We start from the raw sequence: 51,634 nt of genomic DNA, 5'->3' as shown, positions 1-51,634 counted from the left end.
CTGAATGTCGAGGTGCTCTCCAGCGACGGCATGTCCATCGAGATGCGCGACACCGACGAGGACGTCTTCCGCGCCGCGGAGGAGCTCGGCATCGATCTGTCCCGGCGTGAGCCGAGCAGCGTGGAAGAAGTCTGAGGGGGAGATCGCACAAATGCTGGACGTCAACTTCTTCGACGAGCTCAGGATCGGCCTCGCGACGGCCGACGACATCCGTCAGTGGTCGCACGGCGAGGTGAAGAAGCCCGAGACCATCAACTACCGCACCCTCAAGCCGGAAAAGGACGGACTCTTCTGCGAGAAGATCTTCGGTCCGACCCGCGACTGGGAGTGCTACTGCGGCAAGTACAAGCGCGTCCGGTTCAAGGGCATCATCTGTGAGCGCTGTGGCGTCGAGGTGACTCGCGCCAAGGTGCGCCGCGAGCGGATGGGCCACATCGAGCTGGCCGCGCCGGTCACGCACATCTGGTACTTCAAGGGCGTCCCGTCGCGTCTTGGCTACCTGCTCGACCTGGCCCCGAAGGACCTGGAGAAGGTCATCTACTTCGCGGCGTACATGATCACGCATGTCGACACCGAGATGCGTGAGCGTGACCTGCCCTCGCTGGAGGCGAAGATCTCCGTCGAGCGGCAGCACATCGAGCAGCGCCGTGACGCCGACGTCGAGGCCCGGCAGAAGAAGCTCGAGGCCGACCTGGCCGAGCTCGAGGCCGCCGGTGCCAAGGGTGACCAGCGCCGCAAGGTCCGCGAGGGCGCCGAGCGCGAGATGCGGCAGCTGCGCGACCGGGCCCAGCGTGAGCTGGACCGGCTCGAGGAGGTCTGGAGCCGCTTCAAGAACCTCAAGGTCCAGGACCTCGAGGGCGACGAGCTGCTCTACCGCGAGATGCGCGACCGCTTCGGCCGCTACTTCAAGGGCGGCATGGGCGCGCAGGCGATCCAGGACCGCCTGATCTCCTTCGACCTCGACGCCGAGGCCGAAAACCTGCGCGAGACCATCCGCAGCGGCAAGGGCCAGAAGAAGGCCCGTGCGCTCAAGCGGCTCAAGGTGGTGTCGGCGTTCCTCAACACCACCAACTCGCCGCGCGGCATGGTGCTCGACTGCATCCCGGTCATCCCGCCGGACCTGCGCCCGATGGTGCAGCTCGACGGTGGCCGGTTCGCGACCTCCGACCTGAACGACCTCTACCGCCGGGTCATCAACCGGAACAACCGCCTCAAGCGTCTGCTCGACCTCGGCGCGCCCGAGATCATCGTGAACAACGAGAAGCGGATGCTGCAGGAGGCCGTCGACGCGCTGTTCGACAACGGCCGTCGCGGTCGCCCGGTCACCGGTCCCGGCAACCGTCCGCTGAAGTCCCTCAGCGACATGCTGAAGGGTAAGCAGGGTCGTTTCCGGCAAAACCTGCTGGGCAAGCGAGTCGACTACTCCGGCCGTTCGGTCATCGTCGTCGGCCCGCAGCTCAAGCTGCACCAGTGCGGCCTGCCCAAGCAGATGGCGCTGGAGCTGTTCAAGCCGTTCGTGATGAAGCGGCTGGTTGACCTCAACCACGCCCAGAACATCAAGTCGGCCAAGCGGATGGTCGAGCGCGCCCGCCCCGTGGTGTGGGACGTGCTCGAAGAGGTCATCACCGAGCACCCGGTGCTGCTCAACCGTGCTCCGACGCTCCACCGCCTGGGCATCCAGGCGTTCGAGCCGCAGCTGGTCGAGGGCAAGGCCATCCAGATCCACCCGCTCGTCTGCACCGCGTTCAACGCGGACTTCGACGGCGACCAGATGGCCGTGCACCTGCCGCTGTCGGCTGAGGCCCAGGCCGAGGCACGCATCCTGATGCTCTCGACCAACAACATCCTCAAGCCGGCCGACGGCAAGCCCGTGACGATGCCGACCCAGGACATGGTCATCGGCCTCTACTGGCTGACCACCATGAAGGAGGGCGCAAGGGGCGAGGGCCGCGTGTTCGGCTCGATCGCCGAGGCGCAGATGGCCTTCGACCGCCGCGAGCTGGAGATTCAGGCGAAGATCCAGATCCGGCTGAAGGACGTCCTGCCGCCGCGCGACTGGGTTGCGCCCGAGGGCTGGGAGCAGGGCGACCCGATCAGGCTGGAGACGACGTTCGGCCGGTGCCTGTTCAACCAGACGCTGCCCGACAGCTACCCGTTCGTCGACTTCCAGGTCGGCAAGAAGCAGCTGTCCACGATCGTGAACGAGCTGGCGGAGACCTACCCCAAGATCGAGGTCGCCGCTTCGCTCGACGCGCTCAAGGACGCGGGCTTCCGCTGGGCCACGCGCTCCGGTGTCACGATCTCGATCGAGGACGTCGTCGCGCCCCCGAACAAGACCGACATCATGGAAAACTACGAGCGCCGGGCCGACAAGGTCCAGCGCGAGTACGAGCGCGGTCTGATCACCGACGAGGAGCGCCGTCAGGAGCTCATCGAGATCTGGACGCACGCGACGGCCGACGTCGAGACCGACATGGTCAACGCCTTCCCGGCGACCAACCCGGTCTGGATGATGGTCAACTCCGGCGCCCGTGGTAACAAGATGCAGGTCCGGCAGATCGCCGGCATCCGCGGCCTGGTGTCCAACACCAAGGGTGAGACGATCCCGCGGCCGATCAAGGCCTCGTTCCGCGAGGGCCTGTCGGTGCTGGAGTACTTCATCTCCACCCACGGTCAGCGGAAGGGTCTGGCCGACACCGCCCTGCGTACCGCCGACTCGGGTTACCTGACCCGTCGTCTGGTGGACGTGGCGCAGGACGTCATCGTGCGCGAGATCGACTGCGGCACCGACCGCGCGGTCCCGCTGCACGTCGGCGAGCGTGACGCGTCGGGCAACCTGGTCAAGGCCGAGAACGCCGAGTCCAACGTGCACGGCCGCATCCTGGCCGAGGACGTCGAGGTCGACGGCAAGGTCATCGCGGCGGCGGGTGTCGACATCAACGACACTCACGTGACCAAGCTGGTCGAGGCCGGAGTCGAGACGGTGCGCACCCGTAGCGCGCTGGTCTGCGAGGCCAAGATCGGTGTCTGCGCGACCTGCTACGGCCGCTCGCTGGCCACCGGCAAGCTCGTGGACGTCGGCGAGGCGGTCGGCATCATCGCCGCCCAGTCGATCGGTGAGCCCGGCACGCAGCTGACCATGCGTACGTTCCACACCGGTGGTGTGGCCGGCGCCGACATCACCCACGGTCTGCCCCGTGTCACGGAGCTGTTCGAGGCGCGCATCCCCAAGGGTGTCGCCCCGATCTCCGAGGCCGAGGGCCGGGCCCGCATCGACGAGACCGACAAGACCAGGAAGATCGTCATCACTCCGGACGACGGCTCGGAGGAGATCGCCTACCCGGTGTCGATGCGCTCGCGCCTGCTCGTGCAGGACGGTCAGCGGATCACGGTCGGGCAGCAGCTCGTCGCCGGTGCGGTCAACCCCAACGAGGTGCTGCGCATCCTCGGCCCGCGGGCCGTGCAGCTGCACCTGGTGGCGGAGGTCCAGCAGGTCTACCGGTCGCAGGGTGTGTCGATCCACGACAAGCACATCGAGATCATCGTGCGGCAGATGCTCAAGCGCGTGAACGTGCTGGAGTCCGGTGACACCGACCTGCTGCCCGGCGAGCTCGTGGAGCGGCCGCGCTTCGAGCAGATGAACCGCGAGACGGTGGCGGAGAGCGGCGCGCCGGCCGCGGGCCGTCCGGTGCTCATGGGCATCACGAAGGCGTCGCTGGCCACCGAGTCGTGGCTGTCGGCGGCCTCCTTCCAGGAGACGACCAGGGTGCTGACGGACGCGGCGATCCACGCCAAGTCCGACTCGCTGCTGGGCCTGAAGGAGAACGTCATCATCGGTAAGCTCATCCCGGCCGGCACTGGCATGCCGCAGTACCGCAACATCCGGGTCGAGCCGACCGAGGAGGCCAAGGCCGCCATGTACACCGTGGGTGGTTACGACGGCTCCGCCGCCGACTACACCTTCGGCACCGGCAGCGGCGAGGCGGTCCCGCTGGAGGAGTACGACTTCGGCCAGTACAACCGATAGCTCCAAGTGATGCGCCCGGGTCTCTCATCGAGAGGCCCGGGCGCTTCGCTGTTCACCGGCCCCTGGCTGTGCGGGCGGCCGTTGTGCGGGCGTGAAAGGCCCGTGAGACCGCCTGAGTGCGACACCCCGCCCCGGATGCCCACCGTGCGACGGGACCGGCGCTCAATGGCCCTCGTGGCGACGGGGCAGGCGTCCCGCATGCTTGCCCCGTCGCGGCGGGTTTGGGAACGTCGTGCGGAGTGGTCGGGTGGCCCGATATCATGGCAGCGGAGCTGTAGATGGGCTGGATGAAGTAGGCCGCAGCGACACGGAGTGGCAAGGCTTGTCCGCTTTGTCGCGCCGTTTTGACGTGTCGCATGGGCCTGGGTAGTCTTGTGCATCGTGCCCGTCTCTATGCGGGCTCTCGACCGTGCGCTCATTACGGGCGTGGGACGGCTTCCTGGCTCGTAAACCTCGCGGGACGTCTGCGTGAATAGCGCGACACGCCCGAGCGCGGGGGCACCGGGTCGAGAAAAACCAGCAGGTCATGACACCGGCAGTACCTGCGAAATGCATCACAACTGACGAAACACCGGCCAAGCACGAAACGGAGTGGCAGTGCCCACTATTCAGCAGTTGGTCCGCAAGGGCCGGCAGGACAAGGTCGCCAAGACCAAGACTCCTGCCCTCAACGGGAGTCCGCAGCGGCGCGGCGTGTGCCAGCGCGTTTACACGACGACTCCGAAGAAGCCCAACTCGGCACTGCGCAAGGTGGCCCGCGTTCGTCTCACGAACGGCGTCGAGGTCACGGCCTACATCCCCGGTGTGGGTCACAACCTGCAGGAGCACTCCATCGTGCTCGTGCGTGGCGGTCGTGTGAAGGACCTGCCTGGTGTTCGCTACAAGATCATCCGCGGTTCTCTCGACACCCAGGGTGTCCGCAACCGCAAGCAGGCCCGTAGCCGCTACGGCGCGAAGAAGGAGAAGAGCTAACAATGCCTCGTAAGGGTTCTCCTGGCCGTCGTCAGCTCATGGCTGACCCGGTTTACAGCTCGCCGCTGGTGACCGCCCTGATCAACAAGGTGCTCCTGGACGGCAAGCGCTCCATCGCGCAGTCGATCGTCTACGGCGCCCTTGAGGGCTGCAGGGAGAAGACCGGCAACGACCCGGTTGTCACCCTGAAGCGCGCGCTTGACAACGTCAAGCCCACCCTCGAGGTCCGCAGCCGTCGTGTCGGTGGCGCGACCTACCAGGTGCCGGTCGAGGTGCGCGCCGCGCGCAGCACCACCCTGGCCCTGCGCTGGCTGGTGCAGTACTCCCGCGCCCGCCGCGAGAAGACCATGACCGAGCGCCTCATGAACGAGCTCCTCGACGCCAGCAACGGCCTTGGGGCGAGTGTCAAGAAGCGCGAGGACACCCACAAGATGGCCGAGTCCAACAAGGCCTTCGCCCACTACCGCTGGTAGTGGATCCGACGAGACGACGAGGACGCGAGAGAAGTGGCCACCACGACCGCTCTTGACCTGGCCAAGGTCCGCAACATTGGGATCATGGCCCATATCGACGCGGGCAAGACCACCACGACCGAGCGCATCCTGTTCTACACCGGCATCAACTACAAGATCGGTGAAGTCCACGAGGGCGCTGCCACGATGGACTGGATGGAGCAGGAGCAGGAGCGCGGCATCACGATCACGTCTGCCGCGACGACCTGCGAGTGGCTCGGTCACACCATCAACATCATCGACACTCCGGGTCACGTTGACTTCACCATCGAGGTGGAGCGCTCGCTCCGCGTCCTCGACGGTGCCGTCGCCGTGTTCGACGGTGTCGCGGGTGTCGAGCCGCAGTCGGAGACGGTGTGGCGCCAGGCTGACCGCTATGACGTCCCCCGCATCTGCTTCGTGAACAAGATGGACCGGGTCGGCGCGGAGTTCCACCGCTGCGTCGACATGATGATCAGCCGTCTGGGCGCGACCCCGGCTGTCGTCCAGCTTCCGTGGGGTGTTGAGGCCGACTTCAAGGGCGTCATCGACCTCATCAAGATGAAGGGTTACATCTGGAGCGCCGAGGCGGCCAAGGGCGAGATGTACGACACCGTCGACATCCCTGCCGACCACGCCGAGGCCGCTCGCGAGTGGCGTGACCGGCTCATCGAGACGGTCGCCGAGAACGACGACGAGCTGATGGAGCTCTTCCTCGAGGGCGTCGAGCCCACCGAGGAGCAGCTGGTCGCGGCCATCCGCCGCGCGACGCTGGCCAGCGCCATCAACCCGGTGCTGTGCGGCACCGCGTTCAAGAACAAGGGCGTGCAGCCGCTGCTCGACGCGATCGTCGCCTTCCTTCCCGCCCCGACCGACATCCCGGCCTTCAAGGGCCACGCGGTCGGCGACGAGGACAAGGTCATCGAGCGGCACGCGGACCCGAGTGAGCCGTTCTCCGCTCTGGCCTTCAAGATCGCCAGCGACCCGCACCTGGGCAAGATCACCTACATCCGCATCTACTCGGGCACGCTCGAGGCCGGTTCACAGGTCGTCAACTCTGTGAAGGGCAAGAAGGAGCGGATCGGCAAGATCTACCAGATGCACGCCAACAAGCGCGAGGAGCGCCCGACGGCCATCGCCGGTCAGATCGTCGCCGTCATGGGTCTGAAGGACACCACGACCGGTGACACGCTGTCCGACCCGTCGAACCAGGTCGTGCTCGAGTCGATGACGTTCCCGGCTCCGGTCATCAACGTCGCCATCGAGCCCAAGACCAAGGGCGACCAGGAGAAGCTATCGACCGCCATCCAGCGGCTGGCCGAGGAGGACCCGTCCTTCCAGGTCCGCCGTGACGAGGAGACCGGTCAGACGGTCATCTGGGGCATGGGCGAGCTTCACCTGGAGATCCTCGTCGACCGTATGCGTCGCGAGTTCAAGGTCGAGGCCAACGTCGGCCGTCCGCAGGTCGCCTACCGCGAGACCATCCGCCGCAAGGTGGAGAAGGTCGACTACACCCACAAGAAGCAGACCGGTGGTTCCGGCCAGTTCGCGCGGGTGATCATCGACCTCGAGCCGCTCGGTGAGGGCAACGACGGCTACGAGTTCCAGAACAAGGTCACGGGTGGTCGTGTCCCGAGGGAGTACATCCCGTCGGTCGACGCGGGCGCCCAGGAGGCCGCCGAGTTCGGCGTGCTGGCCGGCTACCCGATGGTGGGCGTGAAGGTTACGCTCCAGGACGGCGCCGCGCACGACGTCGACTCCTCGGAAATGGCCTTCAAGATCGCCGGCTCGATGGCCTTCAAGGAGGCCGCGCGCAAGGCGGACGCCGTTCTTCTCGAGCCGATGATGGCCGTCGAGGTCACCACGCCCGAGGACTACATGGGTGAAGTCGTCGGTGACCTCAACAGTCGCCGCGGGCAGATCCAGTCGATGGACGAGCGGGCCGGCGCCCGTGTCGTCCAGGCGCTCGTGCCGCTGTCTGAGATGTTCGGCTACGTGGGTGACCTGCGTAGCAAGACGCAGGGGCGCGCGAGCTACAGCATGCAGTTCGACTCCTACGCGGAGGTGCCCCCGGGCATCGCCAAGGAGATCGTCGCGAAGGCCCGGGGCGAGTAGTTCACGGCCTCTAGCGATGGAGGCCGGGACTCAAGTCCTGGTCCCTGGTGGGGTGGTGCGAGCCACCCCGCCGCCTAGGGGTTCGGGAGCTCCCGGGCCCGAGTGTGTAGACGAAAGTCAGTCAGATTCTCAAGGAGAGAACCAGTGGCTAAGGCCAAGTTCGAGCGGACCAAGCCGCACATGAACATCGGCACCATTGGGCACATCGACCACGGCAAGACCACGCTGACCGCGGCGATCACCAAGGTGCTCCACGACCGTTACCCCGAGCTGAACAAGGCGACCCCGTTCGACAAGATCGACAAGGCGCCGGAGGAGAAGGCTCGCGGCATTACGATCTCCATCGCGCACGTCGAGTACCAGACCGAGAAGCGTCACTACGCTCACGTTGACTGCCCCGGTCACGCCGACTACGTGAAGAACATGATCACCGGTGCCGCCCAGATGGACGGCGCCATCCTGGTGGTCGCCGCCACCGACGGCCCGATGCCGCAGACGAAGGAGCACGTCCTCCTGGCCCGCCAGGTCGGCGTCCCCTACATCGTCGTGGCGCTCAACAAGGCCGACATGGTCGACGACGAGGAGATCCTCGAGCTCGTCGAGCTGGAGGTCCGTGAGCTCCTCTCCGCTCAGGAGTTCCCCGGCGACGACCTGCCCGTCGTCCGCGTCTCCGCGCTCAAGGCTCTTGAGGGCGACGAGAAGTGGGCCGACAGCATCATCGAGCTGATGAACGCCGTGGACGAGAACGTGCCCGAGCCGCCGCGTGAGACGGACAAGCCGTTCCTCATGCCGGTCGAGGACGTCTTCTCGATCACCGGTCGCGGCACCGTCGTCACCGGCCGTATCGAGCGCGGTGTCGTCAAGATCAACGAGCAGGTCGACATCATCGGCATCAAGCCGGAGAAGACCACCACCACCGTCACCAGCATCGAGATGTTCAACAAGATGCTCGACGAGGGTCACGCCGGTGACAACGCCGCCCTGCTGCTCCGCGGCATCAAGCGCGACGACGTCGAGCGCGGCCAGTGCATCATCAAGCCGGGCACGACCACCCCGCACACCGAGTTCACCGGCCAGGTCTACATCCTGTCCAAGGACGAGGGCGGCCGCCACACGCCGTTCTTCAACAACTACCGCCCGCAGTTCTACTTCCGTACGACTGACGTGACCGGTGTCGTGAACCTCCCCGAGGGCACGGAGATGGTCATGCCGGGCGACAACACCGAGATGCGCGTTGAGCTGATCCAGCCCATCGCCATGGAGGAAGGCCTCAAGTTCGCGATCCGTGAGGGTGGCCGCACCGTCGGCGCCGGTCGGGTCACGAAGATCATCAAGTAGCTAGACCGTCGGGGCGGCGGTCGGCCCCGGATCTCGGAGCCGACCGCCGAACCACGTTCAGCCCCACGCATGGCGCCGTGATCCAGCAGTCGCTTCGGCCGAAGCGCATGTGACCGAAGTAACTGCCGGATCACGGAAGAAAAGGCAGATCGACTGCGTCTGCCTCGTGGGGTCAAGCAGGCTCTGACCTGCACCAGATACAGCGGCAACAGGCCGCACGATACTTTTTCAGACGACAGCGAAGGACACCGAGGCCACTATGGCGGGACAGAAGATCCGCATCCGGCTTAAGGCCTATGACCACGAGGTCATCGACAGCTCGGCCAAGAAGATCGTCGAGACGGTGACGCGGACTGGCGCGAAGGTCGCGGGCCCGGTGCCGCTGCCGACCGAGAAGAACGTGTACTGCGTCATCCGCTCGCCGCACAAGTACAAGGACAGCCGCGAGCACTTCGAGATGCGCACGCACAAGCGGCTGATTGACATCATCGACCCGACCCCCAAGACGGTTGACTCGCTCATGCGGCTCGACCTCCCCGCGGGTGTCGACATTTCGATCAAGCTCTGAGGGAACGCACTGACATGGCTAAGACGATCAAGGGCGTCCTGGGCAAGAAGCTCGGCATGACCCAGGTCTTCGACGCGGACAACCGGATGGTGCCGGTGACCGTGGTCGAGGCCGGTCCGTGCGTGGTGACCCGGGTCCGCACCGCCGAGAAGGACGGCTACTCCGCCATCCAGCTCGGCTTCGGGCAGGTCGACCCCCGGAAGGTCAACAAGCCGCTCGGCGACTACCTGCGTAAGCACGACATCACCCCGCGCCGTTACTTCGCGGAGATCCGCACCGACGACGCGAGCGACTACACCCTGGGCCAGGAGCTGCTGGCCGACACCTTCGAGGCCGGCCAGTTCGTCGACGTGACGGGCAAGAGCAAGGGCAAGGGCTTCGCCGGTGTCATGAAGCGGCACGGCTTCGGTGGTCTGGGCGCGTCGCACGGTACGCAGCGCAAGCACCGTTCGCCGGGTTCCATCGGTGGCTGCGCCACCCCGGGCCGCGTTTTCAAGGGTCTGCGCATGGCTGGTCGGATGGGTAACGTCCGCACCACTGTGCAGAGCCTCAAGGTTCACTCCGTGGACGTCGAGAACGGTCTCATCCTGATCAAGGGTGCGATCCCCGGCGCCAACGGCAGCCTGGTCCTCGTTCGCACCTCTGCCAAGAAGGGGGCTGCCAAGTGAGCACCACCATTGACGTCCTCGACGCCAGCGGCGCGAAGACCGGCACCGTAGAGCTGCCGGAGAACGTGTTCGGCGCCAAGGTCAACGTGCCGCTGATCCACCAGGTGGTCGTGGCCCAGCTCGCCGCTCGCCGGCAGGGCACCCACAAGGCCAAGACCCGCGGTGAGGTCTCCGGCGGCGGCAAGAAGCCGTACCGCCAGAAGGGCACCGGTCGCGCCCGTCAGGGCTCGACCCGCGCGCCGCAGTTCGCCGGCGGTGGCACCGTCCACGGTCCCGTGCCGCGCGACTACTCGCAGCGCACGCCCAAGAAGATGAAGGCCGCCGCCCTGCGTGGCGCCCTCTCCGACCGGGCCGGCGGCGGCCGCGTGCACGTGGTCAGCTCGCTCATCGCGGGCGAGACCCCCAAGACCAAGGCCGCCCTGGAGGCGCTGCGCAAGGTCACCCAGGCTCCGCGCGTTCTCGTCGTGGTCGACGAGGCCGACGAGCTGACCTGGCTGAGCCTGCGTAACGCTCCCGAGGTCCACCTGCTGGACGCCGGGCAACTCAACACGTACGACGTGCTCGTGGCCGACGACGTGGTCTTCACCCAGGAGGCCTACGACCAGGTCGTCGCTCGCCTGAGCAACAGCGGGAAGGAAGAGGCCTGATGGAGAAGATCGCCGACCCGCGCGACATCATCATCAAGCCGGTCGTCTCTGAGAAGAGCTACGGCCTGATCGATGAGAACAACAAGTACACGTTCCTGGTGAAGAAGACCGCGAACAAGACCCAGGTCAAGATCGCCGTCGAGCAGATCTTCGGGGTCAAGGTCACCAGCGTGAACACGATCAACCGGCAGGGCAAGCGCAAGCGCACCCGTACCGGTTACGGCAAGCGTCCCGACACCAAGCGCGCGATCGTGAGCCTGGTCGAGGGCGATCGGATCGACATCTTCGGTCAGATCGGCTGAGTGCCATGCCAACAAGAAACCTGCTCATAGACTGCCGCCCCAATGTCCATCGTGGTTGACGGCCGTAGCGGCAGTCCATTTAGCAGGTTTCTCATTGGAAGTGAGTGCGGATCGCATGGTCCGCGCGGGGCTGAGACCGTCGCACTTCGGTGCGGCGGGCTCACCCATGTAACCGACGAAGGATGAACGAAAAAGATGGGCATCCGTAAGTACAAGCCGACGACTCCGGGTCGCCGCGGGTCGAGTGTCTCGGACTTCTCCGAGATCACCCGCAGCACGCCCGAGAAGTCGCTGCTTGCGCCCCTTCACAGCAAGGGCGGCCGCAACGTACACGGCCGAGTCACCGCTCGCCACCAGGGCGGCGGTCACAAGCGCGCCTACCGGATCATCGACTTCCGTAGGCATGACAAGGACGGCATCCCGGCCAAGGTCGCTCACATCGAGTACGACCCCAACCGCACCGCCAACATCGCTCTGCTCCACTACGCCGATGGCGAGAAGCGCTACATCATCGCGCCGACGGGCCTCAAGCAGGGCGACCGTATCGAGAACGGCCCCGCTGCCGACATCAAGCCGGGCAACTGCCTGCCGCTGCGCAACATCCCGACCGGTACCTTCATCCACGCGGTGGAGCTCCGTCCGGGCGGCGGCGCCAAGCTCGGCCGTTCCGCGGGCGCCCAGATCCAGCTGCTCGCCAAGGAAGGCCAGTACGCCACCCTGCGTATGCCGTCCGGTGAAATGCGCATGGTCGACGTGCGCTGCCGGGCGTCGGTCGGCCAGGTCGGCAACGCCGAGCAGGCCAACATCAACTGGGGCAAGGCCGGCCGTATGCGGTGGAAGGGCAAGCGCCCGACCGTTCGCGGTGTCGCGATGAACCCCGTCGACCACCCGCACGGTGGTGGTGAGGGCAAGACCTCCGGTGGTCGCCACCCGGTGAACCCGAAGGGCAAGCCCGAGGGCCGCACCCGCCAGGCCAACAAGGCCAGCGACCGGCTGATCATCCGTCGTCGGAGCAAGAGGAAGAAGCGGTAGGAGCAGCCGAAATGCCACGTAGCCTTAAGAAGGGTCCCTTCGTGGACGATCACCTTCAGAAGAAGGTCGACGTCCAGAACGAGAAGGGCACCAAGAACGTCATCAAGACGTGGTCGCGGCGCTCCATGATCGTTCCCGACATGCTCGGGCACACGATCGCCGTGCACGACGGCCGCAAGCACGTCCCGGTCTTCATCACGGAGTCGATGATCGGCCACAAGCTCGGAGAGTTCGCCCCCACGCGGACGTTCCGCAGCCACGTCAAGGAAGACCGCCGCAGCCGGCGGTAAGCGTCCCGGAAGTAGGAGAAAGCGATGGAAGCCAGGGCTCAGGCGCGGTTCGTCCGTGTCACGCCCCAGAAGGCCCGCCGCGTGGTGGACCTCATTCGCGGGCTGCCCGCTTCGGAGGCGCAGGCCGTGCTGCAGTTCGCTCCCCAGTCGGCGAGCGAGCCGATCTACAAGGTGCTCAGCAGCGCGATGGCGAACGCGGAGCACAACTTCGACCTCGACCCGCAGACGCTCGTCGTCAGCCGGGCGTGGGTCGACGAGGGCCCGACGCTGAAGCGGTTCCGCCCGCGTGCACAGGGTCGTGCCTATCGGATCAACAAGCGGACGAGCCACATCACTGTGATCGTGGAGTCCCGCGAGCCGAAGGGAAGGACCCGATAGTGGGCCAGAAGGTTAACCCGCACGGGTTCCGCCTCGGCATCACGACCGACTTCAAGAGCCGGTGGTACGCCGACAAGCTGTACAAGTCGTACGTCGCCGAGGACGTGGCGATCCGCCGCATGCTGCAGAAGGGCATGGAGCGGGCCGGCATCTCCAAGGTCGAGATCGAGCGCACGACGGACCGCGTGCAGGTGGACATCCACACCGCGCGTCCCGGCATCGTGATCGGCCGGCGCGGCGCCGAGGCGGACCGTATCCGTGGCGACCTGGAGAAGCTGACCAAGAAGCAGGTCCAGCTGAACATCCTCGAGGTCAAGAACCCGGAGATCGACGCGCAGCTCGTCGCGCAGGGCGTGGCCGAGCAGCTGTCCAGCCGTGTCTCGTTCCGCCGCGCCATGCGCAAGGCGATGCAGTCCGCCATGAAGTCGGGCGCCAAGGGCATCCGTGTCCAGTGCTCCGGCCGTCTGGGTGGCGCTGAGATGTCGAGGTCGGAGTTCTACCGCGAGGGCCGCGTGCCGCTGCACACCCTCCGCGCGGACATCGACTACGGCTTCTACGAGGCCCGCACGACCTTCGGCCGCATCGGCGTGAAGGTCTGGATCTACAAGGGCGAGGCTCCCACCAGCCGCGCCGAGCGCGAGGCGGCCGCCGCCGGCGCCCGTGCCGGCCAGCGTCGCGAGCGCGACGACCGTCGTGGTGGCGGCGCCGACCGTCCGCGTCGTGGTGGCGGCGACCGTCCCCGTCGTGGTGGCGGCCGTGGCGACCGCGCCCCCCGCACTGAGGCGGCCTCGCAGGCCGCCCCCGAGACCGGCCCGGCTGCGCAGCCGGGTGCTGAAGGGAGCTGACCATGCTGATCCCGCGCAGGGTCAAGCACCGCAAGCAGCACCGGCCTGACCGCAGCGGAGCCGCCAAGGGCGGCACCAGGGTCACGTTCGGCGAGTTCGGCATCCAGGCGATTGAGCACTCCTACGTGACCAACCGCCAGATCGAGTCGGCCCGTATCGCCATGACCCGTCACATCCGCCGTGGCGGCAAGGTGTGGATCAACATCTACCCCGACCGTCCGCTCACCAAGAAGCCTGCCGAGACCCGCATGGGTTCCGGTAAGGGTTCGCCGGAGTGGTGGATCGCCAACGTCAAGCCCGGACGCGTGATGTTCGAGCTGTCCGGCGTGGCGGAGCCGATCGCTCGCGAGGCGCTTCAGCGTGCGATCCACAAGCTCCCGATGAAGTGCAAGATCGTTAAGCGTGAAGTGGGTGAGGCGTGATGGCTAAGGGCCTGACCGCCGGCGAGCTGCGGCTCGAGGACGAGGACACCCTCGTCCAGAAGCTGAAGGAGGCGAAGGAGGAGCTGTTCAACCTCCGCTTCCAGGCGGCGACCGGTCAGTTGGAGAGCCACGGGCGGCTGCGCGCCGTCCGCCGCGAGATCGCCCGTATCTACACCGTGATGCGCGAGCGCGAGCTGGGCATCGTCACGGTCGAGAAGGAGACGAGCGATGGCTGAGACCGAGACCACCGAGACCACGAACGAGCGGAACTTCCGTAAGGTCCGTGAGGGCCTCGTCGTGAGCGACAAGATGGACAAGACCGTCGTCGTCGCCGTCGAGGACCGCGTGAAGCACCGTCTGTACGGCAAGGTCATCCGCCGTACGACCAAGTACAAGGCGCACGACGAGGCCAACGCCTGTGGCGTGGGCGACCGCGTGCTGCTCATGGAGACCCGCCCCCTCTCCGCCACCAAGCGGTGGAGGGTCGTGGAGATCCTCGAGAAGGCCAAGTAACCCTTCCTTCTCGACATATACCGCGCCTCGTGGGGGCTCTCAGAGCCCCCATGACGGCGTCCAAGGACGCGGGGCCACGTGTGGTCTCGCGTCGCCTGCGGTGCGGCGCCTACGGGCGCTGTGGCCGTGGGAACAAGACAACGACGGGTTCCGCCAGGCTCAGAAATGAGAACCGGCGCGACTAACAGGAGTTCAAGTGATCCAGCAGGAGTCGCGGCTCAAGGTCGCCGACAACACGGGGGCGAAGGAGATCCTTTGCATCCGTGTGCTCGGTGGCTCGGGCCGACGCTACGCCGGTATCGGCGACGTCATCGTCGCCACTGTCAAGGACGCGCTGCCCGGCAGCACTGGCGTCAAGAAGGGCGACGTGGTCAAGGCCGTCGTCGTCCGCACGGTCAAGGAGCGCCGCCGGCCCGACGGCTCCTACATCCGCTTCGACGAGAACGCCGCGGTCATCATCAAGGACAGCGGTGACCCTCGCGGCACTCGTATCTTCGGCCCGGTCGGCCGCGAGCTGCGTGACAAGAAGTTCATGCGGATCATCTCGCTCGCCCCGGAGGTGCTGTGATGCCGAAGTCGCTGCATGTGAAGAAGGGTGACCTGGTCCAGGTCATCGCCGGCAAGGACAAGGGTGCCAAGGGCCGCGTGATCGCCGCGCTGCCGCGCGAGGACCGCGTGGTGGTCGAGGGCATCAACATGATCAAGAAGCACTCCAAGGAGACCCACCAGGGCCCGCGCGGCGCCAAGACCGGCGGCGTGCAGACCATGGAGGCTCCGATCCACGTCTCGAACGTGAAGAAGCTCAAGGACGAGAAGCCCGCCGACAAGAAGGCCGACGAGAAGAAGGCCGACGAGACGGGTGAGGACAGCTGATGACTGCCACGACCACTGAGACCGAGCGCCCGACGCCGCGACTCAAGACGAAGTACCGCGAGGAGATCGCGGCCCAGCTTCGCGAGCAGTTCGGCATCGAGAACGTCATGCAGATCCCCGCGCTGACCAAGATCAAGGTCAACATGGGCGTCGGCGAGGCGGCTCGCGACTCCAAGCTCATCGAGGGTGCCGTCCGCGACCTCACCGTGATCACCGGCCAGAAGCCGGCCGTCGTCCGGGCGCGCAAGTCCATCGCCCAGTTCAAGCTGCGCGAGGGCATGCCGATCGGCGCGCACGTCACGCTGCGCGGCGACCGCATGTGGGAGTTCCTCGACCGGCTGCTGGCGCTGGCCCTGCCCCGAATCCGGGACTTCCGCGGCCTGTCGCCCAAGCAGTTCGACGGCAACGGCAACTACACGTTCGGTCTGACCGAGCAGGTCATGTTCCACGAGGTCGACCAGGACAAGGTCGACCGGCCGCGGGGCATGGACATCACGATCGTGACCACGGCGAAGAACGACGACCAGGGCCGGGCGCTGCTGAAGCTCCTCGGCTTCCCGTTCAAGGAGGCCTGATCCAATGGCGAAGAAGTCGCTGATCGCCAAGGCGGGGCGCAAGCAGAAGTTCGAGGTCCGGGCGTACACCCGTTGCTCGCGTTGTGGCCGGCCGCGCGCCGTCTACCGCAAGTTCGGGCTCTGCCGCGTGTGCTTCCGCGAGATGGCGCACCGGGGCGAGCTGCCCGGCATCACCAAGTCGAGCTGGTAGATAACCTTAGGGGCGGCCTCGTGCCGCCCCTGGGTGATCATATTTTCAGAAGAAGACCCGGGCGCTCCCAAGGAGCGTCCATGACCGCGCCGAAGGTCCACCGGCAGAGCGCTGCTTGGCCGACTGGAAACCGCGGCGAGGAAGGCCACTGGCCATGACGATGACCGACCCGATCGCAGACATGCTCACACGTCTGCGTAACGCGAATTCGGCGTACCACGACAGCGTGACGATGCCGTACTCGAAGATCAAGGCGCACATCGCCGAGATCCTCCAGCAGGAGGGTTACATCCAGTCCTGGAGCGTCGAAGACGCCAAGGTTGGCAAGAACCTCGTGGTGGAGCTCAAGTTCGGGCCCACCCGTGAGCGGTCGCTCGCGGGCCTGCGCCGGGTTTCCAAGCCCGGTCTGCGGGTTTATGCAAAGAAGGACAACCTGCCTCGAGTCCTGGGCGGGCTGGGCGTCGCGATCATCTCGACGTCCGCCGGTCTCATGACCGACAAGCAGGCCGGCAAGCGTGGCGTGGGCGGCGAAGTCCTCGCCTACGTCTGGTAGAGGGGAGGAACACAGCATGTCGAGAATCGGACGGCTGCCCATCCCTGTGCCCAGCGGCGTAGACATCACGATCGCCGGCCAGGATGTCCAGGTCAAGGGCCCGAAGGGCACGCTCAGTCACAAGGTCGCCGAGCCCATCACGGTTGCTCGCGACGAGGACGGCGCCATCGCCGTCTCCCGGCCCAACGACGAGAACAAGGTCCGTGCGCTGCACGGCCTGTCCCGGACGCTGATCGCCAACATGGTGCAGGGCGTCACCCAGGGGTACTCCAAGTCCCTGGAGATCGTCGGCGTCGGTTACCGCGTCGCGGCCAAGGGCCCGACGCAGCTGGAGTTCTCGCTGGGCTTCAGTCACCCGGTCATCGTGGACGCCCCCGAGGGCGTCACCTTCCGCGTCGAGAAGCCGACGCTGTTCCACGTGGACGGCATCGACAAGCAGAAGGTCGGCGAGGTCGCGGCCAACATCCGCAAGCTGCGCAAGCCTGACCCGTACAAGGGCAAGGGCGTGCGCTACCAGGGCGAACAGATCCGCCGCAAGGTCGGAAAGGCTGGTAAGTAGGCATGGCTCCGAAGACTGCGTTCAGCAAGCACACGGCTGCCCGCACCGTCTCGCGGGCCCGCCGTCACCGCCGCGTCCGCAAGTTCGTCGTCGGTACGGCCGAGCGTCCGCGCCTGGTCGTCAACCGCTCGACGCGTCACATGTTCGTCCAGATCGTGGACGACTCCGTCGGCCACACGCTGGTGAGCGCGTCCACCATGGACGCTTCGCTGCGCACGCTGGAGGCGGACAAGACCGAGAAGGCGAAGAAGGTCGGCGAGCTCCTCGCTCAGCGGGCCAAGGAAGCCGGGATCACCAAGGTCGTCTTCGACCGCGGTGGCAACCGCTACGCCGGTCGCATCGCGGCCCTGGCGGACAGCGCCCGCGAAGGCGGGCTCGAATTCTGATGGCAACTGAGATGAGGAACCACTGATGGCTGCAGCTCCGCGTCGCGGTGGCGGCACCGGTGGCGAGCGGCGGGACCGTCGTGACGATCGCCGCGGTGGCGCCGCCGACAAGGGCGTCTCGTACATCGAGCGCGTAGTGAAGATCAACCGAGTGGCCAAGGTCGTGAAGGGTGGTCGTCGCTTCAGCTTCACCGCCCTCGTCGTCGTCGGTGACGGCAACGGCCTGGTCGGCGTCGGCTACGGCAAGGCCAAGGAAGTGCCCGCGGCCATCGCCAAGGGCGTCGAAGAGGCGAAGAAGCACTTCTTCAAGGTGCCGCGGATCCAGGGCACGATCCCGCACACCGTGCAGGGCGAGGAGGCGGCCGGTGTCGTCTTCCTGCGTCCGGCCTCGGCCGGTACCGGCGTCATCGCCGGCGGTCCGGTGCGCGCGGTGCTGGAGTGCGCCGGCATCCACGACGTGCTGTCGAAGTCGCTCGGCTCCGACAACCCGATCAACATCGTGCACGCCACCGTGGCTGCTCTGAAGGGCCTCTCGCGGCCGGAGGAGATCGCCGCCCGCCGTGGCCTGCCGATCGAGGACGTCGCTCCGGCCCGCATGCTGAAGGCTCAGCGTGAGGGTCTCGCCGAGGCGGCGGCCGCGAAGGCGGTGAGCTAGTCATGGCACGCCTGAAGATCACTCAGGTTCGCTCGAAGATCGGTGGCAAGCAGAACCAGCGTGACTCGCTGCGTTCGCTTGGCCTGAAGCGAATCGGCGACGTCGTCGTCAAGGAGGACCGGCCCGAGATTCGCGGGATGGTCTCCGTGGTGACGCACCTCGTCGAGGTGGAAGAGGTCGACTAGTCATGACTGACAAGGCTCCGCTCAAGATTCACGACCTGCGTCCCGCCCCCGGCGCCAACAAGGCCAAGATCCGCAAGGGTCGCGGCGAGGCGTCGAAGGGCAAGACCGCCGGTCGCGGCACCAAGGGCAGCCACGCCCGTACGACGGTCCCCCTCGGCTTCGAGGGTGGCCAGGTGCCGCTGCAGAGGCGTCTGCCGAAGCTCAAGGGCTTCTCCAACGCGCTGTTCAAGACGACCTACCAGGTCGTCAACCTGGACAAGCTCGGCGAGCTGTTCCCCGAGGGTGGCGAGGTCACCGTCGAGGCGCTGGTCGCGAAGGGTGCTGTCCGCAAGAACCAGCTGGTGAAGGTGCTCGGCACCGGCGAGATCTCGGTCGCGGTGAACGTTTCGGCTCACGCCTTCTCGTCCTCCGCGAAGGAGAAGATCGCCGCTGCCGGTGGTTCCGTTACCGAGCTGTAAGAGCTATTACGCGGCGTGGGGGCTTTGACAAATGCCCCCACGCCCGTAGTGCGTTAGAGTTCGCGAGACGGCAGGATTCTGTCCGGCTCGTTAGACCTAAGACTTGAGATGGCAGATCCCCGCACCATCGCATACTCACACCGCCGTAAAGGCGCGCAGGAGGGACCGTGCTGACCGCGTTTACCCGGGCGTTCCGGACACCGGACCTGCGCAAGAAGTTGCTCTTCACCCTGGGCATCATCGCGCTTTTCCGTCTCGGCTCGGTTCTTCCGACTCCGGGAGTTCACGTCCAGAACCTCGCGGCCTGTTTCGACCAGGCCCGTAACGGAGCCGCCGGCAACATCTACGGGATGGTGCAGCTTTTCAGCGGTGGTGCGCTCCTGAAGCTGTCGGTGTTCGCGCTGGGCATCATGCCGTACATCACCGCGAGCATCATTCTTCAGCTGCTCGTCGTCGTGATCCCGCGTCTTGAGGCGTTGAAGAAGGAGGGGCAGGCCGGCCAGGCGAAGATCACGCAGTACACGCGTTATCTGACCATCGGACTCGCCATCCTGCAGTCGACCGCCTTCATCGCGCTGGCCCGCACCGGGCAGCTCTTCCCCGAGTGCCAGCGGGAAGTGCTGCTCGACCCCGACAACATCTTCATGATCGTCACGATGGTGATCATCATGACCGCCGGTACGTCGGTGATCATGTGGCTGGGTGAGCTCGTCACCGACCGCGGCGTCGGCAACGGCATGTCCATCCTGATCTTCACGCAGGTCGTCGCGGTCTTCCCGGCCGAGCTGACCAACATCTTCAAGGCGAACAAGTTCACCTTCGCGGTCGTCCTGGTGGTCGGCATCTTCATGGTCGCCGCGGTGGTCTTCGTCGAGCAGGCGCAGCGGCGCATCCCGGTCCAGTACGCCAAGCGGATGGTCGGGCGCAGGATGTACGGCGGCACGTCCACCTACATCCCGCTGAAGGTCAACCAGGCCGGCATCATCCCGGTCATCTTCGCCTCCTCGCTGCTCTACCTGCCGCAGCTGGTCACGTCGCTCTTCCAGACGTCCGACAACGCGGTCATCCAATGGATCTCGCAGAATCTGGCCACGGGCGACACCCCGATCTACATGGCCACGTTCTTCCTGCTGATCATCTTCTTCACGTACTTCTACGTGTCCATTACGTTCAACCCCGCTGAAGTCGCCGACAACATGAAGAAGTACGGTGGTTTCATTCCGGGCATCCGCCCCGGCCGGCCGACGGCTGAATACCTGAACTTCGTGCTCACTCGTCTGACCGCGCCGGGCTCGCTCTATCTGGGTCTGATCTCCATGGTCCCGATCGTCGCGCTGGCGGTGTCCGGTGCGAGCCAGAACTTCCCGTTCGGAGGGACGAGCATCCTGATCATGGTAGGCGTCGGCCTGGACACCGTTAAGCAGATCGAGAGCCAGCTGCAGCAGCGTAACTACGAAGGTTTCCTGCGGTAGTGCGTCTCGTTCTGGTCGGGCCCCCCGGAGCGGGTAAGGGGACGCAGGCCCAGTACATCGCATCGAACCTGTCCATCCCGAAGATCTCGACAGGTGACATTTTCCGTGCCAACGTCTCGGGAGGCACGGAGCTTGGCAAGCTGGCCAAGACATTCATGGACCGTGGTGATCTGGTGCCCGACGAGGTCACCATCGCCATGGTCCGTGACCGTCTGTCCGAGGCCGACGCGCAGGACGGGTTCCTGCTCGACGGCTTCCCGAGGAACGTGGCGCAGGCGGAGATCCTGCGCGACATGCTCAAGGACTGGGGCCAGGCGCTCGACCTCGTGCTCGAGCTCGTGGTCGACGACGACGAGGTGGTCAGGCGGCTGGCCGGCCGGCGCACCTGCAGCCAGTGCGGCCGCATCTGGCACGTTGAGTTCGACGACAAGAAGGACGACAGGTGCGACGCGTGCGGGGGCGCGCTCTTCCAGCGGGACGACGACAAGGAGGAGACCGTCAGGCACCGCCTGGAGGTCTACCAGGAGCAGACGGCGCCGCTGGTCTCCTACTACGCCGACGAGGGCATTCTCGTGGGGGTGGACGCGACGGGTCCGGTCGAGGAGGTTACTCAGCGGGCCATGGAGGCGATCCGCCCGTACATGGGTTAGTACCAAGTACGACCGATTTGCGGAGGTGGCACGGGTTTCCGTGCCACCTCGCGGTTATTGTGGGGGGAATTGGGCCCCCATCGTGGCCCGTTGAGTGACCCAGGGGGGCAGAAGATGTTCAAACGCAACAGACATGGCATCCAGATCAAGTCGCCGGAGCAGCTGGAGAAGATGCGGGCGGCGGGCCTGGTGGTCGGGCGCACGCTCGACCTGCTCAAGCGCTCGGTCGAGCCCGGCATGACGCCGCTCGACCTCGACGTCATCGCCGAGAAGGCGATCAGGGACGAGGGCGCGATCCCGTCGTTCAAGGGCTACCAGGGCTTTCCGGCGACGATCTGCGCGTCGGTAAACGACGAGGTGGTGCACGGCATCCCGACCGACGCCCGCAAGTTGCGCGAGGGCGACATCATCTCGATCGACTGCGGCGCGATCCTGGACGGCTGGCACGGCGACTCGGCAGTCACCGTCCCGGTCGGCGAGGTGGACCCGAAGCTGACCGAGCTGATGCGGATCACGGAAGAGGCCATGTGGCGCGGCATCGCCGCGCTGAAGGCCGGCCGGCACCTCTCCGACATCGGCTACGAGGTGGAGCGGTACGTCAGGTCGCAGGGCCGCTTCGGCATCCCTCCGGAGTACGGCGGCCACGGCATCGGCACCGAGATGCACATGGACCCGTGGATCGCCAACCACGGCCGGCCCGGCAAGGGCCCGGTGCTGGAAGAGGGCATGTGCCTGGCCATCGAGCCCATGGTGAACCTGGGCACCGAGCGCACCCGCGTGCTGGCCGACGACTGGACCGTGGTGACGATCGACGGCAAGCACTCCGCACACTTCGAGCACAGCGTCGCGGTGACACATAATGGTCCTTGGGTGCTAACCGCCCTGGACGGGGGCAAAGAGCGCCTGGCCCAACTTCAGAACTAGCCCCCAGGAGTGGGTGGGATGGCGAACAGCCCCGAGATGCGAGCCTCCGACGCCGACCGCGACCGCGTCGCCGCCATCCTCCGCGAGCACGCCGCGCAGGGGCGCATCACGATGGACGAGTTCAACGAGCGGCTTGAGAATCTCTACGCGAGCAAGACGTACGGAGAGCTGGCCAAGCTGACCGCGGACCTGCCCGACGTGGACCTGCGCCGCCCGCCCGCCAAGGTGTCCCAGAGCCCCGAGCGGCGCGGTGGCATGCATCCCGGCATGCGGGCGGCCTGGGGCGCCTGGGCGACGGCGAGCGGCATCAACTGGGTGATCTGGCTGATCGTGAGCATCACGGCTGAGCACATGATCTATCCATGGCCGCTGTGGGTGATGGGCCCGTGGGGCGTCATTCTCCTGGTCAGCACCATCTTCGGCGGCCCTCCGCCCAAGAAGCACCGGTAGGGCTTTGTGCACTAGTGCACTGTGTGCATTCCTCCGCAGTACGGATATGTCCGGATTTCTAACGTGAGCGGTGTCGAGAACACGACTCACGGAGGAAACCCAAATGCGCAAGATCCTTGCAGCCGCCGCCCTCGCCGGTTCGATCGCCGTCACCGGACTGGCCGTCGCCCCCGCCGCCCAGGCTGCCACCGCCACCACCTCGACCACCACGTCGATCAGCAAGTGGGGCAAGTACTACTCGGGCAAGCACAAGGCCCACACCTACGGCACGACCTGGAAGAAGAACGGCAAGGTCTACACCCACTGGTACGGCAAGGAGTTCACCCCGAAGAAGGGGTACGTCTGGTTCAGGTACTACTCCGGCGGCAGCTGGCACAAGTTCGTCCAGGACTGGAACGGCTCGTACCACGCGACCTGGTCCAAGCACGGGATCAAGAAGCTGTACACGTACACCTGCTGGGGCAGCCCGTCTACACACTGCGGCTCGGTGCACCGCATCTACTGAGGCCCCTGTCCCACGTGAAAGGCCCGCCGGGATCTCGCTCCTGGCGGGCCTTTCGTTGTGCGGCGTTGTGCGGGGCGAAGGTAGGGTAAACTCTTACATGGTTGTGTCAGGACGCCTGGCACGCGTTTCGCGTTTTGGGCCCAGGTGTCGTACACTCCTTAGTCGGCTCACTATGACTATCACGCGTCGGTGACCCTTGCCGGTCGCCGCTCTCTCCGAAGCGTGAGGTCGCGGCTGCTTAGTGAACCGGAGCCTCAGACGATCGATCAGTGAAACGCGAGGAATTTTGGCCAAGAAAGACGGCGCCATCGAGATCGAGGGCACTGTGGTCGAGTCGCTCCCGAACGCGATGTTCCGGGTGCAGCTCGACAACGGCCATAAGGTCCTGGCCCACATCAGCGGGCGGATGCGGATGCACTACATCCGGATCCTGCCGGACGACCGGGTAGTCGTTGAACTGAGCCCCTACGACCTGAGTCGTGGGCGGATCGTCTACCGATACAAGTAAGACGTCTGAGGAATCACGAAGGACAATGAAGGTAAAGCCGAGCGTCAAGAAGATCTGCGACAAGTGCAAGGTGATCCGCCGGCACGGTCGCGTCATGGTGATCTGCGACAACCTGCGCCACAAGCAGCGCCAGGGCTAGTCGCCGCAAGGCTCCCCCGAGTCCGCCCCGAAATCAGGGAGCGGGCTCGACGCATGAGGAGCCTGAGTCAGTAATCGCGTCTCACACTTGAGCAGGCGGTCCTTTCCGAAGGCCCGAACCGCTCAGGAGACCCCCGGTCGGAGGCCGGGGCCCTCACCCCGGGCATTGGGGAGGGGTAGTGCGGCGCAAGACCTCCGCCACAGAGAAGGAGAATGCCCGACCATGGCTCGCCTGGTTGGCGTCGACCTCCCCCGCGAGAAGCGGCTGGAGATCGCTCTCACCTACATTTACGGAATCGGCCGCACCCGCGCCCAGGAGATCCTCCAGGCCACCGGTGTCAGCGGCGACCTCCGCGTGCACCAGCTCACCGACACCGAGCTCGTCCCGATGCGTGACTACATCGAGGCGAACTTCAAGATCGAGGGTGACCTGCGCCGCGAGGTCCAGGCCGACATCCGCCGCAAGATCGAGATCGGTTGCTACCAGGGCATCCGGCACCGCAAGGGCCTGCCCGTCCACGGTCAGCGCACGCAGACCAACGCGCGCACCCGCAAGGGCAAGAAGAAGACCGTGGCCGGTAAGAAGAAGCCCGGTAAGAAGTAGTCCACAGCCGCGGACCGAAGACCTCAGGAGTAATGGCAAGCAATGCCTCCTAAGAGCCGTCAGGGCGCCCCGAAGAAGGTGCGCCGCAAGGAGAAGAAGAACGTCGCTCACGGGCACGCCCACATCAAGAGCACGTTCAACAACACGATCGTCTCGATCACGGACCCCAACGGGAACGTGATCTCCTGGGCCAGCGCCGGCCACGTGGGTTTCAAGGGCTCCCGTAAGTCCACCCCGTTCGCCGCGCAGATGGCCGCGGAAAACGCCGCCCGCCGCGCCATGGAGCACGGCATGCGCAAGGTCGACGTCTTCGTCAAGGGTCCCGGCTCCGGCCGTGAGACCGCGATCCGCTCGCTGCAGGCCACCGGCCTCGAGGTGGGCTCGATCCAGGACGTCACCCCGGTTCCGCACAACGGCTGCCGGCCTCCGAAGCGCCGCCGCGTCTGAATCCCAGGAGATAGAGAGAAATGGCTCGTTACACGGGCGCGGACTGCAAGCTCTGCCGTCGCGAGAAGACCAAGCTCTTCCTCAAGGGCAGCAAGTGCGAGTCCGCCAAGTGCCCCATCGAGATCCGTCCTTACCCGCCGGGTGAGCACGGCCGCGGACGCCCCAAGGAGTCCGAGTACCAGCTTCAGCTTCGCGAGAAGCAGAAGACCCGCCGCATCTACGGCGTCCTCGAGAAGCAGTTCCACAACTACTACGAGGAAGCCGCGAGCAAGACCGGCAAGTCGGGTGAGGTGCTGCTCCAGATCCTGGAGAGCCGGCTCGACAACGTGGTCTACCGCGCCGGTTTCGCGCAGTCGCGTGACGCCGCCCGCCAGCAGGTCCGTCACGGGCACTTCCTGGTGAACGGCAAGAAGGTCGACATCCCGTCCTACCGCGTTCGCGAGCACGACATCATCGAGGTCCGCGAGAACAAGCGCAACCTGATGCCCTACGAGGTCGCCAGGGCGACCGCGGGCGAGCGCACCGTTCCCGCGTGGCTCGGCGTCGTGCCGGACAAGCTCCGCGTCCTGGTTCACCAGCTGCCGGTTCGCCAGCAGATCGACACCCAGGTCCAGGAGCAGCTCATCGTCGAGTACTACTCGAAGTGAGCCTGAGTTGAGGTGCGGATTTCCGCACCTCAACTACGCTGTTTATCGGAGTGGCGTCATATAGCGGGCGCCACACGAAAAAAGGGGAGACCCACACATGCTGATCGCTCAGCGCCCGACTCTTCTCGAAGAGTCGATTGACGACACCCGGTCCCGGTTCGTCATCGAGCCGCTGGAGCCGGGCTTCGGCTACACCATCGGCAACTCGCTCCGTCGCACGCTGCTGTCGTCCATCCCGGGCGCGGCTGTGACGAGCATTCGCATCGAGGGCGTGCTGCACGAGTTCTCGACCGTTCCCGGGGTCAAGGAAGACGTCACCGACATCATCCTCAACCTCAAGGAACTGGTCGTCTCCTCCGAGCACGACGAGCCGGTCGTGATGTACCTGCGCAAGCAGGGCCCGGGTGAGGTCACCGCCGCCGACATCGCGCCGCCGGCGGGTGTCGAGGTGCACAACCCCGAGCTCCGCATCGCCACGCTCAACGGCAAGGCGAAGCTGGAGATGGAGCTGACCGTCGAGCGCGGTCGCGGCTACGTCTCCGCCGCCCAGAACAAGCAGCCCGGCCAGGAGATCGGCCGCATCCCGATCGACTCGATCTACTCGCCGGTGCTCAAGGTCACCTACAAGGTCGAGGCGACCCGAGTCGAGCAGCGCACCGACTTCGACCGTCTCATCCTCGACGTCGAGACCAAGCCGGCCATGAAGCCCCGCGACGCGGTGGCCTCCGCCGGTAAGACCCTCGTCGAGCTCTTCGGCCTGGCCCGCGAGCTCAACGTCGAGGCCGAGGGCATCGACATCGGCCCGTCGCCGACCGACGCCGCCCTGGCCGCCGACCTGGCGCTGCCGATCGAGGAGCTGAACCTCACCGTCCGCTCCTACAACTGCCTCAAGCGCGAGGGCATCCACACCGTGGGCGAGCTGGTCGCCCGCAGCGAGCAGGACCTGCTGGACATCCGCAACTTCGGCGCCAAGTCGATCGAAGAGGTCAAGCAGAAGCTGCACGAGATGTCGCTGGCGCTCAAGGACTCCCCGCCCGGGTTCGACCCGAGCGCGGTGGCCGGTGGCGGTTACGACGACGACGACAGCGCTTACGTCGAGACCGAGCAGTACTGATCCCGCTTTTCGAGGGCCCCGCGCAGTGTCATGGCGCGGGGCCACAGTAACGGATCGCACACAGAGCGACTGCGATCCGGCCCGACTCCGGTACCTGGTACGGCCGGGGCGGGTTAATCCAGGAGGAGAAAGACCATGCCCAAGCCCACCAAGGGTGCACGTCTTGGCGGCAGCCCGGCGCACGAGCGGCTGATCCTGGCCAACCTGGCCACCGATCTGTTCCGCCACGGCAAGATCCGCACGACGGTGACGAAGGCCAAGCGCCTGCGTCCGCTGGCGGAGCGCCTGATCACCAAGGCGAAGAAGGGCGACATCCACAACCGTCGCCAGGTCCTGACGGTCGTCAAGGACAAGGGCGTCGTGCACCACCTCTTCACCGAGATCGCGACGACGTTCGCCGAGCGTCCCGGTGGCTACACCCGGATCACCAAGGTCGGCCCGCGTAAGGGTGACAACGCCCCGATGGCGGTCATCGAGCTGGTGACCGAGCCGCTGGGCGGCGTCACGACCCGCCGCACCGAGGCTCCGGCCGCCGCTGCCGCCCCGGCGCCCGCCGCGGAGGAGACCGAGGCCCCCAAGGCCGAGGAGGCCGCTGAGGCTCCCGAGGCCCCCGCCGCCGAGGCCGCCGCTGAGGAGGCTCCGGCCGCCGAGGCCGAGGCGAAGAAGGACGAGGCCTGATCTCTCAGGCCACATGAGACGGGCCCGGACCCCTGAGGGGTGCGGGCCCGTTTTCAGTTCAAGGAGGATCATCGTGGTACGGCTCCGCCTCGACCTCGCGTACGACGGGACCGACTTCTCCGGATGGGCCAGGCAGCCGGGACTCCGCACGGTCCAGGGCGAGATCGAGCAGGCACTGGGCCGGATCCTGCGCCTCGAAGGGCCTGCCATGCTGACCGTGGCCGGCCGTACCGACGCCGGGGTGCACGCGCGCGGCCAGGTCGCCCACGTGGACGTGCCGGACGGCTCGCTGGCCGAGCTCGACGGGAACCGCGGGCCGCTGAGCGTCGATGAGCGGCTCTCTGCGCTTGTCAGACGGCTGGGTGGGGTGTTGCCCTCAGATGTGCGTGTATATCGCGTCTCCGTGGCTCCTGAGGGCTTTGACGCGCGTTTCTCGGCGATGTTCCGGCGGTACGCGTACCGGGTGAGCGACGCGATGGGCGGCGTCGACCCGCTGCGGCGGCATGAGGTGGTCTGGCACAACCGGTCCCTGGACGTCGGCGCGCTGAACGCGGCGGCGGCGCGGCTGCTCGGGGAGCACGACTTCGCGGCGTTCTGCAAGAAGCGCGAAGGGGCCACCACGATCAGGGAGCTGCAGCGGCTGGAGTGGGTGCGCGAGCCGGACGGGGTGCTGGTGGCGACCGTCGTGGCGGACGCGTTCTGCCACTCGATGGTGCGGGCGCTGGTCGGGTCGCTGCTGGCGGCGGGCGACGGCAGCCGGCCCGTGGAGTGGCCCGGCGAGGTGCTGGCGCGGGCCGTACGCGACTCTGGCGTGCACGTCGCGCCCGCGCACGGGCTGTGCCTGGAGGAGGTCGGCTACCCGGCGGAGGCGGAGCTCGCCGCGCGGGCCGAGGCCACACGGCGAGTGCGCACTGCTGCTGATCGCCCGGCTCCGCTCGGGGGACTGTGACGGACGTCCTCCCTTCGCCGCCGACCTGCGTCTGATTGCCGAGCTCCGCTCGGGGGACCCGGATGTCCTTGCTGTGGCGTCAGCCCTTGGTGACGCGGCGTTCGAGGACGAGTGAGGTCTGGTCGCGCAACGCCTGGCTCACCTTGGGCAGCGTCTTGTCCTTCGACTCGGGCGTGTGGCCGTCGGCGTACGTGGCGTAGCTGAAGACGATGTAGCGGCCCCACACCATGCCGGCCGCGTAGCCGCCCGCTATGTGCACCCGCTCGCCGCCTGAGCCCGCGGCGCCGGGGAGCGGGCGGAACCAGATGTTGCGGGTGAGGTTCTTGGCCTGGTCGGCGGCTGCCGCCGCGTCCTTGTCCGGTAGGACCGCTATGCCGGTGGTGACGGCGTAGCGGTGCTTGCTGTCGACGTACGTGGCCCTGAGCACGCGACCGCACTTCTGCTCCTTCAGCGCGTCGGCGAAGGCCCCCATGGCGACCTTGTCGCAGCTCGTCTCCATGTCGGCCTTGACCCTGGTGAACGTCGTGCCCGCCGCGCTCACCTTCTTCTTCGGGAACGCCTCGGACAGCGACAACTTCTGCGGGTCGGTCTGCTCGGAGTTGAGGATCGACGTGCCGCCGGCAGCGTCTGCGGGCCCGGTGGACGGCAGCTCGGAGCTCGCCTGCCCGGACGCGCTGGGCCGGGCGGCGACCGAGGTGGGCGCGGGGGAGCTCACGGCCTGGTAGGCGAAGAACCCGCCGGTGGCCACCCCGGCCAGGGCGAGGGCGCCCAACGTGACGAACAGGGCGCGCTTGCTCCTGCCGGGCGGTGCGGGCGGCGGGGGCGGCATCTGGAACGGGGGCTGTTTGAACGCTCCAGTCGGGTACGCGGGGCCGCCCCCTGGGGGAGGTGACTTCTGCCCCCAGGTGTCCCGAGGGAACGGGAGGTCGGGCAGTTTGGCCTCGGCGGGCGAGGTCGGCGGCCAGACGGGTACGTCGCTTGGCTCCGCCGGCCGGACCAGCGCATTGGCCGGGTCGGAGAGCGAGATCGGCGGAGTGTCGCGTTTGGCGGCTTTGGGGTCGAAGTAGTGGGCCGGTTGCCTGGTGTCGTGGGGGGACTTCTCCGGTGGTCCTGCGGGGCCCTCGTGGGCCGGTGGCCGGGTCTCCTCCTGCGGCGGGGCGACCGGGGCGGCGAGGGGGACACTGCCCGCCTGCTTGGACGGAGGGGCGTCGTCCGGCTTGGCGGCGCCGGAGGCAGGCGGGTGCTGAGTGCCTTCGGGTTGCTGCGGGGAGCCTTCGCGCTGCTGTGGGGAGGCGGCTCCTGCCTTGGGAGCGGCTTCCTGAGCGGACGGCTTGGCGGACGCTTGCTGGGCGGACGCCTGTTGGGCCAGTTCCCGTCGCGCCGTTTCCGGGTCGAAGAAGTGGGCCGGGCGGGTGAAGCCCTCCGGGTTGGTGGCGTTCGGGTCGAAGGGGGCGCCCGGCTCGTCGTTGTCGGGCTCGGCCACCAGCTCGCCCGTCGCGGCGGGCCAGGGCGGCATGGCGTGCGGGTCGCTGATGGGCGCGGGCCATGCCGGCATGCCCGCCGCGGCGGCGGTGAACGCCGGCGGGGGCTCCCAGGGCGGCGCGCCGGGCACGACGGGCTCGCCTGGCCAGGCACCAGGCTCCGCATCCGCCTCCGGCTCGGCCCACGGCCGGATCGTGCGTGCCTGCTCGGCCCGCTCCCGATCGACCGGCGGACGCTCCGACTGGCCGGAGGGCGTGCGACCTGGGCGGTCCAGCTCGGCGGACGGCTGCTCGGCCGGCGGGAGTCCTGGGCGGGTCTGGTGCCGGTCGGCTGGTGGGAGGTCCGGGTCGGTCTGGTCGGCGGATGGCCGGTCGGCCGGTGGAGGTCCTGGGTGGGTCTGGTCGGAGAGCGGGATGAACGGCCGTAGCCCGCCCGGGCGGGTGGGCTCGGCTTCGTCGGCGAACCAGTCGTACGGTGCGGCGTCGTCCGCCGAGATCTCCCACGGCTGTGTGCCGGGCGGCTCGTCCGGATCGGGCAGGTCCGGCGGCGGTCCCTGGAAGACGGGAATGGCAGGCCGCCCCCCGGCGTCCGGCGCCTCGCCGGGCGGGCTGGACGCCGCGTCGTCGGCGAAGCCACCTGCCGCACCTTCGGCGGAACTACGCGCTGCGCCATCGGCGGAGCCGCGCGCTGCCTCGTCGGCAGGAGCGAACGCCGATGGCGTGTCTTGCCCGCTGGTCTGCCCGAAGCTCGGCGGTGGCGTCACTGGGGCGGCCGAGTCGTCGGCTTCCCTGTGATCGTGCTCGGACCCGGGTTCCTGGCCACGCATAAGGGCGAGCCTAGCGAGAGTAGCGAGATCGTTATGTCGGTATGAGCGTTCCCAGGGGGATCCCGCATCCCGTTTGGCTGCCTAACGCGCTCAAAGACCGATTTGCTACAGGGGGCTTCCGGTCAGCGTCCGGTTGTCCAGGGCCTTGAAGACCGTCGCCTTGGTGATGTCGTTGATGGCGGCGAAGAGCTGCTTGGAGCCCTTCTTGTCCGGCTTCGTGCCGTCCTTGTTCTGGAACCAGACCATGATCGCGTAGTGGCCGTGCGTCCAGATCTTGGCCCCGCCGGCGCCCGAACCGAGCTGTTTGGTGACACTGTCCTTGCCTGCCAGCGGCTTCACGTAGTTGGTCGTGCTGCCGACCTTGGCCACCTTGGCCGCCGACTTGCTGGTCTTGAGGTTGGCCACGCCGATCGTGCCGATCACCTTGCCGGACTTGTCGCGGAAGCTCGCGCGTACGAGCTGGGTGCACTTGCCGGACTTGAGGGCCTTCTTCAGTGCGTCGCCCAGGGCGCCGTCACTGCACTTCTTGTCCTTGCTGGTGATCGTCATCTCGTACGCCCGGCCCTCGACGGCGAACTTCTTCTTCTTGCCGAAGATCTCCTTGACCGTGATCGGCTCGGGGTCCGTGGAGCGCTCGGCCGCGAAGCCGTACTTGCCGGGAGGGGCCGAGGGGAGCGGCGCGGAGGTCTGGCGCGGGGTGGAGGTCTGGGCGGTGACGGGCCCGTCGGCGTTCCACATCAGCACGAGGCCGCCGCCGAGCAGGCCGAGCACGGCGATGCCGCCGATGGCGAACCACAGCGGGGCGCGCGAGCGCGGGCCCTCGTCGTATGGGCTCCAGCCCACCCGGCTCTGCGGCGCCTTGTCGGACTTGCTCTGAGACGTCTTCTCGGACGTGCTCTGAGAAAACGTCTCGTCGGAGTCACTGGCGGCGCGCTCCTTGCGGGAACGGCGGGAACGCTTCGGAGCCTCGGCGCCACCGGGATCATCCGGCCCGCCGGGCCCGCCGGGACCGCCAGGCCCGCCGGGACCGCCGGGACCGCCTGGCCAGCCCGGACCGTCCGGGCCGCCGAGCGCGGGGGGACCGGCGTGAGAGCCTGGAGCTCCTGGGCCGCCGGGGCCCTCGGGGCCGCCGCCGGGAAAGCCGGGACCGCCCGGTCCCTCAGGGCCGCCGGGAAAGCCCTGAGCAGGGGGAACGCCCGGACCGCCCGGCGTGCGGGGACCGCCTTGAGCACCCCGGCCGTTGCCCGCAGGTTGGAACATGCTCCCCATCCCGTAGGGGGCGCCGTTTTCACGTCCTTCGGGAAAACCCATGCGGCGACATTACCGTGATGTTCGTCATCGGGTTCCGAAGTCCTGAGTCCACCATGGCCCGTCCGGGCCTGACGCGACGCCCACGCCGATGGCCTTCAGGTCGCAGTCGAGGATGTTCTTGCGGTGGTCACGGCTGTCGAGCCAGCCGCGCACCGCCTCTTCGGCGGTGCTGTATCCGGCGCCGATGTTCTCCGCGGCGCCCCAGTGGTATCCGGCGCGCTCCATCCGGTCCCACGGGGAGGAGCCGTCGGGGGAGTTGTGGCCGAGCTGCCTGGTGCTCGCCATCTCCAGTGAGTGCGCACGCGCGGAGCGGGTGAGCGCCGCGTCCACCCTGAGCGCCCCGCAGCCGTGCCTGGACCTGGCGGAGTTGGTGAGCGAGACGACCTTGGCCGCCAGTCCAGGCAGCACCTGCACGCCGGTGCTGCCGTCGCTGAGCATCGCCGGGTTGTCCTGGCTGTTGAACCCGGGGATCTGGCCCTCGGGCGTCCTGGTGACCCTGGGAGTGGTCCTGCCGCGCGGCGCGCTCTTGGTGGTGAGCTTCCTCGGGATCATCTCGGCCTGCTGCTGCGCCTTCTTGGCCGCCGTCGGCGCGGGGTTGGCAGTGGCGGCGGCGGGCGGGATGGTCTCGTTGAGGTAGACGTGGCGGGCCGGGTCGGCGTCGTCGCTCAGCCGGCCGATCAGTACGCCGGTGAACAGCACAGCCATGAGGCAGGCGAGCACCCCCAGGTGATTCCGGCGCCGAGCGCCTCGCTGGGTTGGCCGGGGGTGAGAGTTCTGCCGCATACCGCCGCTAACGATAGGGATGTCTGGTCTTGGGAATGAAGAGGTCCCAGGGAAACGAAACCGAACCGTTCTGCGGTCAGGTAAACTCGCTCCGGGTTACCGGTCATTTTGACCTGCGCGCCTATGGGCGGGTAGCTTAGGTTCGTTGTGTGCATAGGTCCCGCGAGACCAATGCGCGGCGCGTCCGGCGTCATCTCCCGTGTTGAGGAGACGGAAGGTCCGGGCCGTCGTGTGCCCGCACCGACCGACCAATGTAGCTGTCACATCCGACAGCGCCGAAGACGCGAGCATAAAGAAGGCTACGACCGTGCGCACGTACTCACCGAAGCCCGCCGACGTCCAGCGTCAGTGGTACGTCATCGACGCGACCGATGTCGTGCTGGGCCGGCTGGCCAGCCACGTCGCGACCCTGCTCCGCGGCAAGCACAAGCCGATCTTCGCTCCCCACGTCGACACCGGTGACTTCGTCATCGTCATCAACGCGGACAAGGTCGCGCTCAGTGGCAACAAGCTTGAGCAGAAGAAGGCGTACCGCCACTCGGGCTACCCGGGCGGTCTGCGTTCCGTCACGTACGGCGAGCTCATGGAGAAGCGGCCGGACAAGGCCGTCGAGAAGGCCGTCAAGGGCATGCTTCCCAAGAACTCCCTCGGCCGGAAGATGGCGAAGAAGCTGAAGGTCTACGCGGGTTCCGAGCACCCGCACCAGGCCCAGCAGCCGGTGCAGTTCCAGATCACCCAGATCGCCCAGTAGTAGTTCGAAAGATTTAGAGGAGAACCGTGGCTGAGCCCACCGGTGTCGAGACGGCCGTCGTCGAGGCCGAGCTGGAGGACCTCTCCGGCGAGGACTTCCCGTCCGAGTACACCACCGAGTCCGCCGCCAGCGCCGACGCGCCCGTCCGCAAGCCCGTCACCACGGGCAACTCGTACGGCACCGGCCGCCGCAAGGAGGCGATCGCCCGCGTGCGCATCGTCCCCGGCACCGGCAAGTGGACGATCAACGGTCGTTCGCTGGACGTCTACTTCCCGAACAAGGTCCACCAGCAGATCGTCAACGAGCCCTTCGTGGTGCTCGGCGCCGAGGAGGCGTTCGACGTCATCGCGCGCATCGACGGCGGTGGCGTGACCGGCCAGGCCGGCGCGCTGCGCATGGGCCTGTCCCGCGCCCTGGCGATCCTGGACGTCGAGGTCAACCGTCCGCCGCTGAAGAAGGCCGGCTTCCTCACCCGTGACGCCCGCGCCACGGAGCGGAAGAAGTACGGCCTCAAGAAGGCCCGCAAGGCTCCGCAGTACAGCAAGCGCTAAATTGGCGCGCCTTTTCGGCACCGACGGGGTACGTGGGGTCGCCGGCCGCGACCTCACGGCGCAGCTCGCCATGGACCTTTCGGTCGCGGCGGCTCACGTCCTCGGCGATGCCGGCGCGTTCGCCGCCACCGGGCGCCGACCGGTGGCGGTCGTAGGCCGGGACCCGCGTGCCTCGGGAGAGTTTCTCGAGGCCGCCGTGGTCGCCGGCCTCGCGGCGTCTGGTGTGGACGTGCTACGCCTCGGCGTACTGCCCACCCCGGCCGTCGCCCACCTCACCGCCGCGCTCGGCGCCGACCTCGGCGTCATGCTGTCGGCCTCGCACAATCCGGCGCCTGACAACGGCATCAAGTTCCTGGCCCGCGGCGGCTTCAAGCTGTCCGACGCGGTCGAGGACGAGATCGAGCGGCGGCTGGGCGAGGAGTGGACCTTTCCCGTCGGCTCCGGCGTGGGCCGGGTGCGGGAGGCGTACGGTGAGGCCAACCGGTACATCTCTCACGTGCTGACCACGATGAGCGCCGCGCTCGACGGTCTCAGCATCGTGGTCGACTGCGCCCACGGCGCCGCGCACATGGTGGCCCCCGAGGCGCTGGTGCGCGCGGGCGCCAGGGTCGAGTCCATCGGCGCGCGGCCCGACGGCCTCAACATCAACGCCGGCCACGGCTCCACCCACCTGGACAAGCTCCAGCAGGTGGTCGTGTCGCGCGGAGCCGACCTCGGCGTGGCCTACGACGGTGACGCCGACCGCTGCCTGGCGGTCGACCACACGGGCGCGATCATCGACGGCGACCACATCATGGCCATCCTCGCCGCCGCCATGCACGGCGAGGGCCTGCTGGCCAAGGACACCGTGGTGGCGACCGTGATGTCCAACCTGGGCTTCAAGCTGGCCATGCGCGAGGCGGGCATCACCGTGGTGGAGACCGCGGTGGGCGACCGTTACGTGCTCGAGCGCATGAAGTCCGAGGGCTACAACCTGGGCGGCGAGCAGTCGGGCCACGTCATCATGCTCGACCACGCGACCACCGGCGACGGCCTGCTCACCTCGCTCCACCTGCTGGGCGTGGTGGCCAAGTCGGGCGTGCCGCTGAAGGAGCTGGCCTCGGTGATGACGCCGCTGCCGCAGATCCTGATCAACATCAAGGGAGTGGACAAGGGCAAGGCCTCGGCGCCCGACCTCCTGGCCGCCGTCGCGGAGGCGGAGGCGGAGCTGGGGGAGACGGGCCGGGTCCTGATCAGGCCGAGCGGCACCGAGCCGATGATCCGCGTCATGGTGGAGGCCGCGTCGGAGGAGCACGCCACCCAGGTGGCGGACCGCCTCGCCGACGTCGTACGCAAGGTCTGCGCCTGAGCGTCTCTTCGTGACGGCCCGCGGGATGATCCCGCGGGCCGTTTCATTCGTCTCCGGTGAGCGAGAAGACCCGCAGCCGCTGGCCTGCCAGCAGGACACCGACGACCGTGACGACGATCAGGGCGGGTACGGCGAAGCTCAGGGCGACGTCGGCCTCGATGAAGGCCGAGTCGGAGATCTGCTTGGCTATCGTCTGACCCCACTGCTGGATCGAGAACTTGCGGGCGCCCGGCATGAAGCCGCCCACCACGCTCTCCCAGACGAGGGCGTAGATGATGCCGATCGTGACCGCGTGCCGGGTGACGACGCCCAGCAGGAGGAAGACGGCGGCGTACGCGATGCCGGCGACCAGGGCTCCCAGGGCGAAACCCGGGGCGATGCCGTCCTCGTTCCCGGCCAGGATCCAGGCCGCCACGTAGGTGGGCACGGCGCCGAACAGGGCCATCAGCGAGACCGCCACGAGGAACTTCGTCTGGACGATGACCGGGCGGGAGATCGGCTTGGACATCAGGTGGATGATCGTGCCGTCGTCGATCTCCGGGGCGATGACGCCCGTGCCCGCGATCAGGCCCAGCAGCGGGAGCATGGTGCCGATGGCGAACTTCTGCATCAGCTCCACGGCCGCGAACTGGTCGCCTCCGGCGAGCACGCGGAAGAGCACGGCCAGCCCGATCAGGGCCAGGGGGAGCAGGAGGAGCAGGATGATGCGGCGCCGCCCGAGCAAGGCGCGGTACGTGATGCCCGCGACGGTTGTGTTCATCAGGTGCTCCTGTTGATCAGGTAGGAGAAGACGCTCTCCAGGTCCTCGTCCGCCGGGGAGACCTGGTGCAGGTGTACGCCCTGCGCCTGGGCCACCCGGGGGAGCAGCCACGCGAAGCGGCGGAACTCATCGGCCTGGACCTCGAGACCGTCGGGGCGGAGGGTGATGCCGCCCGTCGAGTGGTCGCGGATGAGGGCGGCGGCGAGCTTCCTGTCGTCGCTCGAACGGATCATGAACAGATGGGGCCTGTCGGTCATCAGACGCCGGATCTCGCGGAAGTTGCCCGACGCCGCGTGCCGCCCCGCCACCAGGACCTCGATGTGCTGGGCGACCCGTTCGACCTCCTCCAGGATGTGGGAGCTGAACAGGATCGTCTTGCCCGCCGTGCCCATGGCGCGGATCAGGTCCATCAGGTGGAGCCGCTGGCGGGGGTCCATGCCGTTGAACGGCTCGTCGAGCAGGAGCACCGGCGGGTCGTGGACGAGCGCCGCGGCCACCTTGACGCGCTGGCGCATGCCCTTCGAGTACGTCTCCACGCGCCGGTCCTTGGGCTCCTCCATCTCGACCGTCGCCAGGGCCTTGCGGGCCGCTTCGACAGGATCGCTCAGCCCGTGCAGGCGGGCGGCGGAGAGGACGAACTGCCATCCGGTGAGGAAGCCATACACGCCCTCCCGCTCCGGAACCAGACCGATATTTCGGTAGATGTGGTGGTTTTTCCAGACCTGAGTGCCGTCCAGCGTGACAGAGCCGCCTGACGGGGCCAGGAAGCCCGCCATCATGTGGAGGAGCGTGGACTTGCCCGCACCGTTGGGGCCGAGCAGGCCCGTGACGCCCGGGCCGATCGTCATGGTGACGTCGTTGACCGCCACCACGTTGCCGTACCAGCGGGAAACCTGCGACAGCTCCATCTTCACCGCGAGGCCGCCTTCCTGTAGCGCAGCGCGAGGGCGGCCAGGGCGAGTGCCACCAGCAGCACGAGGATCGCCACCGAGGCCGGGCCACTCGGGTAGGCGGCGCTCTCGATGGAGTGCGGCGGAGTGCCGAACAGCCAGGACTGTACGGAGTCCACCAACCAGAACGGGTTGGCCAGCCAGGCCCAGGCGGCCGCGGACTCGTAGCCGGAGTTGTAGAGCATCCCGTAGGTCAACGGCACCGACGCCACCGACAGCAGGTAGACCACGATCACCGACGCCACCCCGAGCCCGCGCCGCGGTGTGAACGAGGCCAGCGCCAGCCCGAACGCCGACAGCAGCACGGCCAGCGCCAGCGCCATGAGCACCGCGCCCAGGTACTCCCCAGTGGCCGGCGGCCCGGGCATGTCCACCACCAGCTCGCCGACGTAGATCAATGTCATGGGCACCGCCACCAGCAGGAAGAGTGCCAGGGTCATGGCCGCGACCTTGGCGCCCACGTACTCGGCGATCGAGACCGGACGTGACAGGTAGAGCGGCAGCACGCGGTAGCGCAGGTCGGGCGCGACGACGGTGGGCGCCTGCGAGGCCAGGAAGACCGCCACCACGGCCTGCATGATGACGGCGAAGCCGCTGTAGGGCAGGATGCGCTGCTGGGCCAAAGCCATCGTCGCGATGGTCACGACGGTCGGCAGCAGCATGATGGCGAAGAGGGAGAACGGCATGATCTTGCTGCGGGCGGTGCGCCCGAGGCCGAAGATGCCGCGCAGGCTGTGGACGGTCAGCGCCCTGGTCGAGTAGCCGCGGCCGAGCCGGGGTCCGTCGTAGTGGCGGTAGCCGATGTCGTAGATCTCAGACACCTGCGGCCTCCTCCCTGAAGACGTCCTCGATGCGGTGACGTCCCTGTTCGAGGCGGATGAGGCAGAGGTCCAGATCGACGGCGGCGTCCCTGATCGCGTCGAACGTCTCTGTGCCGAGCACCTTGACCACCAGCAGGCGGCCCTGCTGGGAGACGGTCTGCCCGACCTCGGTCAGGCGGGCGGCCAGCGGCTCCAGGCCGTCCTCGACCTCGACCGTGACGGCCTGCGTGGCCTGGGTGAACTCGCCGATCGCCGACGAGCGCAGCAGCCGCCCGGCGTCGATGACGATCACGTGGTCGCAGATCCGCTCCAGCTCCCCCAGCAGGTGGGAGGTGACCAGCACACTGATGCCGAACTCGGTGCCGATGCGCCTGATCAGCGTCAGCATCTCGTCGCGGCCGCGCGGGTCGAGGCCGTTGGTGGGCTCGTCGAGGAAGATCAGCTTGGGGTCGTGCACGAGAGCCTGGGCCAGCTTGACGCGCTGCTTCATGCCCGTGGAGTAGCCCCCGACGGCACGGTAGCGCTCTTCTGCCAGGCCGACGTGGCGCAGCACGTCGGCCGCGCGCTCGCGGGCGGCAGTGCGCGGCAGGCCGGACATCTGTGCGAGGTGGACGACTAACTCGGTGGCGGAGACGTCGGGCGGGAGGCACTCATGCTCGGGCATGTAGCCGACGAGCCTGCGGATCTCGGCGCCCTGCGCGGTCACGTCCAGATCGAGCACCTTGGCGGTGCCGCCGGTGGGCGGCAGCAGGCCGAGCAGGATCTTGATCAGTGTCGACTTGCCCGCGCCGTTCGCCCCGACCAGACCGGTGACCCCGGGCCCCACGGTGACCGTGAGTTGATCGACCGCGGTGACGGTGGGGAAGCGTTTGGTCAGCCCCTCGGTGGCGAGGATGTGCATGTGCCCGACCGTACCCGGCGGGCGGGGCCGCCGCCTCGTTCAGACGGATGAACGCCGTCCTACTTGAGGCCAGAATTTCCGCTGGACCAGCAGCGTGCCGGTGCCCGCGATGACCATGCCGAGGATGTTGACCGCGAGCTGCGACACCGAGCCGGAGACCTCTTGCCAGTCGGCGAGCGCCAGCGCGACGGCCACGTAGCCGGCCGCGGGCACCGTGGTGACCGAGATGAAGACGCCGACCAGGGCCGACGACTTGCCCGCCGTGATCGACAGCACCCCGGCCGCGCCGGCGAGCAGAGCCACGATGAACGACCACCGGTCCGGCTTGACGATGAACTGCACCTCCTCGTTCCTGACGAGGTGGCCGATGTCGATCCAGTCGAGCCAGTTCGAGACCAGCGCGCAGGCGAACGTGATCGCGATCGCCACCGCGAACCCGACGACCAGCGTCCTGAACGAGCCGATGACCAGGCGCCATCTGCGGTGCAGCAGTCCGAAGCAGATGGCCGCGACCGCGCCGAACTCCGGCCCGAGCACCATCGCGCCGACGATCAGGATGGGTGAGTTCTGCAGGATGCCGATGCCGGCGATCTGCGTGGCGATGGCCAGGAAGGCCAGGTACGCCCACGTGATGCGGGAGTCGGCGCGCACCCTGTGCGCCAGCTCCTCCCACACCACGGCGTCGTCGGGCTCGCCAGGCGCCTCGTCGACCGCGTCCGCCGCGGCCTTGGACAGCGACAGATCGACCTGCTCGATGGCGATGGAGCCCTCCGTCTCCAGCCACTTGAGCCTGTCCAGCACCTCGTTCGCCGACTCGCGGGCCGCGTCGCAGAGGATCACGTCGCCGACCGGCTCACGGGCGGCGCCGGGCAGGACGACGATGTTGGTGACGCCTGTGCAGTCCGTCAACATCGCCGTCGCCTCTTCGGTGCGTGCGGTGGGGCTGATCAGTCGCAGATGAAGCACGCACGCCATTGTGGTCTATCGGACGTCGGTTCCTTTGGGGGGTCAGGTTTGGCGGAGGCGTACTCGCCTGACCGAGTGGTCGGCGCCTTTCTGGAGCACGAGGTCGGCGCGGCCCCTGGTGGGGGCGATGTTCTCGATCAGGTTGCGCTCGTTGATGTCGCGCCAGACGTTGACCGCGAAGGTCGTGGCCTCGTCGTAGGAAAGCTCCGCGATGTGCCGGAAGTACGACTTCGGGTCCTCGAAGGCGGTGCGGCGGAGCTTGTGGAAGCGGTCGACGTACCAGGTGCGGATGTCCTCGACCTTGGCGTCCACGTAGATGGAGAAGTCGAAGTAGTCGTTGACCGCGAGGGACGTGGGCGGGGCGGGCTGGAGGACGTTGAGCCCTTCGATGATCAAGATATCCGGACTTTTCACGACCTGAGTGGCACCGGGCACTATGTCGTACTCCAGGTGGCTGTAGACCGGCGCGTGGGCCGCGGCCGTCCCCGCCTTCACCTCAGCCACGAACCTGACCAGCGCCCTGCGGTCATAGCTCTCCGGGAAGCCCTTGCGGTGCATGATGCCCTTGGCCTCCAGCACCGCGTTCGGGTAGAGGAAGCTGTCGGTGGTGACCAGCTCCACGTGCGGGTGCTCGGGCCAGCGGGCCAGCAGCGTGTGCAGCAGCCGCGCCGTCGTCGACTTGCCCACCGCGACGCTGCCCGCGATGCCCAGGATGTACGGGACGCGCTGCTCGGGATGGCCCAGGAAAGCGCTCAGCACGCTGCTGCGCTGCTTGGACCCGGTGAAGTGCAGGTTGAGCAGCCGGGTGAGGGGGAGGTAGATGTCGGTGACTTCGGTGAGATCGATGGGATCATCGACGCCGCGAAGCTCTTCCAGCTCGTCTGCGGTGAGAGTCAAGGGCGTGTTCTTGCGGAGCTCGCTCCACTGCTCCCTGCTCAGTTCCACGTAGCCGTTGTTCACCTAGGCAGCCTAGCGATGAGGGACAAACCGGATCATGGCCGGGGCACTCCCCGCGAGATCCACAGCCTGTGGATAAAGACGGGGGATTACCGAGACTCAGTTCGGGGAAAGGTAAGGCGTCTTGCTGAATGACATGTCTGACGATGTGCCGGCGGCTACTGTTCGGGGCTGGGAGGTCTCATGGACCGTCGTCGCTTCATCGCCAATGTGATCGCCGTCGCCGGGCCTTTCGCCGGCGTCGCCTGCGCGGGAGCGCAGGGGGGCGTCAAGCCCGTGCCGGGGTACGGACGGCTGAAGCCGGTGGCCGACCTGCGTGACGGGAAGGTGCGGCTGCACCTGCCCGACGGGTTCAGGTACCGCTCGTTCAGCGCCGCGGGCGAGAAGTTCAGCGACGGCTCGGAGGTGCCCGGCAGGCACGACGGCATGGCGGCCTTCTCGGGGCCGGACGGCAGCGCCATCCTGATCCGCAACCACGAGGTCAACGGGCCCGTCGGCGCGTTCGGCGACAAGGACAAGGCGTACGACCCGATGGCCGGTGGCGGCACCTCGACGCTGCGCGTCACCCGCCACGGCGAGGTGATCAAGAGCGCGCCCTCGCTGAACGGCACCATGATGAACTGCTCGGGCGGTCCCATGGCGTGGCGGGCCTGGGTGAGCTGCGAGGAGACGGTCAACGGCCCCGACGTGGCCGACGACTTCTCCGGCGGCGACAACTCCAAACTCACGCAGAAGCACGGCTACCTCTTCGAGGTGCCGGTCAACCGGGCCGCCAGCGCCAGGCCGATCAGGTCGGCAGGTCGGTTCCCGCACGAGTCGGTGGCGTTCGACCCCTCGACGGGCGCGCTCTACATGACCGAGGACAACTTCTCCTTCCCCTCCGGGTTCTACCGGTACCTGCCGCCGAAGCACCCCGTACAGGCCGGGCGGCTGCTCGACGGCGGCAGGCTGCAGATGCTCGCCGTCAAGGGCGCCAAGCGCAAGGACCTGTCCGCAGGGCAGCGGGCGGGGACGGCGTACGAGACGGTCTGGGTGGACATCGACGACCCCGACCCGGCCTTCACCAGCAAGCCGGCCAACGACGAGGCCGTACAGGCGGTTGGCCGGCAGGGGCGCGAGGAGGGGGCGGCCATCTTCTCCAGGCTGGAGGGGGCCGTCTTCCACCAGGGCGTCGTGTACTTCGTCTCCACCCAGGGCGGGGACACCCCGCCGGGCGACAAGCCGCCGTCCGGGTTCGGGAAGGGGCGGGGGCAGGTGTGGGCGTACGAGACGTCGAGCGGGCGGCTCAAGCTCGTCTACGAGTCGCCGCGCTCGGCCGCGCTCGACCTGCCGGACAACGTGACCGTCAGCAGGCGCGGCACGCTAGTGCTGTGCGAGGACGGCGACGGCGACAACTACCTTCGCGGGCTCACGAAATCGGGGGAGATCTTCGACTTCTGCCGTCTGGAGCCGATCTCCGGCGATCCGGGGGCGGAGTTCGCGGGCTCGACGTTCGGGCCAGGCGGCCACACGCTGTACGTCAACGTGCAGGCCAAACAGGGCAGGTCCTTCGCCATCTGGGGGCCGTGGGAGCGAGGGCTGTTTTGAGTACGCTTGGGAGATGATCCTGGGCATCGGCGTGGACGTGGTGGACATCGCCCGCTTCGAGGCGACGCTGGAGCGCACGCCGAAGCTCAGGGAGCGGCTGTTCACCGAGGCCGAGCGGGGGTTGCCGGTGCAGTCGCTGGCGGCCAGGTTCGCCGCCAAGGAGGCCGTGGCCAAGGCGCTCGGCGCGCCGGCGGGGCTGGACCACCGGGAGGCCGAGGTGCGCCGCGGCGAGGCCGGCAAACCGGAGCTGCGGATCACCGGCAGAGCCGCGGAGGTCGCCTACGACCTCGGGGTCAAGCGGTGGCACATCTCCCTCAGCCATGACGCGGGTGTGGCCGTGGCCTATGTGATCGCGGAGGGATAGCTTCGGATCATGAGGACTGCCTACACCGCCGACCAGATCAGGGGCGCCGAGCACGAGCTGATGGCGCGGCTGCCCGAGGGCACGCTCATGCAACGGGCCGCCACCGGGCTCGCCGCCGTCTGCGCCGACCTCTTGGGCAGGGTGTACGGCAAACGCGTCGTGCTCCTCGTCGGCAGCGGCGACAACGGCGGTGACGCGCTCTACGCGGGCGAGCGCCTGGCCAGGCGCGGCGCGTGGGTGGGCGCGATCCTGGCCGGGTCCAAGACGCATGAGGCGGGGCTGGCCGCGTTCCGCCAGGCCGGTGGGCGGGTCGTCGACCGGGCCTTTCTGGAGGGGGCGGACCTGATCATCGACGGGCTCGTCGGGATCGGGGCTTCCGGGGCGCTGCGGGAGCCGTACCGCGAGCTCGTCGAGGAGGCGAACGCCGCCCGCGGCCCGATCGTGGCGGTGGACGTGCCCAGCGGGGTGGACGCGAGCAGCGGGCGGGTGGACGGCGCGGCGGTGCGGGCGCGGGTGACCGTGACCATGGGGGCGTACAAGACGGGGCTGCTCGTCGATCCGGGCGCCGAGCACGCGGGCCGGGTCGAGCTGGTGGACATCGGGCTCGGGGCGTACCTGCCCGATCCCGACGTGGCGGCCCTGACCCCCGCCGACGTGGACGTCCTGCTGCCGCGCCCGGGCAAGGAGTCGGACAAGTACCGCAGGGGCGTGCTGGGCGTCGCCGCGGGGAGCGACCTGTTCACCGGCGCCGCCGTGCTGGCCGTGGGGGGCGCGCTGCGGGCCGGGGCGGGGATGGTGCGGTACGCGGGGCCGAGCGCGCCGGTCGCGCAGGTGCGTTCGCACTGGCCGGAGGCTGTGGTCACCGAGCTGGACCGGCCTTCGCTCGACGACGTGGGGCGGGTGCAGGCGTGGGTGCTCGGGCCCGGGCTGGGCACCGGGGACTGGGCGCACGAGCTGGCCGCCGGCGTGCTCGCGTCCAACGTGCCCGTGCTGATCGACGCCGACGCGCTGACGCTGGTGGCCCGGGACCGGGCGCTGCTGAGGCGGTCCGCGCCTGTGTTGATCACGCCGCACGCCGGGGAGCTGGCGCGGCTCATCCGCGCCGACCGCGACGACATCGAGGCGGCCCGGCTGGAGCACGCTCGGCGGGCCGCGGGCGAGCTGGGGGTGACCGTGCTGCTCAAGGGGTCCACCACGGTGGTGGCAGAGGACTCCCGGCCGGTACGGGTGAACGCCACCGGGACGTCCTGGCTGGCCACCGGAGGGACCGGGGACGTGCTGTCGGGGGTGACGGGGGCGCTGCTCGCCCAGGGGTTGAGCTGTTACGACGCGGCGTCCTGCGGGGCGTACCTGCACGGGCTCGCCGGCCGCCTCGCCGCCGACGGCGCACCGCTGGCCGCCGCCGACGTGGCCACGGCGATCCCCGAGGCGATCCGCGCGGTGAGCGGCACGTAAGCGCACGGCGCCGGGCGCTGGGCAATCGTTCGTCTTACGGGGTGGCCAGGGGGTGTGAATCGCGCTCGACCACGTGCGTGAGCTGCCACACTAGAAGGATGTACCACCCGATGGCCACCCCCGCCGAGGCGCGGGTCGACCTGGACGCGATCAGGCGCAACGTGGCCCTGCTCAAACAACGGGCCGGCGGCGCGGAGTTGATGGGCGCCGTCAAGGCCGACGCGTACGGGCACGGCCTGGTGCCGGTGTCCGAGGCCGTGCTGCAGGGAGGGGCGAGCCGGCTGGGCACCGCGTTCGTCAGGGAGGCGCTCACGCTGAGGGAGGGCGGCGTGACCGCGCCGATCCTGGCGTGGCTCATCACCCCGGGCGAGCCGCTGGACGAGGCGCTCGGCAACGACATCGAGCTGTCGGCCTCCGACGAGAAACTGCTCGAGGAGATCGCCGCGGCGGCACGGCGCACGGGACGCGTCGCCAAGCTGCATCTGGAGGCCGACACCGGCATGAGCAGGGGCGGCGCCCCGCTGGCCGGCTGGCCGGGGCTGCTGGATCAGGCGATGCGGTTGCGGGCCGAGGGCGTCATCGAGATCGTCGGGCTCTGGTCACACTTCGCCTGCGCCGACATTCCCGGCCATCCCTCGATCGGGCAGCAGCTGGAGGCGTACAAGACGGCGCTGAAGCTGGCAGAGCAGGTGGGCGCGGCGGGCTCCCAAGTGATCAGGCACCTGGCCAACTCCGCCGCCACCGTGACCCTCCCCGAGGCGCACTACGACATGGTCAGGCCGGGCATCGCGATGTACGGCCTGAGCCCCATCCCGGAGCTGGGCGACTTCGGCCTCCGGCAGGCGATGACGCTGGTCGCACGGGTCGGGCTGGTCAAGCGGGTGCCGGAGGGCTCGGGGGTGTCATACGCTCACCTGTACGTCACCGAGCGCGAGACCACACTCGGCCTCGTGCCGCTCGGATACGCGGACGGCATTCTCCGGCACGCGACGGGGCGGGCCGAGGTGCTGGCGGGCGGTCGGCGCAGATCGATCGCCGGCCGGGTCTGCATGGACCAGTTCATGATCGACATGGGCGACGACGCGCTGTCGGCAGGGGACGAGGTCGTGCTGTTCGGGCCAGGTGACGAGGGCGAGCCGACCGCTCAGGAGTGGGCGGATAATCTCGGCACGATCACGCATGAGATCGTGACCAGGATCGGCTCGCGCGTGCCGCGGGTCTACGAGCACAGGCGTTCGGAGTGACGACGGGCACCTCCCGGCGGGCATGAGCGGAGAAGGATCGGGGACATGACGACGACGACAACACGGCGCAGGGTAGGAATCGCCGGCGCGCTCGTCGGTGCGGCTTCCGCCGGTGTCGCGGCGGCGGCGCTGGCGAAGCGCTACGCGGTCGGCCGGATCAGGCTGCGCCCCGACACCGAGGCCAGTGAGCCGTTCGGCGAGTTGCGAGGCCGGGAGCGCACGCTCATCACCTCTGACGGGAAGGCGCTGCACGTTGAGATCGACGGGCCTGAGGATGCGCCATTGACCGTCGTGCTCTGTCACGGCTACTGCCTCAGTCTTGAGTCCTGGCACTACCAGCGCAAGGACCTGCGCGAAAACTACCGCGTCGTGCTGTGGGACCAGCGCTCCCACGGGCGCTCGCAGCGCGCCGGCGCCGACGGCAGCACGATCGACCGGCTGGGCGACGACCTGGCCGAGGTGATCGAGCAGTTCGTGCCCGGGCCGTGCGTGCTGGTCGGCCACTCCATGGGCGGCATGACGATCATGGCGCTGGCCGACCGCCATCCAGCGCTGTTCGAGGACAAGATCCGCGGGGTGGCGCTCATCGCGACCTCGGCGGGCAAGCTGGCCGAGCTCACGCTGGGCCTGCCCGCGATGGTGTCCAAGGCGGTGCACAAGATCGCGCCCACCACGGTCTCGATGCTGGGCAAGCGCGGCGCGCTGGCCGACCGCGCCCGCCACGCGGGCAGCGACATCGCGTTCCTGATCACCCGCTACATGGGCTTCGGCGACTCCAAGAACATCAGCCCGACCGTGGTCGACTTCGCCGAGTCGATGATCAGGGCGACGCCGACCGAGGTGTTCGCCGACTTCTACCCCGCGCTGATGAACCACGACAAGCTCTCCGCGCTCCACATGCTCGACCCGGTGCCCACCGCGATCCTGGTGGGCGACCGCGACTGGCTGACCCCGCCCGACCACAGCAAGGCCATCGCGGCCGCGCTGCCGAAGGCGCAGCTCACCGAGGTGCCCGACACGTCCCACCTGATCCAGTTGGAGCGGCCGGGCGTGGTGAATGACGCGCTGCGCGACCTGCTCAAGAGGGTGGAGCTGCAGTGAGGCTCGCGACCCCCGAAGACATGCGCGCGTACGGCGCCCGCCTGGCCGCGCTGCTGCGCCCAGGAGACCTGCTCGTCCTGTCGGGCGCGCTCGGCGCGGGCAAGACCACGCTCGTGCAGGGCATCGCCGAAGGGCTCAAGGTGCGTGGCCCGATCACCTCGCCCACGTTCGTGATCGCCAGGGTGCATCCCTCGCTGCGCCAGGGGCCGCCGCTCGTGCACGTGGACGCATACCGGCTGGGCGGCGACCTCGAGGTGGACGACCTCGACCTGGACGCCTCGCTGGAGGAGTCGATCACCGTCGTCGAATGGGGCGAGGGGCTGGTCGAGGGCCTGGCCGACGACCGGCTGGAGATCCACATCGACCGCGAGGCGGGCGAGGAGGCTCGCATCGTGACCCTCCGAGGTGTGGGCCCCAGGTGGGCCGACACGCCGTCTGAACCGGGCGAAGATTAAAATCCCGGTCAGTTTTCGGCAATCCTGGCACCCTTGACGTACCAGGCCGACGACATAAATCATGATCGTTGGTCAGGGATTGGCCCAGATTTTCTGGGTATCACGAGGGGCGACATCCATAGTTCTGATGGATGCTGGGTTGCAGGACGGCAAAGTGGGGTGCGGCCGGTGCTCGGGTTCAGGCGAGTCGCGTACGCGGGAGCCATCGTCATGGTCGGTCTGACCGGCTGCACGGCCTCCGCCGAGACCAATCCGACGGGCACGCCCACGCCCACGTCCACCTCCACGTCCACCCCCACGTCCATCCCCACAGCCAGCGGCACGGCATCGCCGACCGGCACTGCGACGACCAGCCCGAAGCCGACCGCCACCCGGCAGACCATCTCGGTCCAGCTCAACCCCGACCGGGTCACCGCCGGCGAGACCTCCAAGGTCTGGATCCTGGCCAACTGCCCGGTCCCGACCGGCGGCCCCGCGCACACCGGCACCGGGACGTCCAGGGCGTTCGTCAACGGCGTCGTGCTCAACCCGGTCCCCGCGGCGTCGGCCACCGCGACCGCCACGCCCGCCACCGGCGGGTCGCCCTGGGTGCGCGGCGAGGCGCAGGTCTCGGGAACGGTCCGGCGCGGCTCCTACCGGGTCGACGTCAAATGCGACGGCACCAACGACATGGGCCGGGCCACGCTCAGGGTCGGCGCGGCCGAGCCCGTGCCGTCCACCGTGCCGAGCAAGGCGCCCAAGGCGGGCGGCGGCGGCACGTACGGGATGGACGCCAGTGACGACTCCTCGATCCCGATCGGCCCCGCGGGCGTGCTCATCGGCCTGGCGCTGGCCGCGGGCATCGGCGTGGCGATCAAGCGTCGCAGCCGGGCGTAGGTGATGGCCCGCCCTGGACGGGTGGTGCTCGCGGGTGCGGTCACGGGCCTGGTGCTGGTGGCGTTCGGCAAGGGCATGCAGACGGGCACCACCCCTGCCGCGGCCGTAGTGCCCGAGAGCATCGACATCCCCGCGATCGACCTCGAGGCGCCGCTGATGAAGCTCGGCCTGGCCAAGAACGGCGAGGTCGAGCTGCCGCCGTACGAGAAGCCGAAGGTGGCCGGGTGGTACACCGGCAGCGTCGTGCCCGGCGAGAAGGGCGCCTCGGTGATCATCGGCCACGTCGACACCAAGTCGGCGCCCGCCGTGTTCTACCGGCTCAAGCAGTTACGCAAGGGCGAGACCGTCAAGGTCGAGCGCAGTGACGGCAAGGTCGTGAGCTTCAAGGTCGACGCGATCGAGCAGGTGCACAAGGACAGCTTCCCCGCCAGGCGCGTGTACGTCGAGGACGGGCTCAAGCTGGTCACCTGCGGCGGCAAGTTCGACTACGCCAAGGGCGAGTACCTGGACAACATCATCGTGTACGCCTCCCGCGCCTGAAAAACGTTTGCGCCTTCCGAGATCATGGAGGCATGAGCGCAGACACGAACCCGCCCGCGTCCGGCGTCCGGGTGCCCTGGCACGAGGTGCACCCGAAGGCGCGCGCGGCGGTGGAGGAGTTCCTGGGCGGGCGCGTGGCCGAGGCGGTCACCCAGTCAGGAGGCTTCTCCCCGGCGGCCGCGGTACGACTTCGCACGGAGGACGGCAGGCGCGCCTTCGTCAAGGCCGTCGGCCCTGAGCCGAACCCCGACTCCGTCCGCATCTACCGCGCCGAGCTCGAGATCGCCGCCGCCCTGCCGGAGTCCGCGCCCGCGCCCAGGCTGCTGACCGGCTTCGAGCTGGAGGGCTGGGTCGTGCTGGTCTTCGAGGACGTCGAGGGGGAGCATCCCGCGATGCCGTGGCGGCGCGACCAGCTCGACCGGGTGCTGGCGGCCGTCGAGGAGATGTCGGCCGCGCTCACCCCGGCCCCGATGGACGCGCCGCCGGTCGGCGAGGTGTTCGGCTCGTCGTTCCACGGCTGGCGCGACCTGCTGGAGGAGGATACCGACGGGCTCGACCCGTGGGCGCTGCGCCACCTCGCCGAGCTGGCCGAGCTGGAGTCCGGGTGGACCGAGGCGGCGGCGGGTGACACCTTGGTCCACGCCGATGTGCGGGCCGACAACATCCTGCTCACCGATGACCGGGTCTACTTCGTGGACTGGCCGTGGGCCTGCGTGGGCGCCTCGTGGATCGACCGGTTGTGCATGTTGCCCTCGGTGGGCATGCAGGGCGGACCCGCGCCGCACGAGCTGTTCGACGAGCCTGATCCGGCGGTGACCGCGGTGCTGGCCGCAGTCACCGGATATTTCGTGCGTCACGGCCGCCTGCCTGACCCGCCGGGGCTCCCGACGCTCAGGGCGTTCCAGCGTGCCCAGGGAGTGGTCGCGCTCGACTGGCTGAAAATCCGTACGGGCTGGGTCTGACCCGTTCGGCGGGTAGGCTAGACAGTCGTGCTGGTCCTGGCCTTTGATACCGCGACGCCCGCCGTCACCGCCGCGCTCCACGACGGTGAGCGGGTGCTCGCCGAGCACACGACGATCGACGCCCGGCGCCACGGCGAGCTGCTCGTCCCCACCATTGAGCGCGTCGTGCGCGAGGCGGGCGCGGCGCTGCGCGACGTGACCGCCATCGTGGCCGGCAGCGGCCCCGGCCCCTACACCGGGCTGCGCGTCGGGCTGATGACCGCGCAGGGGCTCGCCACCACGCTGGGCGTTCCCGCGTACGGCGTGTGCACCCTCGACGCGGTCGCCTACGGCAGCGGGCTCGCCGAGCCGTTCCTGGTGGCCACCGACGCGCGGCGCAAAGAGGTGTTCTGGGCGCGATATTCAGACATGCGCACCAGGCTCGACGGGCCCTTCGTCGACCGGCCCGCCGACGTGCCGGTGGAGGGGCTGCCGGTGGTGGGCGCCGGCGCCGCGCTCTACGCCGAGATCCTCGGGAAGAACGACGCGCCGCCATACCCCTACGCGGGAGCCCTGGCCGCGCTGGCCGCCGAGCGCCTCGCCGAGGGCACGCCGCTCGGTCCGCCGCGCCCGATCTACCTGCGCAGGCCCGACGCCGTGGTGCCCGGGGCGCCCAAGAGGGTGACGGCGTGAAGCTCAGGCGGATGACCGAGGCCGACCTGCCGGCGGTCATGGCGATCGAACGGACCACGTTCCCGCTCGACGCGTGGAGCGAGGGCATGATGCGCGGCGAGCTGGCCGACATGCCGCGCTCGCGCCACTACGTGGTGGCGGTCGTGGACGACGAGATCGTCGCGTACGCCGGGCTCGCCGCCGCCGCCGATCAGGCCGACGTGCAGACCATCGCGGTGCTCGAACAGCACCGGGGCACCGGCATCGGCGGCGCGTTGCTGACCGAGCTGCTGGCCGAGGCGACCCGGAGGGGGGCGCGGGAGATCTTCCTTGAGGTACGCGCCGACAACCCGCAGGCGCAGGCGGTTTACCGGCATTACGGGTTCGAGGAGATCGGCACCCGCCGCCGCTACTACGACGACGGCACCGACGCGATCATGATGAGAAGGAAGCTTGGTGACTGACGCACCTTTGGTCCTGGGCATCGAGACCTCCTGCGACGAGACCGGCATCGGCATCGTCAGGGGCCACACCCTGCTGGCCAACACGATCGCCTCCAGCATGGACGAGCACGCGCGCTTCGGCGGCGTGGTGCCCGAGGTCGCCTCGCGCGCCCACCTGGAGGCCATGACACCGACCGTCGAGGCCGCGCTGGCCGCGGCGGGCCTGAAGTTCTCCGACATCGACGCCATCGCCGTCACCGCGGGGCCGGGGCTGGCGGGCGCGCTGCTGGTGGGGGTGGCCGCGGCCAAGTCGTACGCGCTCGGCCTCGGCGTCCCCCTCTACGGCGTCAACCACCTGGCCGCCCACGTCGCCGTCGACCAGCTCGAACACGGGCCGCTGCCCAAGCCGTGCATCGCCCTGCTGGTGTCGGGCGGCCACTCGTCGCTGCTGCTCGTGCCCGACGTGGCCCAGGACGTGATCTCGCTCGGCTCGACGGTCGACGACGCGGCCGGTGAGGCGTTCGACAAGGTGGCCCGGGTGCTGGGGCTGCCGTTCCCCGGCGGCCCGCACATCGACAGGTCCGCCCGCGACGGCTCGGGCACGGCCATCACGTTCCCGCGCGGCAAGATCGACGACGGCACGCTCGACTTCTCCTTCTCCGGGCTCAAGACGGCCGTGGCCCGCTGGGTCGAGGCCCGCGAGACGTCAGGGCAGTCCGTCCACGTGCCCGACGTGGCCGCCTCGTTCCAGGAGGCCGTGGTCGACGTGCTGACCCGCAAGGCGCTGCAGGCGTGCCGGAAGTACGACGTGCACGACCTGCTGATCGGCGGCGGCGTGGCGGCCAACTCGCGGCTGCGCGCGCTGGCCCAGGAGCGGTGCGACGCGGCAGGCGTGCGCCTGCGGGTGCCCCGTCCGGGGCTGTGCACCGACAACGGCGCCATGGTCGCCGCCCTGGGCTCCAATCTGGTCGCCGCCGGGATCTCCCCGTCGACCCTCGAGATCCCCGCCGACTCGTCGCTGCCGATCACGACAGTCCATGTGTGAGCCCCCGGGGGCGCTGCAAGGCTAGGATCGACTCATGACAGAGTTGGAAACCATTGTAAATATCTCTGACCCCGCAGTGCAAAGAATTATCGATGTCACGAAGCATTCGAGGTCCAGCATCAGGACCACGTTGATCGAGGACGTCGAGCCTCTTATGCAGTGCATCAGGACCGGGGTGGATTTCATTGAGATATACAGCAGCGACACCAGTCCGATCCCTGATGAGTTGCTCGAACTGTGCCGGCGCCAGAAAATAGCGGTCCGCCTGATTGACTCGTCGATCGTCAATCAGTTGTTCAAGGCGGAGCGTAAGGCCAAGACGTTCGGCATCGCGCGCGTCCCCCGCCCGGCCAGATTCAGTGACATCGCAAAAGAC

64 protein-coding genes (1 of these 64 cut by a window edge) are annotated in these 51,634 nt (G+C 68.2%); 55 read left to right on the top strand and 9 right to left on the bottom strand.

What is annotated here, in order from left to right:
- Positions 1 to 151: 151 nt before the first annotated feature.
- From ACIBVN_RS27390 to truA, 39 genes are all read left to right on the top strand, one after another.
- On the top strand, positions 152 to 4,027 hold the full coding sequence (locus ACIBVN_RS27390) for a DNA-directed RNA polymerase subunit beta' (RefSeq protein WP_397140987.1): 3,876 nt from the start codon (positions 152 to 154) through the stop codon (positions 4,025 to 4,027).
- Positions 4,028 to 4,624: 597 nt separating this feature from the next.
- Positions 4,625 to 4,999, top strand: a complete 375-nt coding sequence (gene rpsL / locus ACIBVN_RS27385) for a 30S ribosomal protein S12 (RefSeq protein WP_397140985.1) — start codon at positions 4,625 to 4,627, stop codon at positions 4,997 to 4,999.
- 2 nt (positions 5,000 to 5,001) lie between these two features.
- Complete coding sequence (gene rpsG, locus ACIBVN_RS27380; protein WP_020542314.1) at positions 5,002 to 5,472, top strand: 30S ribosomal protein S7; 471 nt, start codon at positions 5,002 to 5,004, stop codon at positions 5,470 to 5,472.
- Positions 5,473 to 5,556: 84 nt separating this feature from the next.
- Positions 5,557 to 7,605, top strand: a complete 2,049-nt coding sequence (gene fusA, locus ACIBVN_RS27375) for an elongation factor G (RefSeq protein WP_397141008.1) — start codon at positions 5,557 to 5,559, stop codon at positions 7,603 to 7,605.
- Between the two features lie 144 nt (positions 7,606 to 7,749).
- A complete protein-coding gene (tuf, locus tag ACIBVN_RS27370) occupies positions 7,750 to 8,943 on the top strand; it encodes an elongation factor Tu (protein ID WP_397140983.1) in 1,194 nt (397 codons plus the stop codon).
- A gap of 259 nt (positions 8,944 to 9,202) precedes the next feature.
- A complete protein-coding gene (rpsJ, locus tag ACIBVN_RS27365) occupies positions 9,203 to 9,511 on the top strand; it encodes a 30S ribosomal protein S10 (protein WP_012887830.1) in 309 nt (102 codons plus the stop codon).
- 14 nt (positions 9,512 to 9,525) lie between these two features.
- A complete protein-coding gene (gene rplC / locus ACIBVN_RS27360) occupies positions 9,526 to 10,179 on the top strand; it encodes a 50S ribosomal protein L3 (protein WP_349446686.1) in 654 nt (217 codons plus the stop codon).
- Positions 10,176 to 10,826 (top strand): 50S ribosomal protein L4, encoded by a 651-nt coding sequence (rplD, locus tag ACIBVN_RS27355; protein WP_349446687.1) that lies wholly within the window; start codon positions 10,176 to 10,178, stop codon positions 10,824 to 10,826. The genes rplC and rplD overlap by 4 nt, the downstream gene beginning before the upstream one ends.
- A complete protein-coding gene (gene rplW / locus ACIBVN_RS27350; RefSeq protein WP_080043238.1) occupies positions 10,826 to 11,128 on the top strand; it encodes a 50S ribosomal protein L23 in 303 nt (100 codons plus the stop codon). The genes rplD and rplW overlap by 1 nt, the downstream gene beginning before the upstream one ends.
- Positions 11,129 to 11,323: 195 nt before the next feature.
- Complete coding sequence (rplB, locus tag ACIBVN_RS27345) at positions 11,324 to 12,160, top strand: 50S ribosomal protein L2 (RefSeq protein ID WP_090769688.1); 837 nt, start codon at positions 11,324 to 11,326, stop codon at positions 12,158 to 12,160.
- 11 nt (positions 12,161 to 12,171) lie between these two features.
- The gene (gene rpsS, locus ACIBVN_RS27340) at positions 12,172 to 12,450 is read left to right on the top strand and encodes a 30S ribosomal protein S19 (protein ID WP_026214153.1); all 279 of its coding nucleotides are present in this window, start codon (positions 12,172 to 12,174) and stop codon (positions 12,448 to 12,450) included.
- Positions 12,451 to 12,474: 24 nt separating this feature from the next.
- The gene (gene rplV, locus ACIBVN_RS27335) at positions 12,475 to 12,828 is read left to right on the top strand and encodes a 50S ribosomal protein L22 (protein ID WP_020542306.1); all 354 of its coding nucleotides are present in this window, start codon (positions 12,475 to 12,477) and stop codon (positions 12,826 to 12,828) included.
- Positions 12,828 to 13,673: a 30S ribosomal protein S3 gene (gene rpsC / locus ACIBVN_RS27330; protein WP_344997586.1), complete on the top strand. Its 846-nt coding sequence runs from the start codon at positions 12,828 to 12,830 to the stop codon at positions 13,671 to 13,673. The genes rplV and rpsC overlap by 1 nt, the downstream gene beginning before the upstream one ends.
- A 2-nt stretch (positions 13,674 to 13,675) precedes the next feature.
- The gene (gene rplP, locus ACIBVN_RS27325; protein WP_344997584.1) at positions 13,676 to 14,095 is read left to right on the top strand and encodes a 50S ribosomal protein L16; all 420 of its coding nucleotides are present in this window, start codon (positions 13,676 to 13,678) and stop codon (positions 14,093 to 14,095) included.
- Positions 14,095 to 14,331 (top strand): 50S ribosomal protein L29, encoded by a 237-nt coding sequence (rpmC, locus tag ACIBVN_RS27320; protein ID WP_106253417.1) that lies wholly within the window; start codon positions 14,095 to 14,097, stop codon positions 14,329 to 14,331. Before rplP ends, rpmC begins: the two co-directional genes overlap by 1 nt.
- Complete coding sequence (gene rpsQ / locus ACIBVN_RS27315; RefSeq protein WP_349446689.1) at positions 14,324 to 14,608, top strand: 30S ribosomal protein S17; 285 nt, start codon at positions 14,324 to 14,326, stop codon at positions 14,606 to 14,608. The genes rpmC and rpsQ overlap by 8 nt, the downstream gene beginning before the upstream one ends.
- Before the next feature lie 196 nt (positions 14,609 to 14,804).
- Positions 14,805 to 15,176: a 50S ribosomal protein L14 gene (gene rplN, locus ACIBVN_RS27310; RefSeq protein ID WP_043623452.1), complete on the top strand. Its 372-nt coding sequence runs from the start codon at positions 14,805 to 14,807 to the stop codon at positions 15,174 to 15,176.
- Between the two features lie 11 nt (positions 15,177 to 15,187).
- On the top strand, positions 15,188 to 15,481 hold the full coding sequence (gene rplX, locus ACIBVN_RS27305) for a 50S ribosomal protein L24 (RefSeq protein ID WP_397141006.1): 294 nt from the start codon (positions 15,188 to 15,190) through the stop codon (positions 15,479 to 15,481).
- The gene (rplE, locus tag ACIBVN_RS27300; protein WP_106253395.1) at positions 15,481 to 16,056 is read left to right on the top strand and encodes a 50S ribosomal protein L5; all 576 of its coding nucleotides are present in this window, start codon (positions 15,481 to 15,483) and stop codon (positions 16,054 to 16,056) included. The genes rplX and rplE overlap by 1 nt, the downstream gene beginning before the upstream one ends.
- Before the next feature lie 4 nt (positions 16,057 to 16,060).
- Positions 16,061 to 16,246, top strand: coding sequence for a type Z 30S ribosomal protein S14 (locus ACIBVN_RS27295; protein ID WP_020542298.1), 186 nt, complete (start codon positions 16,061 to 16,063; stop codon positions 16,244 to 16,246).
- 154 nt (positions 16,247 to 16,400) lie between these two features.
- Complete coding sequence (gene rpsH, locus ACIBVN_RS27290; RefSeq protein ID WP_360687295.1) at positions 16,401 to 16,799, top strand: 30S ribosomal protein S8; 399 nt, start codon at positions 16,401 to 16,403, stop codon at positions 16,797 to 16,799.
- Between the two features lie 16 nt (positions 16,800 to 16,815).
- Positions 16,816 to 17,358: a 50S ribosomal protein L6 gene (rplF, locus tag ACIBVN_RS27285; RefSeq protein WP_397140978.1), complete on the top strand. Its 543-nt coding sequence runs from the start codon at positions 16,816 to 16,818 to the stop codon at positions 17,356 to 17,358.
- 2 nt (positions 17,359 to 17,360) lie between these two features.
- Entirely contained in the window at positions 17,361 to 17,744 is a 384-nt protein-coding gene (gene rplR, locus ACIBVN_RS27280; protein ID WP_125644663.1) for a 50S ribosomal protein L18, read from the top strand.
- A gap of 25 nt (positions 17,745 to 17,769) precedes the next feature.
- Positions 17,770 to 18,399 (top strand): 30S ribosomal protein S5, encoded by a 630-nt coding sequence (rpsE, locus tag ACIBVN_RS27275; RefSeq protein WP_091090115.1) that lies wholly within the window; start codon positions 17,770 to 17,772, stop codon positions 18,397 to 18,399.
- 2 nt (positions 18,400 to 18,401) lie between these two features.
- Positions 18,402 to 18,584 carry a 50S ribosomal protein L30 gene (gene rpmD / locus ACIBVN_RS27270; protein ID WP_080043226.1) on the top strand — a complete coding sequence of 61 codons (183 nt, stop codon included), beginning with the start codon at positions 18,402 to 18,404 and terminating at the stop codon, positions 18,582 to 18,584.
- A 2-nt stretch (positions 18,585 to 18,586) separates the two neighbouring features.
- Positions 18,587 to 19,042, top strand: coding sequence for a 50S ribosomal protein L15 (rplO, locus tag ACIBVN_RS27265; protein ID WP_397140976.1), 456 nt, complete (start codon positions 18,587 to 18,589; stop codon positions 19,040 to 19,042).
- A 167-nt stretch (positions 19,043 to 19,209) separates the two neighbouring features.
- The gene (gene secY, locus ACIBVN_RS27260) at positions 19,210 to 20,514 is read left to right on the top strand and encodes a preprotein translocase subunit SecY (protein WP_397140975.1); all 1,305 of its coding nucleotides are present in this window, start codon (positions 19,210 to 19,212) and stop codon (positions 20,512 to 20,514) included.
- Positions 20,514 to 21,164 carry an adenylate kinase gene (locus ACIBVN_RS27255; RefSeq protein WP_397140973.1) on the top strand — a complete coding sequence of 217 codons (651 nt, stop codon included), beginning with the start codon at positions 20,514 to 20,516 and terminating at the stop codon, positions 21,162 to 21,164. The genes secY and ACIBVN_RS27255 overlap by 1 nt, the downstream gene beginning before the upstream one ends.
- Positions 21,165 to 21,278: 114 nt before the next feature.
- Positions 21,279 to 22,088 carry a type I methionyl aminopeptidase gene (gene map / locus ACIBVN_RS27250; RefSeq protein ID WP_397141004.1) on the top strand — a complete coding sequence of 270 codons (810 nt, stop codon included), beginning with the start codon at positions 21,279 to 21,281 and terminating at the stop codon, positions 22,086 to 22,088.
- Positions 22,089 to 22,106: 18 nt separating this feature from the next.
- Positions 22,107 to 22,538, top strand: a complete 432-nt coding sequence (locus tag ACIBVN_RS27245; protein WP_349446696.1) for a DUF1707 domain-containing protein — start codon at positions 22,107 to 22,109, stop codon at positions 22,536 to 22,538.
- A gap of 103 nt (positions 22,539 to 22,641) precedes the next feature.
- Entirely contained in the window at positions 22,642 to 23,043 is a 402-nt protein-coding gene (locus ACIBVN_RS27240; RefSeq protein WP_397140971.1) for a hypothetical protein, read from the top strand.
- Positions 23,044 to 23,329: 286 nt separating this feature from the next.
- Positions 23,330 to 23,551: a translation initiation factor IF-1 gene (infA, locus tag ACIBVN_RS27235; RefSeq protein ID WP_012887858.1), complete on the top strand. Its 222-nt coding sequence runs from the start codon at positions 23,330 to 23,332 to the stop codon at positions 23,549 to 23,551.
- A gap of 25 nt (positions 23,552 to 23,576) precedes the next feature.
- Positions 23,577 to 23,690 carry a 50S ribosomal protein L36 gene (gene rpmJ / locus ACIBVN_RS27230; protein WP_003956441.1) on the top strand — a complete coding sequence of 38 codons (114 nt, stop codon included), beginning with the start codon at positions 23,577 to 23,579 and terminating at the stop codon, positions 23,688 to 23,690.
- Positions 23,691 to 23,912: 222 nt separating this feature from the next.
- A complete protein-coding gene (rpsM, locus tag ACIBVN_RS27225) occupies positions 23,913 to 24,293 on the top strand; it encodes a 30S ribosomal protein S13 (RefSeq protein ID WP_349446698.1) in 381 nt (126 codons plus the stop codon).
- A 42-nt stretch (positions 24,294 to 24,335) separates the two neighbouring features.
- The gene (gene rpsK, locus ACIBVN_RS27220; RefSeq protein ID WP_020542285.1) at positions 24,336 to 24,740 is read left to right on the top strand and encodes a 30S ribosomal protein S11; all 405 of its coding nucleotides are present in this window, start codon (positions 24,336 to 24,338) and stop codon (positions 24,738 to 24,740) included.
- Positions 24,741 to 24,760: 20 nt separating this feature from the next.
- Positions 24,761 to 25,387: a 30S ribosomal protein S4 gene (gene rpsD / locus ACIBVN_RS27215; protein ID WP_349446699.1), complete on the top strand. Its 627-nt coding sequence runs from the start codon at positions 24,761 to 24,763 to the stop codon at positions 25,385 to 25,387.
- 97 nt (positions 25,388 to 25,484) lie between these two features.
- Positions 25,485 to 26,501, top strand: coding sequence for a DNA-directed RNA polymerase subunit alpha (locus tag ACIBVN_RS27210; RefSeq protein WP_103960866.1), 1,017 nt, complete (start codon positions 25,485 to 25,487; stop codon positions 26,499 to 26,501).
- A gap of 135 nt (positions 26,502 to 26,636) precedes the next feature.
- Positions 26,637 to 27,179 carry a 50S ribosomal protein L17 gene (gene rplQ / locus ACIBVN_RS27205; RefSeq protein ID WP_397140968.1) on the top strand — a complete coding sequence of 181 codons (543 nt, stop codon included), beginning with the start codon at positions 26,637 to 26,639 and terminating at the stop codon, positions 27,177 to 27,179.
- A gap of 73 nt (positions 27,180 to 27,252) precedes the next feature.
- A complete protein-coding gene (gene truA, locus ACIBVN_RS27200) occupies positions 27,253 to 28,128 on the top strand; it encodes a tRNA pseudouridine(38-40) synthase TruA (protein WP_397140966.1) in 876 nt (291 codons plus the stop codon).
- Between the two features lie 79 nt (positions 28,129 to 28,207).
- Here the strand turns inward: truA and ACIBVN_RS27195 are convergent, their stop codons facing one another.
- The 3 genes from ACIBVN_RS27195 to ACIBVN_RS27185 form a co-directional block, all read right to left on the bottom strand.
- On the bottom strand, positions 28,208 to 30,436 hold the full coding sequence (locus ACIBVN_RS27195) for a hypothetical protein (RefSeq protein WP_397140964.1): 2,229 nt from the start codon (positions 30,434 to 30,436) through the stop codon (positions 28,208 to 28,210).
- A 105-nt stretch (positions 30,437 to 30,541) separates the two neighbouring features.
- Positions 30,542 to 31,696 carry a hypothetical protein gene (locus ACIBVN_RS27190; RefSeq protein ID WP_397140962.1) on the bottom strand — a complete coding sequence of 385 codons (1,155 nt, stop codon included), beginning with the start codon at positions 31,694 to 31,696 and terminating at the stop codon, positions 30,542 to 30,544.
- Positions 31,697 to 31,771: 75 nt separating this feature from the next.
- A complete protein-coding gene (locus ACIBVN_RS27185; RefSeq protein ID WP_397140960.1) occupies positions 31,772 to 32,452 on the bottom strand; it encodes a CAP domain-containing protein in 681 nt (226 codons plus the stop codon).
- A 385-nt stretch (positions 32,453 to 32,837) separates the two neighbouring features.
- Here ACIBVN_RS27185 and rplM point away from each other — a divergent pair, with 385 nt between their 5' ends.
- Genes rplM through glmM form a run of 3 tightly spaced genes read left to right on the top strand, consistent with a single transcriptional unit; the run spans position 32,838 to position 35,180 of the window.
- Positions 32,838 to 33,281: a 50S ribosomal protein L13 gene (gene rplM / locus ACIBVN_RS27180; protein WP_364030605.1), complete on the top strand. Its 444-nt coding sequence runs from the start codon at positions 32,838 to 32,840 to the stop codon at positions 33,279 to 33,281.
- A gap of 26 nt (positions 33,282 to 33,307) precedes the next feature.
- Positions 33,308 to 33,832 carry a 30S ribosomal protein S9 gene (gene rpsI / locus ACIBVN_RS27175; protein ID WP_397140957.1) on the top strand — a complete coding sequence of 175 codons (525 nt, stop codon included), beginning with the start codon at positions 33,308 to 33,310 and terminating at the stop codon, positions 33,830 to 33,832.
- A 1-nt stretch (position 33,833) separates the two neighbouring features.
- Complete coding sequence (gene glmM, locus ACIBVN_RS27170; RefSeq protein WP_397140955.1) at positions 33,834 to 35,180, top strand: phosphoglucosamine mutase; 1,347 nt, start codon at positions 33,834 to 33,836, stop codon at positions 35,178 to 35,180.
- A gap of 43 nt (positions 35,181 to 35,223) precedes the next feature.
- Here the strand turns inward: glmM and ACIBVN_RS27165 are convergent, their stop codons facing one another.
- Genes ACIBVN_RS27165 through coaA form a run of 6 tightly spaced genes read right to left on the bottom strand, consistent with a single transcriptional unit; the run spans position 35,224 to position 40,523 of the window.
- Positions 35,224 to 35,940: an ABC transporter permease subunit gene (locus ACIBVN_RS27165; protein ID WP_397140953.1), complete on the bottom strand. Its 717-nt coding sequence runs from the start codon at positions 35,938 to 35,940 to the stop codon at positions 35,224 to 35,226.
- Positions 35,940 to 36,854: an ABC transporter ATP-binding protein gene (locus ACIBVN_RS27160; RefSeq protein WP_397140951.1), complete on the bottom strand. Its 915-nt coding sequence runs from the start codon at positions 36,852 to 36,854 to the stop codon at positions 35,940 to 35,942. The genes ACIBVN_RS27165 and ACIBVN_RS27160 overlap by 1 nt, the downstream gene beginning before the upstream one ends.
- Complete coding sequence (locus ACIBVN_RS27155; protein ID WP_397140949.1) at positions 36,851 to 37,711, bottom strand: ABC transporter permease; 861 nt, start codon at positions 37,709 to 37,711, stop codon at positions 36,851 to 36,853. The genes ACIBVN_RS27160 and ACIBVN_RS27155 overlap by 4 nt, the downstream gene beginning before the upstream one ends.
- Positions 37,704 to 38,612 carry an ABC transporter ATP-binding protein gene (locus tag ACIBVN_RS27150; RefSeq protein ID WP_397140947.1) on the bottom strand — a complete coding sequence of 303 codons (909 nt, stop codon included), beginning with the start codon at positions 38,610 to 38,612 and terminating at the stop codon, positions 37,704 to 37,706. The genes ACIBVN_RS27155 and ACIBVN_RS27150 overlap by 8 nt, the downstream gene beginning before the upstream one ends.
- 39 nt (positions 38,613 to 38,651) lie before the next feature.
- Positions 38,652 to 39,587, bottom strand: coding sequence for a DUF389 domain-containing protein (locus ACIBVN_RS27145; protein WP_397140945.1), 936 nt, complete (start codon positions 39,585 to 39,587; stop codon positions 38,652 to 38,654).
- A gap of 33 nt (positions 39,588 to 39,620) precedes the next feature.
- A complete protein-coding gene (gene coaA, locus ACIBVN_RS27140) occupies positions 39,621 to 40,523 on the bottom strand; it encodes a type I pantothenate kinase (RefSeq protein WP_397141002.1) in 903 nt (300 codons plus the stop codon).
- 195 nt (positions 40,524 to 40,718) lie between these two features.
- On the opposite strand from coaA, the gene ACIBVN_RS27135 reads away from it, so the two are divergent.
- The 13 genes from ACIBVN_RS27135 to nshR form a co-directional block, all read left to right on the top strand.
- A complete protein-coding gene (locus ACIBVN_RS27135; RefSeq protein WP_397140943.1) occupies positions 40,719 to 42,122 on the top strand; it encodes an alkaline phosphatase PhoX in 1,404 nt (467 codons plus the stop codon).
- Positions 42,123 to 42,135: 13 nt separating this feature from the next.
- Entirely contained in the window at positions 42,136 to 42,486 is a 351-nt protein-coding gene (locus tag ACIBVN_RS27130) for a holo-ACP synthase (RefSeq protein ID WP_349446714.1), read from the top strand.
- A 9-nt stretch (positions 42,487 to 42,495) separates the two neighbouring features.
- Entirely contained in the window at positions 42,496 to 43,941 is a 1,446-nt protein-coding gene (locus ACIBVN_RS27125) for an NAD(P)H-hydrate dehydratase (RefSeq protein WP_397140940.1), read from the top strand.
- 110 nt (positions 43,942 to 44,051) lie between these two features.
- Complete coding sequence (alr, locus tag ACIBVN_RS27120) at positions 44,052 to 45,185, top strand: alanine racemase (protein WP_397141000.1); 1,134 nt, start codon at positions 44,052 to 44,054, stop codon at positions 45,183 to 45,185.
- A gap of 45 nt (positions 45,186 to 45,230) precedes the next feature.
- Positions 45,231 to 46,286, top strand: a complete 1,056-nt coding sequence (locus ACIBVN_RS27115) for an alpha/beta fold hydrolase (protein ID WP_397140938.1) — start codon at positions 45,231 to 45,233, stop codon at positions 46,284 to 46,286.
- Positions 46,283 to 46,741 carry a tRNA (adenosine(37)-N6)-threonylcarbamoyltransferase complex ATPase subunit type 1 TsaE gene (gene tsaE / locus ACIBVN_RS27110; protein WP_397140936.1) on the top strand — a complete coding sequence of 153 codons (459 nt, stop codon included), beginning with the start codon at positions 46,283 to 46,285 and terminating at the stop codon, positions 46,739 to 46,741. Before ACIBVN_RS27115 ends, tsaE begins: the two co-directional genes overlap by 4 nt.
- Positions 46,742 to 46,909: 168 nt before the next feature.
- On the top strand, positions 46,910 to 47,617 hold the full coding sequence (locus ACIBVN_RS27105; RefSeq protein WP_397140934.1) for a hypothetical protein: 708 nt from the start codon (positions 46,910 to 46,912) through the stop codon (positions 47,615 to 47,617).
- Positions 47,618 to 47,620: 3 nt separating this feature from the next.
- Entirely contained in the window at positions 47,621 to 48,157 is a 537-nt protein-coding gene (locus ACIBVN_RS27100) for a class F sortase (protein WP_397140932.1), read from the top strand.
- Between the two features lie 32 nt (positions 48,158 to 48,189).
- On the top strand, positions 48,190 to 49,119 hold the full coding sequence (locus ACIBVN_RS27095; protein ID WP_397140930.1) for an aminoglycoside phosphotransferase family protein: 930 nt from the start codon (positions 48,190 to 48,192) through the stop codon (positions 49,117 to 49,119).
- 27 nt (positions 49,120 to 49,146) lie between these two features.
- The gene (tsaB, locus tag ACIBVN_RS27090; protein ID WP_397140928.1) at positions 49,147 to 49,791 is read left to right on the top strand and encodes a tRNA (adenosine(37)-N6)-threonylcarbamoyltransferase complex dimerization subunit type 1 TsaB; all 645 of its coding nucleotides are present in this window, start codon (positions 49,147 to 49,149) and stop codon (positions 49,789 to 49,791) included.
- An 11-nt stretch (positions 49,792 to 49,802) separates the two neighbouring features.
- The gene (gene rimI / locus ACIBVN_RS27085; RefSeq protein ID WP_397140999.1) at positions 49,803 to 50,234 is read left to right on the top strand and encodes a ribosomal protein S18-alanine N-acetyltransferase; all 432 of its coding nucleotides are present in this window, start codon (positions 49,803 to 49,805) and stop codon (positions 50,232 to 50,234) included.
- Positions 50,227 to 51,258 carry a tRNA (adenosine(37)-N6)-threonylcarbamoyltransferase complex transferase subunit TsaD gene (tsaD, locus tag ACIBVN_RS27080; RefSeq protein WP_397140926.1) on the top strand — a complete coding sequence of 344 codons (1,032 nt, stop codon included), beginning with the start codon at positions 50,227 to 50,229 and terminating at the stop codon, positions 51,256 to 51,258. The genes rimI and tsaD overlap by 8 nt, the downstream gene beginning before the upstream one ends.
- Positions 51,259 to 51,292: 34 nt before the next feature.
- A protein-coding gene (nshR, locus tag ACIBVN_RS27075; protein ID WP_397140924.1) for an NshR/TsnR family 23S rRNA methyltransferase crosses the window boundary here: on the top strand, positions 51,293 to 51,634 show its 5' portion. The gene runs 468 nt beyond the window's last position; the window shows 342 of its 810 coding nt (coding positions 1-342); the start codon lies at positions 51,293 to 51,295; the stop codon falls past the right edge of the window.

Source organism: Nonomuraea sp. NPDC049400, from assembly GCF_044466425.1.
Lineage (GTDB): Bacteria > Actinomycetota > Actinomycetes > Streptosporangiales > Streptosporangiaceae > Nonomuraea.
This window is presented reverse-complemented; position numbering and strand designations above follow the sequence as displayed.

Excerpts from the sequence above, each read along its gene's own strand:
- rplO (WP_397140976.1), top strand. The coding sequence starts at position 18,587 with ATGACTGACAAGGCTCCGCTCAAGATTCACGACCTGCGTCCCGCCCCC.
- rplQ (WP_397140968.1), top strand. The coding sequence starts at position 26,637 with ATGCCCAAGCCCACCAAGGGTGCACGTCTTGGCGGCAGCCCGGCGCAC.
- rpmC (WP_106253417.1), top strand. The coding sequence starts at position 14,095 with ATGGCTAAGGGCCTGACCGCCGGCGAGCTGCGGCTCGAGGACGAGGAC.
- rpsK (WP_020542285.1), top strand. The coding sequence starts at position 24,336 with ATGCCTCCTAAGAGCCGTCAGGGCGCCCCGAAGAAGGTGCGCCGCAAG.
- ACIBVN_RS27095 (WP_397140930.1), top strand. The coding sequence starts at position 48,190 with ATGAGCGCAGACACGAACCCGCCCGCGTCCGGCGTCCGGGTGCCCTGG.
- rimI (WP_397140999.1), top strand. The coding sequence starts at position 49,803 with ATGACCGAGGCCGACCTGCCGGCGGTCATGGCGATCGAACGGACCACG.
- ACIBVN_RS27115 (WP_397140938.1), top strand. The coding sequence starts at position 45,231 with ATGACGACGACGACAACACGGCGCAGGGTAGGAATCGCCGGCGCGCTC.
- rplW (WP_080043238.1), top strand. The coding sequence starts at position 10,826 with ATGGAGAAGATCGCCGACCCGCGCGACATCATCATCAAGCCGGTCGTC.
- ACIBVN_RS27195 (WP_397140964.1), bottom strand. The coding sequence starts at position 30,436 with ATGCGTGGCCAGGAACCCGGGTCCGAGCACGATCACAGGGAAGCCGAC.
- rpsH (WP_360687295.1), top strand. The coding sequence starts at position 16,401 with ATGACGATGACCGACCCGATCGCAGACATGCTCACACGTCTGCGTAAC.
- ACIBVN_RS27295 (WP_020542298.1), top strand. The coding sequence starts at position 16,061 with ATGGCGAAGAAGTCGCTGATCGCCAAGGCGGGGCGCAAGCAGAAGTTC.
- rpsQ (WP_349446689.1), top strand. The coding sequence starts at position 14,324 with ATGGCTGAGACCGAGACCACCGAGACCACGAACGAGCGGAACTTCCGT.
- ACIBVN_RS27125 (WP_397140940.1), top strand. The coding sequence starts at position 42,496 with ATGAGGACTGCCTACACCGCCGACCAGATCAGGGGCGCCGAGCACGAG.
- rplF (WP_397140978.1), top strand. The coding sequence starts at position 16,816 with ATGTCGAGAATCGGACGGCTGCCCATCCCTGTGCCCAGCGGCGTAGAC.
- ACIBVN_RS27135 (WP_397140943.1), top strand. The coding sequence starts at position 40,719 with ATGGACCGTCGTCGCTTCATCGCCAATGTGATCGCCGTCGCCGGGCCT.
- ACIBVN_RS27150 (WP_397140947.1), bottom strand. The coding sequence starts at position 38,612 with ATGCACATCCTCGCCACCGAGGGGCTGACCAAACGCTTCCCCACCGTC.
- ACIBVN_RS27210 (WP_103960866.1), top strand. The coding sequence starts at position 25,485 with ATGCTGATCGCTCAGCGCCCGACTCTTCTCGAAGAGTCGATTGACGAC.
- rplC (WP_349446686.1), top strand. The coding sequence starts at position 9,526 with ATGGCTAAGACGATCAAGGGCGTCCTGGGCAAGAAGCTCGGCATGACC.
- rpsS (WP_026214153.1), top strand. The coding sequence starts at position 12,172 with ATGCCACGTAGCCTTAAGAAGGGTCCCTTCGTGGACGATCACCTTCAG.
- rpmJ (WP_003956441.1), top strand. The coding sequence starts at position 23,577 with ATGAAGGTAAAGCCGAGCGTCAAGAAGATCTGCGACAAGTGCAAGGTG.
- alr (WP_397141000.1), top strand. The coding sequence starts at position 44,052 with ATGGCCACCCCCGCCGAGGCGCGGGTCGACCTGGACGCGATCAGGCGC.
- ACIBVN_RS27240 (WP_397140971.1), top strand. The coding sequence starts at position 22,642 with ATGCGCAAGATCCTTGCAGCCGCCGCCCTCGCCGGTTCGATCGCCGTC.
- rplB (WP_090769688.1), top strand. The coding sequence starts at position 11,324 with ATGGGCATCCGTAAGTACAAGCCGACGACTCCGGGTCGCCGCGGGTCG.
- rpsG (WP_020542314.1), top strand. The coding sequence starts at position 5,002 with ATGCCTCGTAAGGGTTCTCCTGGCCGTCGTCAGCTCATGGCTGACCCG.
- rplR (WP_125644663.1), top strand. The coding sequence starts at position 17,361 with ATGGCTCCGAAGACTGCGTTCAGCAAGCACACGGCTGCCCGCACCGTC.
- ACIBVN_RS27245 (WP_349446696.1), top strand. The coding sequence starts at position 22,107 with ATGGCGAACAGCCCCGAGATGCGAGCCTCCGACGCCGACCGCGACCGC.
- rpsJ (WP_012887830.1), top strand. The coding sequence starts at position 9,203 with ATGGCGGGACAGAAGATCCGCATCCGGCTTAAGGCCTATGACCACGAG.
- ACIBVN_RS27190 (WP_397140962.1), bottom strand. The coding sequence starts at position 31,696 with ATGTTCCAACCTGCGGGCAACGGCCGGGGTGCTCAAGGCGGTCCCCGC.
- rpsE (WP_091090115.1), top strand. The coding sequence starts at position 17,770 with ATGGCTGCAGCTCCGCGTCGCGGTGGCGGCACCGGTGGCGAGCGGCGG.
- ACIBVN_RS27165 (WP_397140953.1), bottom strand. The coding sequence starts at position 35,940 with ATGAACACAACCGTCGCGGGCATCACGTACCGCGCCTTGCTCGGGCGG.
- ACIBVN_RS27100 (WP_397140932.1), top strand. The coding sequence starts at position 47,621 with ATGGCCCGCCCTGGACGGGTGGTGCTCGCGGGTGCGGTCACGGGCCTG.
- map (WP_397141004.1), top strand. The coding sequence starts at position 21,279 with ATGTTCAAACGCAACAGACATGGCATCCAGATCAAGTCGCCGGAGCAG.
- rplV (WP_020542306.1), top strand. The coding sequence starts at position 12,475 with ATGGAAGCCAGGGCTCAGGCGCGGTTCGTCCGTGTCACGCCCCAGAAG.
- rpmD (WP_080043226.1), top strand. The coding sequence starts at position 18,402 with ATGGCACGCCTGAAGATCACTCAGGTTCGCTCGAAGATCGGTGGCAAG.
- ACIBVN_RS27390 (WP_397140987.1), top strand. The coding sequence starts at position 152 with ATGCTGGACGTCAACTTCTTCGACGAGCTCAGGATCGGCCTCGCGACG.
- ACIBVN_RS27145 (WP_397140945.1), bottom strand. The coding sequence starts at position 39,587 with ATGGCGTGCGTGCTTCATCTGCGACTGATCAGCCCCACCGCACGCACC.
- ACIBVN_RS27185 (WP_397140960.1), bottom strand. The coding sequence starts at position 32,452 with ATGGCTGTGCTGTTCACCGGCGTACTGATCGGCCGGCTGAGCGACGAC.
- ACIBVN_RS27130 (WP_349446714.1), top strand. The coding sequence starts at position 42,136 with ATGATCCTGGGCATCGGCGTGGACGTGGTGGACATCGCCCGCTTCGAG.
- fusA (WP_397141008.1), top strand. The coding sequence starts at position 5,557 with ATGGCCCATATCGACGCGGGCAAGACCACCACGACCGAGCGCATCCTG.
- rpsM (WP_349446698.1), top strand. The coding sequence starts at position 23,913 with ATGGCTCGCCTGGTTGGCGTCGACCTCCCCCGCGAGAAGCGGCTGGAG.
- rpsD (WP_349446699.1), top strand. The coding sequence starts at position 24,761 with ATGGCTCGTTACACGGGCGCGGACTGCAAGCTCTGCCGTCGCGAGAAG.
- rplP (WP_344997584.1), top strand. The coding sequence starts at position 13,676 with ATGCTGATCCCGCGCAGGGTCAAGCACCGCAAGCAGCACCGGCCTGAC.
- rplE (WP_106253395.1), top strand. The coding sequence starts at position 15,481 with ATGACTGCCACGACCACTGAGACCGAGCGCCCGACGCCGCGACTCAAG.